Source organism: Virgifigura deserti (genome assembly GCA_003576685.1).
GTDB lineage: Bacteria > Pseudomonadota > Alphaproteobacteria > Dongiales > Dongiaceae > Virgifigura > Virgifigura deserti.
In genome coordinates, this window is the sequence record QOZR01000012.1 from 56,974 (window position 1) to 114,644 (window position 57,671).

The 57,671-nt window shown below is 63.1% G+C and carries 48 protein-coding genes (2 of these 48 only partly in view); 26 read left to right on the forward strand and 22 right to left on the reverse strand.

Annotation, left to right across the window (positions count from 1 at the left end; translation table 11 throughout):
• The 4 genes in view from DT069_RS19400 to DT069_RS19415 are tightly spaced (at most 46 nt apart) and all read left to right on the forward strand, a layout consistent with a single transcriptional unit that may run on beyond the window.
• Window positions 1-3,969, forward strand: partial view of an alpha/beta fold hydrolase gene (locus DT069_RS19400; protein WP_119461981.1) — the 3' portion only. The gene continues 228 nt to the left of window position 1, outside the view; the window shows 3,969 of its 4,197 coding nt (coding positions 229-4,197); the start codon falls outside the window, past its left edge; the stop codon is at window positions 3,967-3,969.
• Window positions 3,970-4,015: 46 nt separating this feature from the next.
• Window positions 4,016-5,155 carry a thiolase family protein gene (locus tag DT069_RS19405; protein ID WP_119462088.1) on the forward strand — a complete coding sequence of 380 codons (1,140 nt, stop codon included), beginning with the start codon at window positions 4,016-4,018 and terminating at the stop codon, window positions 5,153-5,155.
• Window positions 5,152-7,479 carry a 3-hydroxyacyl-CoA dehydrogenase/enoyl-CoA hydratase family protein gene (locus DT069_RS19410; RefSeq protein ID WP_119461982.1) on the forward strand — a complete coding sequence of 776 codons (2,328 nt, stop codon included), beginning with the start codon at window positions 5,152-5,154 and terminating at the stop codon, window positions 7,477-7,479. Before DT069_RS19405 ends, DT069_RS19410 begins: the two co-directional genes overlap by 4 nt.
• Window positions 7,480-7,482: 3 nt before the next feature.
• Window positions 7,483-9,903, forward strand: coding sequence for an acyl-CoA dehydrogenase (locus DT069_RS19415; protein WP_119461983.1), 2,421 nt, complete (start codon window positions 7,483-7,485; stop codon window positions 9,901-9,903).
• 69 nt (window positions 9,904-9,972) lie between these two features.
• Here the strand turns inward: DT069_RS19415 and DT069_RS19420 are convergent, their stop codons facing one another.
• From DT069_RS19420 to DT069_RS19460, 9 genes are all read right to left on the reverse strand, one after another.
• Window positions 9,973-11,460: a CoA-acylating methylmalonate-semialdehyde dehydrogenase gene (locus tag DT069_RS19420; protein WP_119461984.1), complete on the reverse strand. Its 1,488-nt coding sequence runs from the start codon at window positions 11,458-11,460 to the stop codon at window positions 9,973-9,975.
• An 85-nt stretch (window positions 11,461-11,545) separates the two neighbouring features.
• Window positions 11,546-11,764, reverse strand: a complete 219-nt coding sequence (locus DT069_RS19425) for a hypothetical protein (RefSeq protein WP_119461985.1) — start codon at window positions 11,762-11,764, stop codon at window positions 11,546-11,548.
• A gap of 247 nt (window positions 11,765-12,011) precedes the next feature.
• Window positions 12,012-13,589, reverse strand: coding sequence for a GMC family oxidoreductase (locus DT069_RS19430; RefSeq protein ID WP_425450391.1), 1,578 nt, complete (start codon window positions 13,587-13,589; stop codon window positions 12,012-12,014).
• Between the two features lie 20 nt (window positions 13,590-13,609).
• The gene (gene ppaT / locus DT069_RS19435) at window positions 13,610-14,779 is read right to left on the reverse strand and encodes a pyridoxamine--pyruvate transaminase (protein WP_425450392.1); all 1,170 of its coding nucleotides are present in this window, start codon (window positions 14,777-14,779) and stop codon (window positions 13,610-13,612) included.
• 71 nt (window positions 14,780-14,850) lie between these two features.
• On the reverse strand, window positions 14,851-15,675 hold the full coding sequence (gene pldA, locus DT069_RS19440) for a 4-pyridoxolactonase (RefSeq protein ID WP_119461987.1): 825 nt from the start codon (window positions 15,673-15,675) through the stop codon (window positions 14,851-14,853).
• Between the two features lie 43 nt (window positions 15,676-15,718).
• A complete protein-coding gene (locus DT069_RS19445; protein WP_119461988.1) occupies window positions 15,719-16,654 on the reverse strand; it encodes a putative B6 ABC transporter permease subunit 1 in 936 nt (311 codons plus the stop codon).
• A gap of 3 nt (window positions 16,655-16,657) precedes the next feature.
• The gene (locus DT069_RS19450; protein WP_119461989.1) at window positions 16,658-17,734 is read right to left on the reverse strand and encodes a putative B6 ABC transporter permease subunit 2; all 1,077 of its coding nucleotides are present in this window, start codon (window positions 17,732-17,734) and stop codon (window positions 16,658-16,660) included.
• On the reverse strand, window positions 17,727-19,331 hold the full coding sequence (locus DT069_RS19455; RefSeq protein WP_119461990.1) for a putative B6 ABC transporter ATP-binding protein: 1,605 nt from the start codon (window positions 19,329-19,331) through the stop codon (window positions 17,727-17,729). Before DT069_RS19455 ends, DT069_RS19450 begins: the two co-directional genes overlap by 8 nt.
• 150 nt (window positions 19,332-19,481) lie before the next feature.
• Window positions 19,482-20,465, reverse strand: coding sequence for a putative B6 ABC transporter substrate-binding protein (locus DT069_RS19460; RefSeq protein WP_425450393.1), 984 nt, complete (start codon window positions 20,463-20,465; stop codon window positions 19,482-19,484).
• A gap of 758 nt (window positions 20,466-21,223) precedes the next feature.
• Here DT069_RS19460 and DT069_RS19465 point away from each other — a divergent pair.
• Complete coding sequence (locus tag DT069_RS19465; protein ID WP_119461992.1) at window positions 21,224-21,991, forward strand: FadR/GntR family transcriptional regulator; 768 nt, start codon at window positions 21,224-21,226, stop codon at window positions 21,989-21,991.
• 67 nt (window positions 21,992-22,058) lie between these two features.
• Here DT069_RS19465 and DT069_RS19470 read toward each other — a convergent pair whose 3' ends face one another.
• The 10 genes from DT069_RS19470 to DT069_RS19515 form a co-directional block, all read right to left on the reverse strand.
• Window positions 22,059-23,720, reverse strand: coding sequence for a GMC family oxidoreductase (locus tag DT069_RS19470; protein WP_119461993.1), 1,662 nt, complete (start codon window positions 23,718-23,720; stop codon window positions 22,059-22,061).
• Window positions 23,721-23,831: 111 nt separating this feature from the next.
• Window positions 23,832-24,572, reverse strand: coding sequence for a pyridoxal 4-dehydrogenase, SDR-type (gene pldH, locus DT069_RS19475; protein WP_119461994.1), 741 nt, complete (start codon window positions 24,570-24,572; stop codon window positions 23,832-23,834).
• A gap of 22 nt (window positions 24,573-24,594) precedes the next feature.
• Window positions 24,595-25,623, reverse strand: a complete 1,029-nt coding sequence (locus tag DT069_RS19480) for a TRAP transporter substrate-binding protein (protein WP_425450394.1) — start codon at window positions 25,621-25,623, stop codon at window positions 24,595-24,597.
• Window positions 25,624-25,635: 12 nt separating this feature from the next.
• A complete protein-coding gene (locus DT069_RS19485) occupies window positions 25,636-26,946 on the reverse strand; it encodes a TRAP transporter large permease (protein WP_119461995.1) in 1,311 nt (436 codons plus the stop codon).
• 1 nt (window position 26,947) lies between these two features.
• Window positions 26,948-27,460: a TRAP transporter small permease gene (locus DT069_RS19490; protein ID WP_119461996.1), complete on the reverse strand. Its 513-nt coding sequence runs from the start codon at window positions 27,458-27,460 to the stop codon at window positions 26,948-26,950.
• Window positions 27,461-27,510: 50 nt separating this feature from the next.
• The gene (fhmpcd1, locus tag DT069_RS19495; protein ID WP_119461997.1) at window positions 27,511-28,434 is read right to left on the reverse strand and encodes a 5-formyl-3-hydroxy-2-methylpyridine 4-carboxylate 5-dehydrogenase; all 924 of its coding nucleotides are present in this window, start codon (window positions 28,432-28,434) and stop codon (window positions 27,511-27,513) included.
• A 117-nt stretch (window positions 28,435-28,551) separates the two neighbouring features.
• A complete protein-coding gene (locus tag DT069_RS19500; RefSeq protein WP_119461998.1) occupies window positions 28,552-29,139 on the reverse strand; it encodes a glutathione S-transferase family protein in 588 nt (195 codons plus the stop codon).
• Between the two features lie 61 nt (window positions 29,140-29,200).
• Window positions 29,201-29,605 (reverse strand): RidA family protein, encoded by a 405-nt coding sequence (locus tag DT069_RS19505; RefSeq protein WP_119461999.1) that lies wholly within the window; start codon window positions 29,603-29,605, stop codon window positions 29,201-29,203.
• An 18-nt stretch (window positions 29,606-29,623) separates the two neighbouring features.
• Window positions 29,624-30,751 carry an LVIVD repeat-containing protein gene (locus DT069_RS19510; RefSeq protein ID WP_119462000.1) on the reverse strand — a complete coding sequence of 376 codons (1,128 nt, stop codon included), beginning with the start codon at window positions 30,749-30,751 and terminating at the stop codon, window positions 29,624-29,626.
• 102 nt (window positions 30,752-30,853) lie between these two features.
• Entirely contained in the window at window positions 30,854-31,987 is a 1,134-nt protein-coding gene (locus DT069_RS19515) for a cupin domain-containing protein (RefSeq protein WP_162913298.1), read from the reverse strand.
• A gap of 224 nt (window positions 31,988-32,211) precedes the next feature.
• Between DT069_RS19515 and DT069_RS19520 the strand changes: the two genes are divergently transcribed.
• Complete coding sequence (locus DT069_RS19520; RefSeq protein WP_119462002.1) at window positions 32,212-32,442, forward strand: hypothetical protein; 231 nt, start codon at window positions 32,212-32,214, stop codon at window positions 32,440-32,442.
• Window positions 32,443-32,667: 225 nt separating this feature from the next.
• On the opposite strand, the gene DT069_RS19525 is transcribed toward DT069_RS19520, so the two are convergent.
• A complete protein-coding gene (locus tag DT069_RS19525; protein ID WP_119462003.1) occupies window positions 32,668-33,117 on the reverse strand; it encodes a hypothetical protein in 450 nt (149 codons plus the stop codon).
• A gap of 324 nt (window positions 33,118-33,441) precedes the next feature.
• Here DT069_RS19525 and DT069_RS19530 point away from each other — a divergent pair, with 324 nt between their 5' ends.
• From DT069_RS19530 to DT069_RS19545, 4 genes are all read left to right on the forward strand, one after another.
• Window positions 33,442-34,680: an O-antigen ligase family protein gene (locus DT069_RS19530; RefSeq protein ID WP_162913299.1), complete on the forward strand. Its 1,239-nt coding sequence runs from the start codon at window positions 33,442-33,444 to the stop codon at window positions 34,678-34,680.
• A gap of 21 nt (window positions 34,681-34,701) precedes the next feature.
• Entirely contained in the window at window positions 34,702-36,675 is a 1,974-nt protein-coding gene (locus DT069_RS19535; protein WP_425450395.1) for a polysaccharide biosynthesis protein, read from the forward strand.
• Window positions 36,676-36,685: 10 nt separating this feature from the next.
• Window positions 36,686-37,645, forward strand: coding sequence for an NAD-dependent epimerase/dehydratase family protein (locus DT069_RS19540; RefSeq protein ID WP_119462092.1), 960 nt, complete (start codon window positions 36,686-36,688; stop codon window positions 37,643-37,645).
• A 111-nt stretch (window positions 37,646-37,756) separates the two neighbouring features.
• Window positions 37,757-39,052: a glycosyltransferase family 4 protein gene (locus tag DT069_RS19545; RefSeq protein WP_119462005.1), complete on the forward strand. Its 1,296-nt coding sequence runs from the start codon at window positions 37,757-37,759 to the stop codon at window positions 39,050-39,052.
• On the opposite strand, the gene DT069_RS19550 is transcribed toward DT069_RS19545, so the two are convergent.
• Window positions 38,982-39,824 (reverse strand): glycosyltransferase family 2 protein, encoded by an 843-nt coding sequence (locus DT069_RS19550; protein WP_119462006.1) that lies wholly within the window; start codon window positions 39,822-39,824, stop codon window positions 38,982-38,984. The genes DT069_RS19545 and DT069_RS19550 overlap by 71 nt on opposite strands.
• A 9-nt stretch (window positions 39,825-39,833) precedes the next feature.
• The gene (locus tag DT069_RS19555) at window positions 39,834-40,781 is read right to left on the reverse strand and encodes a glycosyltransferase (RefSeq protein ID WP_162913300.1); all 948 of its coding nucleotides are present in this window, start codon (window positions 40,779-40,781) and stop codon (window positions 39,834-39,836) included.
• 212 nt (window positions 40,782-40,993) lie between these two features.
• Here DT069_RS19555 and fcl point away from each other — a divergent pair, with 212 nt between their 5' ends.
• The 16 genes from fcl to DT069_RS19635 form a co-directional block, all read left to right on the forward strand.
• On the forward strand, window positions 40,994-41,941 hold the full coding sequence (gene fcl / locus DT069_RS19560) for a GDP-L-fucose synthase (RefSeq protein ID WP_425450396.1): 948 nt from the start codon (window positions 40,994-40,996) through the stop codon (window positions 41,939-41,941).
• A 42-nt stretch (window positions 41,942-41,983) separates the two neighbouring features.
• Window positions 41,984-43,057: a GDP-mannose 4,6-dehydratase gene (gene gmd / locus DT069_RS19565; protein ID WP_119462009.1), complete on the forward strand. Its 1,074-nt coding sequence runs from the start codon at window positions 41,984-41,986 to the stop codon at window positions 43,055-43,057.
• A gap of 6 nt (window positions 43,058-43,063) precedes the next feature.
• Window positions 43,064-43,957, forward strand: a complete 894-nt coding sequence (locus DT069_RS19570; RefSeq protein ID WP_119462010.1) for an ABC transporter permease — start codon at window positions 43,064-43,066, stop codon at window positions 43,955-43,957.
• Window positions 43,954-45,474, forward strand: a complete 1,521-nt coding sequence (locus DT069_RS19575; protein ID WP_119462011.1) for an ABC transporter ATP-binding protein — start codon at window positions 43,954-43,956, stop codon at window positions 45,472-45,474. The genes DT069_RS19570 and DT069_RS19575 overlap by 4 nt, the downstream gene beginning before the upstream one ends.
• Before the next feature lie 50 nt (window positions 45,475-45,524).
• On the forward strand, window positions 45,525-46,271 hold the full coding sequence (locus tag DT069_RS19580; protein WP_119462012.1) for an FkbM family methyltransferase: 747 nt from the start codon (window positions 45,525-45,527) through the stop codon (window positions 46,269-46,271).
• A 59-nt stretch (window positions 46,272-46,330) separates the two neighbouring features.
• Window positions 46,331-47,434, forward strand: coding sequence for an FkbM family methyltransferase (locus DT069_RS19585; protein WP_119462013.1), 1,104 nt, complete (start codon window positions 46,331-46,333; stop codon window positions 47,432-47,434).
• Window positions 47,435-47,567: 133 nt separating this feature from the next.
• Window positions 47,568-48,242, forward strand: coding sequence for an FkbM family methyltransferase (locus DT069_RS19590; protein WP_119462014.1), 675 nt, complete (start codon window positions 47,568-47,570; stop codon window positions 48,240-48,242).
• Between the two features lie 8 nt (window positions 48,243-48,250).
• Window positions 48,251-48,868, forward strand: a complete 618-nt coding sequence (locus DT069_RS19595; RefSeq protein WP_162913302.1) for a class I SAM-dependent methyltransferase — start codon at window positions 48,251-48,253, stop codon at window positions 48,866-48,868.
• Window positions 48,868-50,079 carry a glycosyltransferase family 4 protein gene (locus tag DT069_RS19600; protein ID WP_162913303.1) on the forward strand — a complete coding sequence of 404 codons (1,212 nt, stop codon included), beginning with the start codon at window positions 48,868-48,870 and terminating at the stop codon, window positions 50,077-50,079. Before DT069_RS19595 ends, DT069_RS19600 begins: the two co-directional genes overlap by 1 nt.
• Before the next feature lie 13 nt (window positions 50,080-50,092).
• Window positions 50,093-50,941 (forward strand): sulfotransferase, encoded by an 849-nt coding sequence (locus DT069_RS19605; RefSeq protein WP_119462016.1) that lies wholly within the window; start codon window positions 50,093-50,095, stop codon window positions 50,939-50,941.
• A gap of 105 nt (window positions 50,942-51,046) precedes the next feature.
• A complete protein-coding gene (locus DT069_RS19610; protein WP_119462017.1) occupies window positions 51,047-52,708 on the forward strand; it encodes a carbamoyltransferase family protein in 1,662 nt (553 codons plus the stop codon).
• A gap of 17 nt (window positions 52,709-52,725) precedes the next feature.
• Window positions 52,726-54,111 carry a glycosyltransferase family 4 protein gene (locus DT069_RS19615; protein WP_162913304.1) on the forward strand — a complete coding sequence of 462 codons (1,386 nt, stop codon included), beginning with the start codon at window positions 52,726-52,728 and terminating at the stop codon, window positions 54,109-54,111.
• Window positions 54,111-55,238: a glycosyltransferase family protein gene (locus DT069_RS19620; RefSeq protein WP_119462019.1), complete on the forward strand. Its 1,128-nt coding sequence runs from the start codon at window positions 54,111-54,113 to the stop codon at window positions 55,236-55,238. The genes DT069_RS19615 and DT069_RS19620 overlap by 1 nt, the downstream gene beginning before the upstream one ends.
• Complete coding sequence (locus DT069_RS19625; RefSeq protein ID WP_119462020.1) at window positions 55,235-56,023, forward strand: class I SAM-dependent methyltransferase; 789 nt, start codon at window positions 55,235-55,237, stop codon at window positions 56,021-56,023. Before DT069_RS19620 ends, DT069_RS19625 begins: the two co-directional genes overlap by 4 nt.
• Window positions 56,024-56,055: 32 nt before the next feature.
• Window positions 56,056-57,198, forward strand: a complete 1,143-nt coding sequence (locus DT069_RS19630) for a glycosyltransferase family 4 protein (RefSeq protein WP_119462021.1) — start codon at window positions 56,056-56,058, stop codon at window positions 57,196-57,198.
• Window positions 57,198-57,671: the 5' portion of a class I SAM-dependent methyltransferase gene (locus tag DT069_RS19635; RefSeq protein WP_119462022.1), read on the forward strand. 285 nt of this gene lie beyond the right edge of the window; only the first 474 of its 759 coding nucleotides appear in the window; it begins with the start codon at window positions 57,198-57,200; the stop codon falls past the right edge of the window. The genes DT069_RS19630 and DT069_RS19635 overlap by 1 nt, the downstream gene beginning before the upstream one ends.

Genomic DNA, 57,671 nt, shown 5'->3' on the forward strand with positions numbered 1-57,671 from the left:
TTCATTTACCAAGCGACGGGCGCCTATTGCCGGTGCGTGGCGACGCACGAACTCTTCCTCGGAAACGATCGGTTCGCGAAATTTCTATGGAATTGCGGCGCCGTGCCGAGCAACCATCCGGGCCTGCTGCCGTTCCTCGCTGCCGAGATCCTGCGCGGGCGGAAGATCATCATCTTTCCCGAAGGCGGCATGATCAAGGACCGCAACGTCCTCGACGAAGCGGAATTCAGCATTCTTTCGCCGATGGCGCGGACCACTCGCAAGCACCGCCGGGGCGCCGCCGCCTTAGCGGTGATCCTCGAAACCTACAAAAAACGCATTCTCTCGGTGTTCGAGGCGGGCGATACGCAGCGACTCGATCGATGGGTCCAGGCCCTGGGATTGGCGGACATAGACTCGCTGATCGCCGCGGCACGCCAACCGACGCTGATCGTACCGTCCAACATCACATTCTATCCGATCCACACCAGCGACAACATCCTGCGCAAGGCCGCCGAACTCTTTGGCCAGGACATCGGTGAGCAGCTCAAGGAAGAGCTGCTGATCGAGGGCAATCTTCTGCTCAAGCGCACGGATATGGATATCCGGTTCGGCAAGCCGATTCATCCGCACGTCACCTGGAACCCGGCGGACCGGCTGATTCTCAGCCAGGCGTTTGAACGGATCGACAGCCTGGAGGATCTGTTCGCGCTGAAGGACACGGCCAGCCGCTGGATCGAGCGCATCGTCGCCACGACGATGCAGCGTAAGATGCGGCGTTTGCGCGATCTGTGCATGCAGGAAATGTACGCCCGCGTCACCGTCAACCTGAACCACCTGGCGTCGCGGCTGATCCTGTCTCTGGTCAACCGGGGAACGATGGAGATCGAGCGCGACCGCTTCCATCGGCTTCTTTATCTGGCATTCAAGAACGCGCAGAAGGAGCCGCTGATCCATCTGCATCAAAGCCTGGCCGATCCCGAAACCTATGACGGCATTCACGATGGCACCAGCCGCCTGGTCACACAGCTTATGGAAGGCGCGATTGCATCGGGACTGATCGTGGCGACCTCCGATCATTACCGGTTCCTGCCGGCGCTTCGCCAGGAGAACGGCGGCCGCGACCCGCGCATCGAGAACGTGATCGTCGTCTACGCCAACGAGATCGCGCCGGTATCCGCCGCCTGCCGAGCCGTCGATCGGGCGATCCGGGCCGAGGCCGCGATCGACGGGGGCCCGCTGGCGCGGCTTCTGTTCGACGATGAAGTCCGCGCCTATGCGCGGTGCAAGGAAACCTATTCCCGTCCGCAATATGCGGCGATCAACGATCAGGAGACGGCGACCGAAAGCGGCGAGCCCTATCTGCTCGTTCCCAACCGGCCGAAGGATCTCGGCGTGGTTCTGGTCCACGGCTTTCTTGCCTCTCCCGCAGAACTCAAGGCCTTCGGACAACGGCTGGCGGCCTTAGGTCATCCGGTGATCGGCGTCCGCCTCAAAGGCCATGGAACGTCGCCATGGGATCTCCGCGAGCGGACTTGGCAGGACTGGCTCGAGTCGGTCCGGCGCGGCTATGAGATCATGTCCCATCTCAGCGACCGGGTCTGCCTGGTCGGCTTCTCGACCGGCGGCTCCCTGGCATTGCTTCTGGCGGCCGACAAGCCTCGTGGCCTTGCCGGTGTCGCGGCGGTTTCGCCTGCGCTCAGATTCCGCAATCGGAACCTGATTTTCGTGCCCGTCATCCATCACATCAACAGGCTGACGGAATGGGCCTACGTCCAGGAAGGCGTGATGCCCTTCCGAATCAATGAATCGGAGCATCCTGAAACGAATTACCGCCATATGCCGATACGCGGCCTGTTCGAGCTCCGCCGGACCACGGAGGAACTGGAGCGGCGTCTGCCGCAAGTCGTCTGCCCGACCGAGATTCTCCAAGGGACCGAGGATCCGGTTATCGATCCGGAAAGCGCCACGCTCATCCACGACAAGATCGGATCGGTCAAGAAGTCGCTGCACATGATCCCGTCGCAACGGCACGGAATCCTGAACGAGAATGTCGGGAGCACCCAAGCGCTGATCATTTCTTTCCTCGACACCCTTTCTCCAACGGTTGCCAGAAGTACGTCATTCAAGGCAGTTCTCTCCGCAGCACCCATGGGAGTCGCCGCTTCGCTGAATTTTTCCGGAGGTGGGTCGATAATGATTAATGTCGGTGATGCGATCTCGCGCTCGCTGCGACCATTCCTCAGCCGGTTCCGCCGCGGCGGACCAGGAGAGGCACCGCCTCTCAAGCGCCCTTATCCTTGGGAGAGGTCCTATCCCAAGGACCTCGACTGGCAGATCAATATCGACCCCAAACCCGTCCCTGCTCTGCTCGACGAGGCGGTAAAAACCTATGCCGACAGAACCTGCATCAGCTTCCGCGGGAGGCATTATCGTTATCGCGAGGTCGGCCGCTTGGTCGACAAGGCGGCTAAGGGCTTCCAGGCGCTCGGCGTACGCCGGGGAATCAAGGTCGGCCTTATGCTGCCCAACTGCCCATATGCCGTGATCTGCTATTACGCCGTGCTCAAGGCCGGCGGCACCGTCGTCAACATCAATCCCCTCTATTCAGGATACGAGATCGAACGGCAGCTTGCCGATTCCGACTCTCGGATTCTGGTCACCCTCGACGTCAACGCACTCTATGAAAAGGTCGCGGGCCTCGTCCGGGAAGACGGGCACATTGAGAAGTTGGTCGTCTGCCGCATGAGGGGCGTGCTGCGCTTCACCGAAAAGATACTCTTCGATTTCTTCAAAAGCCGCGAGATGGCGTCCTTCTCGGACGATGAGCGACACGTCTCCTTCGAACGCCTGATCGATAATGATGGTGCCGTCAAACCGTCAGCCATCGATCCCGTCACCGACATTGCGGTGCTCCAGTACACCGGCGGCACGACCGGATTCCCAAAAGGCGCACAGCTGACCCATGCCAATCTTTTCGTCAATACGGCACAGCTCGCCCTCTGGGCGCCCGACGTCAAGCGCGGCGAGGAGAAATCACTCGCCGTGCTGCCCTTGTTCCACTCTTTCGGTATGACGGCGGTGATGAATTTGAGCCTTTGGATCGGCGCCGAGATCATCCTGCTGGCCAAGTTCGAGACGGCGGAGGTTTTGGATGCGATTAATCGCGAAAAGCCGACCGTTTTCATCGGGGTACCGACCATGTTTTCGGCCCTGACTGCGGCGCGCGACGTTGCCAAGCATGATCTCTCCAGCCTTAAGTTCTGTATTTCCGGCGGCGCCCCGCTGCCAAGCGAGCTCCAGCGCCGTTTCGAGGCGCTCTCCGGCTGCACGCTCGTCGAGGGCTATGGCCTGAGTGAGGCTGGCCCGGTCTGTACGGTCAATCCACTCACGGGCGGCAAGCCGGGATCGGTCGGGCTGCCGCTCCCGGGAACAGTGATCGAGATCGTATCGATGGAGGATCCGGATCGAACGCTGGAGATCGGGGAACGCGGCGAGATCTGTGTTACCGGTCCTCAAGTAATGGCCGGCTATGCGAATCGGGCCAAGGAGAGCGTCGACATCCTGCAAGGCGCCCGTTTGCACACCGGTGACGTCGGCTACCTGGACGAGGACGGCTATCTCTACATCGTCGATAGGATCAAGGACCTGATTCTCAGCGGCGGCTTCAACGTCTATCCACGCCAGGTCGAGGAAGTCATATACCTACATCCCGCCGTCGAGGAGGCTGCGGTCTGCGGCGTTCCGGACCTGCATCGTGGAGAAATCGTCAAGGCCTTCATCAAGTTGCGTGAGGGCGCTTCGGTGACAGCGGCGGAACTGCGCGCGTTCCTGAGGGACAAGCTCGCGCCGTTCCAGATGCCGAGGCAGATCGAATTCCGCGACGAGTTGCCGAAGACACTGATCGGCAAGATATCGAAGAAGGATCTCGTCGCCGAAGCGGCGACCGCCAATACCGAGCAAGGCCCTGCCCTAACCGTCGAGGCCTAGAGCCTGATCGGGTCGTGCTCAGAACGTCGAAAGGCAGGATGTGAAGATGAAGAATGTCGTGATCGCCGGATATGTCCGGTCCCCGTTCACGCCCGCCACGAAGGGCGAGCTCCGGAAGGTGCGTCCGGACGAGCTGGCCGCGCAGGTCGTAAAGGGCCTGATTCGCAAGACTGACGTCAATCCAGACGATATCGAGGACCTGATCCTCGGCTGCGCCTTTCCAGAAGGCGAACAGGGCCTGAACGTGGCGCGGCTGGTAGTCTTTCAGGCGGAGCTGCCGGCCTCCGTCGCCGGCGTCACGGTGAACCGCTTCTGCGGCTCGTCGATGTACGCGATCCACATGGCGGCCGGTGCCATCCGGATGAATGCCGGCGAGGCCTTCATCTGCGCGGGCGTGGAGTCAATGACCAGGGTGCCGATGATGGGCTTCAACCCGATGCCGCATCCCGGTCTCTATGAGAGCTACCCCCAGGCCTATATGTCGATGGGCGAGACGGCCGAGAACCTTGCCACCAAATACCAGATCACGCGCGACCAGCAGGAAGCCTTCGCGATCGAATCCCAGGCCCGCGCGGCAAGAGCGCAGGCGGACGGACGGTTCGACGAAGAGATCGTGCCGATTGCGGCCAACGGCGCCGTGGTCGGCACCGACGGCTGCATTCGGCCCGACACCACGGCCGAGGGTCTCGCCGGGCTGAAGCCGGCTTTCGACGAGCAGGGTTCAGTGACCGCCGGCACCTCCTCGCCGCTGACCGACGGGGCGGCCGCGACCCTGGTCTGCAGCGAGGATTACGCGAAGAGCCACGGGCTCCGGCCGCTCGCCCGGATCCGAAGCATCGCGGTGGCGGGCTGTGCGCCGGAGATCATGGGAATCGGGCCGGTGCCGGCCTCCCGGAAGGCCCTGGAGCGGGCTGGCCTCTCCGTCGCCGACATCGACGTCACCGAACTCAACGAGGCCTTCGCCTCGCAAAGCCTGGCCGTCTTGCGGGACCTCGACCTCGATCCGGCGAAGGTCAATCTCGACGGCGGGGCCATCGCGCTCGGCCACCCGCTGGGCGCCAGCGGCGCCCGCATCACCGGGAAGGCAGCGAGCCTGCTGATCCGCGAGGGCGGCACCTTCGCCCTCTCCACCCAGTGCATCGGCGGCGGACAGGGCATCGCTACGGTCCTCGAGGCCGTCGAATGAACGAGATTCGCAAGGTCGCGGTCTTCGGCGCGGGGGTGATGGGCGCCGGCATTGCCGCGCAGATCGCCAATGCCGGCGTGCCGGTGATGCTGTTCGACATCGCGGCGCCCGACGGCCCTGACCGCAGCGCCATGGCCGCCGCGGCCATCAAGCGGTTGCTCAAGGCCGATCCGGCACCGCTCATGCATAAGCGCAATGCCGAACTGATCACGCCCGCCAACATAGACGACGACATTGACCGGATCGCCGACTGCGACTGGATCGTCGAGGCGATCGTCGAGCGGGTCGACATCAAGCGGGCGCTTTACGAGAAGATCGATCGGGCCCGCCGACCGGGCTCGGTCGTCTCCTCCAACACCTCGACCATCAGGCTGGCGACTCTGATCGAGACCCTGCCCGAAAGCTTCGCCCGCGATTTTCTCATCACCCATTTCTTCAACCCGCCGCGCTACCTGCGACTTCTCGAGCTGGTCCCCGGCTCCCGCACCGGCGAGCAGGCACTGGCCACCATCGAGCGCTTCGCCGACCTGCGCCTCGGCAAGACGCCGGTTCGCTGCAAGGACAGGCCGGGCTTCATCGCGAACCGGATCGGCATTTATTGGCTGCAATGCGCCGTTATGCAGGCAATGGATGCCGGCCTCACGGTCGAGGAAGCGGACGCCGTTCTCGGCCGGCCCATGGGCGTCCCCAAGACCGGCGTCTTCGGGTTGCTCGACATGGTCGGGCTCGACCTGATGCCGCATGTGCTCGGGAGCATGGCGACGTCGCTTCCGGAGGAGGATCCCTTCCACACTGTCTATAACGAACCGGAGCTCATCAAGCGGCTGATCGCCGAGGGCTATACCGGACGAAAGGGCAAGGGCGGCTTCTATCGCCTGAAGCCGGACACGCCGGGAAAGGTCAAGGAGTCGCTGGATCTTGCGAGCGGCAACTACCGAGCGAGTCGCAAGGCCGCTCTGGAGAGCGTAGCCAAGGCCCGTCGCGGCGGCCTGCGCGCGCTGCTCGAACATCCGGACAAGGGCGGGCGCTATGCCTGGTGGGTGCTGTCGCGGACCCTGAGCTATGCCGCCCGACTGGTGCCGGAGATTGCCGACGACATCGTCTCCGTCGATGAGGCAATGCGCCTCGGCTATAATTGGAAATATGGCCCCTTCGAGCTGATCGACCAGCTTGGCGCCGACTGGTTCGCACAGAAACTCCGCGAAGCGGGCTTGCCTGTGCCGCCACTGCTTGCACAGGCGGAAGGGCGCCGCTTCTACCGGACCGAAGCCGGCCGACTTCAGTATCTCGCCGTCGACGGCGGCTATCGGGATGTGGTTCGTCCGGAAGGCGTGCTGCTGCTGGCGGATATCAAGCGGCGCAAACGGCCCTTGGCCCGCAATCGCTCGGCCAGCCTCTGGGATATCGATGACGGCGTGCTGTGTCTTGAGTTCCACAGCAAGATGAACTCGCTCAACCCGCTGACGCTGGCCATGGTCGAAAAGGCGGTCCGGCTGGTGCCCGGGCGCTATCGCGCGCTCGTCATCTATAACGAAGGAAGCAACTTCTCGGTCGGCGCCAATATCGGGCTGCTGCTGCTCGCCATGAAACTGCGCGCTTGGTTCCTGGTGCGCGCGCTCGTTCGCCATGGCCAGAAGACCTACAAGCGGCTCAAATACGCGCCCTTCCCGATTGTCGGCGCACCGTCCGGGATGGCGCTCGGCGGCGGCTGCGAGATACTGCTCCATTGCGATGCGGTGCAGGCGCATGCCGAAACCTATGCCGGCCTCGTCGAAGCCGGCGTCGGTATCGTCCCGGCCTGGGGCGGCTGCAAGGAGTTGCTGCTGCGCCGAATCACTGGCAAGAAGCCGCCATTCGGCCCGATGCCGCCGGTGATCAAGGCCTTCGAGACCATCGGCATGGCCAGCGTCGCGAAGTCGGCCGAGCAAGCGAAGGACCTCTTATTCCTGCGCCCCGGCGACGGCATCACCATGAACCGGGACCGCCTGCTTGCCGACGCCAAGGCGAAGGCCTTGGCCCTGGCGGAAAGTTACGTTCCCCCTGAGACGCCGCGCGTTTCCTTGCCGGGGAGAACGGCGTTCGCCGCTCTGTCCCTCGCCGTCGACGGCTTTCGCAAGACCGGCAAGGCGACGCCGCATGACGTGGTCGTCGGCAAACAGCTCGCGACAGTCCTTAGTGGCGGCGACACCGACATGACCGAGACGCTCAGCGAGGACGATCTGCTTTCTCTCGAGTGCCAGGCCTTCGTCGCTCTGGCACGCCAGCCGGCAAGCATCGCCCGTGTGGCGCATATGCTCAAGACCGGCAAGCCACTCAGGAACTGAGCAATGACCCAAAGCTTGCTGGCCGCGGCCGTTCTTGCCTTCGTCCTGCTGCTCTATTTCGGGTTCGGATATTGGGCCTGGACCTCGGCCGCCGCCCTCGGACTGGCAGCCTGGGCGCTGGCCGGGGTGGACTCGCCGATCGCATTCGCGGCGACACTGGCCGCGGCCCTTGTCGCCGCCGTCCTCTTCGGCATTCCGGTGATCCGCCGGCCGCTGATCTCGGCACCGGCGATGCGCCGCGCACGCTCCTTCCTGCCCCGCCTGGGGGATACCGAGCGCATCGCCCTCGAGGCAGGCACGGTCTGGTGGGACGGCGACTTGTTTTCGGGAGACCCCGACTGGCGGAAGCTTCTCAATTTTCAGCCTCAGCCCCTCTCGGAACGCGAACGGGCCTTCCTCGATGGGCCGACGGACGCGCTCTGCCGGATGATCGACGACTGGCAGATCACGCAGGAGCGCGACCTGCCGCAGCAGGTCTGGGAGCATCTCAAGCGCGAGCGCTTCTTCGGCATGATCATCCCGGAGGAGTATGGCGGCCTCGGCTTCTCCGCCATCGGCCACTCCGCCGTCGTCACCAAGGTGGCGAGCCGCAGCATACCCGCCGCCTGCACGCTCATGGTCCCCAACTCGCTGGGGCCGGCGGAACTGCTGCTCCACTACGGAACCGACGAGCAGCGCGACCATTACCTGCCGCGCCTTGCGGCGGGCGAGGAGATCCCCTGCTTCGCGCTCACCGAACCCCATGCCGGCAGCGACGCCGCCTCAAGCCGAAGCACCGGCATCGTTTGCCGCGGCGCCTTCGACGGCAAAGAGGTGATCGGCATCCGCCTCAATTGGAGCAAGCGCTATATCACGTTGGCGCCGGTAGCGACCGTGATCGGCTTAGCCTTCCGGATGTACGACCCGGACGGCCTGCTGGGCGGCGCCAAGGATCTCGGCATCACCTGCGCGCTGATCCCGCGCGAGACGCCGGGAGTCACGATCGGCGCGCGCCATGACCCGATGGGCGTCGCCTTCCCCAACGGGCCGATCACCGGGGTCGACGTGTTCGTGCCGCTCGATTTCATTATCGGCGGACAAAGCGGCGTGGGCCAGGGCTGGCGCATGCTGATGGAGTGCCTGGCGGCTGGCCGCTCCATCTCGCTGCCGGCGCTGTCCGTCGCCGCTGTGGAGCTGGCGGCGCGCTTCACCGGCGCCTATGCCTCGATCCGCGAGCAGTTCAACATGCCGATCGGGCGCTTCGAGGGCATCGAGGAGGCATTGGCCCGCATCGCCGGCCACGCCTATCTGATGAACGCAACACGCGTGCTTACCTGCGGCGCGGTCGATGCCGGCGAGAAGCCGGCCGTGCTCTCGGGCGTGGCCAAGGCCTATCTCACGGACGGCATGCGCGCCTGCATCGTCGATGCGATGGACATCGTAGCCGGCGCCGGCATCTCCCGTGGTCCGCGCAACTTCCTGTCGCGGATCTATGTCGCCGCGCCCATCGCCATCACGGTCGAGGGAGCCAACATCCTCACGCGGTCGCTGATCATCTTCGGCCAAGGCTCGATCCGCTGCCATCCGTTCGTTCGGGACGAGATCCGGGCCATCCAGGAGAACGATTCGGCGCTGTTCGACCGGGTGCTGTTCAAGCATCTGGGCTTTGCCGGTCGCAACGCCCTCCGCTCCTTCCTGCTGGCATTGACCGGAGGACGGCTGGCGGAAGCGCCGGGCGGAACGCCATCGGCGCGCTATTTCCGTCGCCTGACGCGATTCAGTGCCGCCTTCACCCTGGTCACGGACGTGACCTTGGCCACGCTTGGCGGAGCCCTCAAGCGCCGCGAGAAGATTAGCGGTCGCCTGGCCGACGCGCTCGCCTGGATGTATCTGGCATCGGCGGCGCTCAAACGGTTCCACGACGACGGCCGGCCGGCGGCGGACCTGCCGCTGCTGCGTTGGTCGTGCGACCTGGCGCTGTGGAAGGTTCAGCAGGCGCTCATCGGCGTCCTCGACAACCTGCCGAACCGGCCGGCGGCCGCGACGCTGCGCGTGCTGATCTTCCCCCTTGGCGCGCGCCTGCGGCCGCCGCGCGACGCGCTGGGGTCCAAGGTGGCGCGCGGCCTGCTTGACGGCGACGACATGCGGCGACGGCTGTCGCGGGATATTTTCGTTCCGGACGCGGCCGACGACGGCCTCGGCCGCCTTGAAGCAGCTCTCGATCTCGTGGTCGCAACGCGGGAGATTCAGAAGAAAATCCGCGAGGCCGTGCGCCAGCGCCGCCTCGACGCGGAGCCCGTCGCCACCCTGACGGAGCGGGCCTTCGCCCTGGGCCTTATCGACGCCGACGAAAGGCAGCGCATGGACAAGGCGGCACAGGCGCAAGACGCCGCCATCCAGGTCGACGCCTTCCCGGCTGCGGACTACGCGCTTCTTAAGGGTTAGCGGGGGCGCGAGACCGACGCGGAGAATTTTTCAGGCGTCGGTCGCCGCACCCCTGCCTGGCGGCCCCCGTCACATGGTCGGGAAATTGAACGAGGCGCCGGCGCGGATGCCCGTGGGCCACCGTGCGGTGACGGTCTTCAGGCGTGTATAGAAATGCACGCCTTCCGGTCCGTAGATACCGTGGCTTCCGAACAGCGAGCGCTTCCAGCCGCCGAAGCTGTGATAGGCCACCGGAACCGGGATCGGGACGTTCACGCCCACCATCCCGATTTGGATGCGGCTGACGAAATCGCGGGCGGCGTCGCCGTCGCGGGTAAAGATTGCCGTGCCGTTGCCGAACTCGTGCTCGTTGACGAGGCGGACCGCCTCCTCATAGGACTTGGCGCGGGCCACGCTCAGCACCGGACCGAAGATTTCCTCGCGATAGATTGCCATCTCCGGCGTCACGCGATCGAACAGGGTTCCGCCCAGGAAATAGCCGTTTTCATAGCCCTGCAGGCGGAAGTCGCGGCCGTCCACCACGATCTCGGCGCCTTCCTGCACGCCCTTGTCGATATAGCCCTTCACCTTCTCCAGATGCTGTTTCGTCACCAGCGGCCCCATCTCGGTGTCGGGGTCGGTGGAGGGGCCGATCTTCAATGTCCGAACGCGCGGCGCGAGCTTGGCCACCAGCTTGTCTGCCGTCTCCTCGCCCACCGGCACGGCGACTGAGACCGCCATGCAGCGCTCGCCGGCCGCTCCATAGCCGGAGCCTATGAGCGCGTCGGCCGCCATGTCGAGATCGGCATCGGGCATCACCACCATGTGGTTCTTGGCGCCGCCGAGGGCTTGGACGCGCTTTCCATGCGCCGTGCCGGTCGCATAGACATATTCGGCGATCGGCGTTGAGCCCACGAAGGAGACGGCGGCGACGTCCGGATGCTTCAGCAGGCCGTCCACGACCTCCTTGCCGCCATGTAGGACCACCAGCACGCCTTCCGGCACGCCGGCCTCATGGGCGAGCTCCGCGATCGCCACCGTGGCGGAGGGATCGCGCTCCGACGGCTTCAGGACGAAGCTGTTGCCGCAGGCGAGCGCCATGGGAAACATCCACATCGGCACCATGGCCGGGAAGTTGAACGGCGTGATGCCGGCAACCACGCCCAGGGGCTCGCGGGCGGCGAAGCTGTCGACGGCCGTACCGACGTCCTTCGAGTACTCCCCCTTCAGGAGATGCGGGATGCCACAGGCGAACTCCACCACTTCCACGCCCCTCTGGATCTCGCCCAGCGCGTCCGAATGGGTCTTGCCGTGCTCCGCCGAGATCAACTCGGCGATGCGCTCTGCATTGTCCTCGAGCAGCGCCTTGAACTTGAACATGACGCGCGCGCGCTTCAGCGGCGTCAGCGCGGACCAGGCCGGAAAGGCCGCCTTGGCGGCGGCGACGGCCGCGTCCGCGTCCGCCTTCGTCCCGGCGGCAACCGTTGCGGTCTGCTCACCGGTTGCGGGATTGAAGATGGGAGTGCCCTCCCCGGCCGCGGACGCGTGGCCGGGAATTCTATGGTCGATGAACGTCATGAAACTCCTCTTTCACAAGACTGGTCCGGCCTGAAGCCGGAGAATGCGGCAATGACCATTGGACCGGTTTCAGGAGGGCCGACGGCTAGCCGCCGCGACCCGAAACCGTGCAGGCTGGTTGATGATCGGTACGACAGGTCGCCAGAAACCGATCGGCGCGGTCGGTGCGAACGGTCGTCAAAGGCAGGTCGGTCACAGTCTCCTGCCAGTGGTCGGCGCGTCCGCACAGGATGTTCTCCACCATCATCGGTTCGCCCTTGTGGCGACCGAAGCCGAGCGATCCGTTCCCATTGTCGCGCCACAATTCTAGGCTCGCCATTCCACCGGGGGAAATGGGGCCGATGTCACGCGTTATGAAGTGTGCGAGGACGACCAAGCAGCGCAGTGGTCGATCCGTTCGGTTGTCGATATCGAGTGTAACAGTGTTGGTTCCCAATGCGGAGACGGATGCCCGTCCCGTGTCGGCGCAAGCATGCAGCAGGAGGCCCGTCGCGACAAGACAGGACAGAACCCCATACCTGATCAGTGGCGGAATGGAAGGCAAGCCGACCTCACACACCGGCTTGGCGCGCCGCGGCCGGAGCCATCGGCGCGAGCGGCCGGCGGCTGGAGATCAGATCGCCGGCGCGCTCCGCCATGGCGATGATGGCCGCATTGACCGGACCCGTGGTGATGGACGGCATGACGGAGGCATCCATCACGTAAAGTCCCGCGATATTCCGCACGGCAAGATCGGGGCCGACCACCGCCTCGGCATCGGTGCCCATCCGACAGGTTCCGACGGGATGGTGATGGGTATAGGCCGCGCGTTCCAGGAAGGACTCGACCGCCTGCGGCGAAGCCAGATCCTCGGCGCCGGGCAGCACTTCCTCCGCCCGCCAGTCGTCCAGCGCCGCCGAGGCTCCCACAGTCCGGGCCCAGTCCAGGGCCTCCTTGTAGATCCGCCGATCATAGTCTTCGCGCAGATAGCCGGGATCGATCAACGGCGCGGCGCGGACGTCCGCGGATGCGAGCCTGACGGTCCCCCGACTTCGCGGATGGGTGAAGCCGTACATGATGGTATAGCCTTCGCCCGGCGGCGGAGCGGAAAAGCATTCCGTCGTGATCGGCGCGACCACGCAGGCCAGAACGATCTCGGGCGCCGCCGTCGGTCCCGCACCGTCGATATAGCAGAGGGATTCTGAATGCTGATAGCGCGACGGCGCGACCGGACGCTTCGACCGGTAGACATTGCCCCCGGCAAGCAGATGGTCATGCAGATTGCGCCCGACGCCGGGCATGTCCTGTCGGCAGGCGATGTCCAGGGCGGTCAGCTCGTCGGCCGGGCCGAGCCCTGACCGCATCAGAATGCTCGGCGACCCGATCGCGCCGGCGCAAAGAATGACGCCGGCATTGGCCCAGATCTCTTCGATGCCGGCCGCAGTGAGGATTCGCACGCCCCTGCAGCCTCCGCCTCCGGACGCAAGAACGACGCTGTCCACCATCACGCCGGACAGGACCGACAGATTGGGGCGGGCCTTGACCTCGGCGGTCAGATAGGCGTCGGCGACGGTCTGTCGTTTCCCGTCCTTGATGGTCAGCGTGTTCACCGTCGGACCCGTCATTCGGGCGCCGTTATGCTCGGCCGTGGGCTCGAGGCCACAGAGCGTCCCGGCCCGCATATAGGCCTGGGTGATCGGGTGCGGCGTTTCCGGCTGGATCAGATGGATGGGACCGTCGGTCCCGTGGTAGGGCGACGGACCATGCGAGGAGCTTTCGGACTTGATGAAGTAGGGCAGAAGATCCGCATAGCCCCAACCGGCACAGCCGGCCCGCGCCCATCGGTCGAAGTCCTCCGGATGGCCGCGAACATGCGCCATGGCGTTGATCAGCGTCGACCCGCCGAGCCCCCGGCCGCGCGGCCAGGCGTGGGAGCGACCGGCGCAATGGTCCTGGGCGGTAGTGGCATAGCCCCAGTCATAGGCTCGCCCCTGCAGCGCCGGCCACTTCAGCGGATCACGGACATCCGGGTCCGTGATCTCGCCGCCAGCATCCAGCAGGACGACCTCGGCATCCGGGTTTTCCGACAGGCGCGCGGCGAGCACGCACCCGGCCGTTCCGGCACCGACAACGATGTAATCTGCCTCCAACGCCCTTCTCCGCCCCGCCGTCAGGCGACCGCGTCGTTGATCACCGCCATGGCCGCGGCGACACCCGCGGCGGGATCGGCCGAAAAGCCGAGCTTGCTCAGCGCACCTCCGAGGGCCGCGACAGCGACGACAGCATAGATCGGCTCCGCCGTCGGCCCCATATGGCCGATCCGCAGCAGCTTGCCCAGGGTCTCCCCCCGTCCGATCGACAGCATCACGCCGTAGTCGTTGCGCACCGTTTCGATGATACGGCTATCGGTGAGCCCGTCCGGCACACGGATCGATGTCGTGCTCGGCGAGGCGATGGCCTCGCTCGCGGCCCACAGTTCCACGCCCATGGCCCGCACCCCGGCGCGGCAGGCCTTCGCGGTCAGGGCATGACGCCTCCAGACGGCCTCCGGCCCCTCCGCGAGATACAGGTCGATCGCGGCGGACAAACCGCTGATTTCGGCGACCGACGGCGTAAAGGGAAACGGCTCCGTGCGGCGCCAGGCATTTTTCCAATCGAGCAGACTGAGGATCGAGGCCCTCGGCGAGTCCGGATTCGCCTCCATATGCGCCCAGGCCGCCTCGCTGATGGCCATGAAGGTGACTCCGGGGGTCCCACCGAGGCATTTCCCGGGGCCGGTGATGAAGACGTCGGCGTGGCAATCGCCCGGGTGAACGTCCATCCCGCCGAAGGACGACACCGCATCCACGAGAAGCAGGGCGCCGTGCTTCTCCACGATCTTGCCGATCTCGACGAGCGGATTGATGGTTCCAGACGGCGTGTCGTGATGGACCATCGAGACGATAGAAATGTCGGGCCGCTCCTTGAAGGCCTGCTCGACGGCGTCGGGCAAGATGGCCTCGTTGTAGGGTACCTCGATCTCGATCATCTCCTTATGGTGCCGCGCGGACCAGTATCCGAAGCCCTTGCCATAGACGCCGGATGCAAGGTTGAGCACCACATCCTGCCTGGAAATCAGGGAGGCGGCCGCCGCCTCGATCGCGACTGCGGGCTCGGCCTGGATGATCAGCGCCGGATCCTTCACCCGCATCGCCGTCGCGCACTTCTTCGCCACCTCCTCGTAGAAAGCCAGAAAGGAGGGGTCGTAGTCGTAGCCGAGCGGCTGCGCCATCGCCTGGAGCACCTCCGGATATCCCTGGACGGGACCGGCGGCGAGGGTAATCACGGGCTTCTTGATCATGTCAGACACCATCTGTCGTTTCTCTGGCCATCACATTTTTCCGGCCGTCTTTCGTCTAGCCGCCTCCCGCGTTACGAGTAGTAACCGGGCGCCTTGATGTAGTCGCCGAACGTCTCCGGATCGTGGGAATAGAACAGCTCCGCGTCATACTTCTCGGCGAGATCCTTCAGCCGCTGCATGGACTTCAGGTTCTCGGTAGGATCCAGGTGGAAGCTGGAGATGCACATCATCTCCATGTTCTTCCGGCTGTAGCAGGCGTCGGCGGTGAACAGCATCGGCCGGCGGTTGGCGAGCTCCACCATCATGCTGTAATGGCCAGCGGTGTGCCCCGGAGTCTCGAACAGCCAGATCCCCTTCGCGATCTCCTGATCGCCAGTCACGGTCTCGAATTTGGGCGTATAGATGTCGAGCGGCGGATCGCCGGCGTCGCCGGAGGCGCCCTCGCCCTGCGACGCCGGTTTCTTCGCGAGCTCGGGGGCGAAGCTCATGTCCGAATAGCCGAGACGCTCGAAGGGTTGGAAACAGCTGCAGGCCTCGAGCTCCTTGGCGTGGCAGACCGTGCAGGCGTTCGTGAGGTACTTGTTCCCGCCGCAATGATCGAAGTGGTAGTGCGAGTTGATGACGTAGTTGATGTCTTCCGGACGTTTCCCGATCTTGGCCAGCGCCCCGGGAATGGTCTGGTCCTTCGACTGGATCGGCTTCTCGAACGGCAGCACGCGGCTGACATGATCGAAGTCATAGCCGGTATCGAAGATGTAGAGGCCGTCCTTGTGCTCCACGAGAACGGAATAGCAGGGAAAGCGTATGTCGCCGCCCGGCCCCTTGTTCCAGAACACATGGTACCCGTCGATCACCAAGGTACCACCATCAAGCAGGTAGACTTTCGTATCCGACATGAAAAATTCTCCTTATCGGGGAATCGGGATTCGGCCTTCGGTCCTAGCGGGCGCCCCGATGGTAGGGGTTGCCCAGGGCCGGTGGCAGGTAGCTGTTTCTCGCGAAAATGATCAGCACCAGGATCACCATCGCGAAGGGCAGCATCTGGATGACGTCCGTGGGAATATTGACCCCGGCCACCTGCATGGCCGTGGTCATCGACAGGCTTCCGCCGAACATGAAGGCGCCGAACAGCACCCACATCGGCTTGCCCCGCGCCAGCATCGCCAAGACAATCGCGATGAAGCCGGCGCCGCCGGTCATGAAGGGCAAGAACAATCCGCCGCCGATGGTCGACAGGTAAGCGCCGCCCAGGCCGCTCAGAAGGCCCGTGCTCAGCACCGCCAGCGATCGTGTCAGCGTAACGCTGACCCCCGCGGCGTCCAGGGCCGCCGGCTTGTCGCCGGCTGCCTGCAGGTTCAGACCGACATGCGTCCGCTTGAAGACCCAGACCAGCGCCACGGTCAGCAGGACGGCCGCATAGACCAGCGGGTTCCGATCGAAGAAAGCCGACCCGACGATCGGCAGGTCGCTCAGCCAGGGAACCGGCAGCGTTTCCGGCCGACCGAGGCGCGGGTAGCTGCGGCTGAACTGAAAATGGTGCAGCAACGCCGTCAGCCCTTCGCCGCCAAGCGTGATGGCGATTCCGACGACGATCTGGTTCATGCTGAGCAGAACGCACAGCACGACCATTACGGCCGCCGCCATAACCCCAGCGAGACCGCCGATCAAGAACCCCAGCGTGAAGGAATCAGTGTAGTAGGCCCCCGCGAATCCCGCATAGGCACCCATCAACATCATCCCTTCGATGCCGATGTTCAGCACGCCAGCCTTCTCGGAGATCTGCTCCCCCAGACCACTCAGCAGCAGGGGAACGCCGGCGGTCACCGCGCCGAACAGCAACGAGCCCAGGAATACCTCGGTGAGAAGCCCTTCCATGTCTCAGCCTGCCTTCCGCTGCCGCAAATTCTGTTCCAGGAATTCCGTCACCGCGAGGAACAGCATCAACAGTGCCACCAAAACCAGCACGAAATAATGGGGAACGGCCAGCCGACGGGCCGCGCTTTCGCCCCCAATCATCAGAACCGCGAAGAAAAAGACGAAGCCGATTACCGCATAGCCGTTGTACCGGGCCAGAAAGACCAGCGGGATCACCATGATCCCATAGGCCGGATTCCAGTCCGCCCGGATCGTGCCCTGGACGCCCAGCACGTCGACAGCGCCGCCCAGCCCAGCCAGACCCGCGCTCGCGGCGAAGGCGATGATGGTAAGAAGCCGTAGATCGAGCCCGGCATGCTTGGCGGTTCGCGGATTGCTTCCGACGAGTTGGAGGCGCAGGCCCAACGCCGTATGCTCCATGACGTAATGAACAGCGATCACCGCGACCACAGCCAGGATGATCCCCCAGTGGACGGTCGTGTCGCCAAGTCGCGCAAGCCGATCCGCGACATCCAGGGTCTCCGTCTGCGGGACGGTCGTCGCGGGATCGTTGAAGGGGATCTTGATCAGGACATTGGCTAGGCTGACGCCGAGGAAGCTCATCATCAGGCTCGAGATGATCTCGTTGATCCCGTGCCTGGCCTTTAGATAGGCCGGGATGAACGACCACGATGCCGACACGACAATGGCGATGAGAAAGCAGATGAGAAAGACCAGCGTCGACGGCAGGTGTCGCGCGAGTATTGGCGCCAGCGCCGCCACGAAGACGGCGGCCAGCAGAAACTGCCCGTCCACGCCGAGATTCCACAGGCCGGAGCGAAAGGCGACAATCAGCCCCGCAGCAATCAGCAGAAGCGGCGCCATCCGTGTGATCGAAGCCTGGAGCCCGGTATCGCTCAGCAGGCCCCTCCTCAGCACATACCCGTAATAGGTCAGCGGATCCTTGCCGAAGGCCAGAAGGATCAGCCCGCCGACCACCAGCGCAAGCACCACCGGCAAAAGGATGCGCAGAACACGCGACAAGGTTTCCATCGCCTTCTGGGCCTCCATCGCCTTTCCGTCCTTCACGACGTCACGCATGCGCCGGGACTCGCGCGCCGGTCATGAGCAGGCCGATCTCGGTTTCGGCTCCCTTTCGGTTATCGACGATCCCGCGCAACTCTCCGCGGTCCATCACGGCGATCCGGTGACAGGTTTCCATCAACTCGTCCAACTCCGTCGAGATGACAATGACGACCGCATTGTCGGCACCGGCCCCGCGTCGAATACGATCTCGCGCCAGCTTCGTGCTCTGGATGTCGAGCCCATATGTCGGCTTGTTGAAGATGACGAGCTTCGCATCCGGCGACAGCTCCCGCGCAAGCAGGACCTTTTGGATGTTGCCGCCGGAAAGCTTGGCGATCGGCGTGTGCTCGGACGGCGTGCGCACGTCATAAGCCTCGATCTGCGTGCGTGCATGTCCGTGGATCACGCCCCACCGGGTGATGCCGTTTCGCCAGAATGGCGGCTTTCCCGTCTCCTTGAGAACCAGATTGACCGAGACTGAATGGGTTCCTGCCGTGCCCTCGTCGAGACGTTCGTCCGTGATGTAGCGAACGCCGTGCGCCCGCCGGGCTGGCACCCCCATCCTGGTCACGTCTTTCTGGTTCAGCATGACCGTGCCGCCGGACACCGGCCGCTGTCCCGACAGCACCTCGGCCAGATGCTTCTGGCCGTTGCCGTCGACGCCCGCAACGCCGAAGATTTCACCGGGCCAGACATCGAAGCTGACATGATTCAGGGCGCATTCGCCGAACTGGCCGGTAGTCGAAACATCATGCAGGGCAAGGGCGGGCGAACCGGACCGGTCGACCGGCTTCAAGCCGTCATGATCAAGAGCCGTACCGACCAGGGCCGCTTCGGCGCCTTTCGACAGATCGTTGCGGCCGAACATCATGGTGATGACCTCGTCGATCACCTGCTTCTCCGTCATCTTCCCCAGGCGCTCCTTCGGCAGCTCGCCGACGACATGTCCCAGCCGGAGCACCGAGATGTGATCGGCCAGTTCATAGGCCTCGCGCAGCTTATGCGTGATGAAGATGACCGCGACCCCGTGATCCCGCAGCCGGCGCACCACCGCCGACAGTTCCTTGACCCCATCGGGCGTCAGCATCGAGGTCGGCTCATCCAGGATCAGGGCCCGCTCGCCATGCCACAGGGCACGCATGATCTCGACCTGCTGCTGCTCACCAAGCGAGAGGCGACCGACCAGGGCATCGGGGTCCAGTTGCACGGACAGAAGCTTGCTCAACTCCCTGAAGCGGGGAAGAACGCTTTCCGGGTCGCAGCGGCGCCACCAGGGGGAGCCGAGCATGAGATTTTCCAGAATGGTCAGGCTGGGGATCAAAAGCACATGCTGATAGACCGTGCCGATTCCCAGCTTGAGCGCATCGCGAGGCGACGACAGCCGAACGGTCGCCCCGCCGACGGCAATCGTTCCCTCGTCGGGTTGCTGCATGCCGGCAATGATGCTTATGAGGGTGGATTTTCCGGCGCCGTTCTCCCCCAGCAAGGCATGGATTTCGCCGTGACGGAAGGTCAATGAAACGCGATCGTTAGCAAGGACGCCGGGAAACCGCTTGGTAACGTCCGACAAGGAAATCGCAATGCCGTTCGGACCTGCGGTAGACGCATCCATCCGCGCACTCCGTTGTCTGGGGTAATCGATAATCTAGGGCAGCAACGGGCCTACAGGCCCGACGTGGCGGCGACTCCATCATGGAGAGATGGCCGCCACGCCGGGGGCGCCGGGCGGCCGCGAAAACAGACGCGGCCGCGTTGACTTCTTCTACTCCTGCGACTCCACCGATGTCATCAGGCTGCGAACCTCCTGGGCATCGCTAATGCGGTCGACCTTCGTCTTCCCGGAGACAATGTCATCGCGGATCGCCATCACGCTGTCCCAGACTTCCGCCGGAATATGATCGGTCTTGAGAATACGGACCGAATCGTCGGCCAGCTGGATCTTGTAGCCGACGGTCCCGAACTTGTCCGCCTTCAGATCCTCGACCATCGCACTGTAGACCGGGACAAGGTCCCAGACCACGGACGACAGAAGATGCCCCTGATCGAGTTCCGACTTGTCACCGATGACATCGATGAACCACGCCTTGCCGCCATCGACGGCCTTCGTCGTTTCCACGGCCTGGATCATGCCGAAGCTCGAACCGTTGCCCTGGCCGAAGATGATATCCGCGCCGGCCGCGATCACCGACTCGGTGACGCGGCGACCGCCGGCGGCATCGCCGTAGGCAGCCGGGCCGATGACCGCGTAAATGATCTTCACGTCAGGATCCTGGGCCCGAACGCCGAGCGCGAAGCCGGCCGACTGGCTGTTCCAGGACGGCGGCTCACCCGAAACGACGATGCCGACCGTGCCGGTGCGCGTCATCCGCGCCGCCATGATGCCCGCAAGGTACGAGCCTTCATGGCCGGACAGCGTGTAATCGGCGACGAGGCCGGGCTTCATATCGTCCGGAAGGTCCACGATCGCGACGGGAACGCCCGTCTCGGCCGCAATCTCCGGTGCCGCTGTATTGTAGCCGCTGGCATGGGCAATCATCAGGTCCGCCCCGTCCTCGGCAATCTCGCGCAGTGCCGGCCGCACATCGCCATAGCCGAGGCCTTCGGCCGGGATCAGCTCCAGCCCATACTTCTCGGCGACCTCCCGCGCGGCATCGACGCCCTGCTGGTTCCAACCATAGTCCGTCCCCTGCTCGGGCGTAAGGATGGCAATGGTTTCGACCTCGGCCGCACCTGCCGACCATGCCACGCATGTCCCAAGCACCAGGCCAGAGACCAATGTTCCAAACTTAGTCCTCGAACGAGTCACCCTTGCCTCCTCAATTTCTTCGCTGCCGAAGGACGGAACCTGCAGCACCGCTAGAACCATGTCCCATCGGCGCAATATTGGTTCCCAAAACTTAACGACCCCTTTTACTGGGCTACGCGGCGATCCTTCGCACAAGAGCAGAGAACACGCCTCCCCACTGCACCGTGCATATTGTCCCCTAGACGTAACGCTCACAACATTAAGATGACACCAATTCAAGATGTTTTGTCAACGCTCCGCAGGAGTGAGAACCACTTCCTCCGAAGAGCGAACCATTAAGGCGAACGATGAACCACCACATGGCAAATCATCCACCAGGCCATCTCCCGATGGCCCGCGCCTCTCACGCTCCCTCCGGCAACAGCCCCCGCAATCGACTGATTCCCATAGGAGGCTTTGTACTTACGACGCCTCATGTCGCGTAACGACTCATCTCTCTTCTGTTGAGAAAAGGGAACAAATCATCTATTTTTCGGATCTGTATAGGAACCATAACCTCTTGATCGGGTTTCATGAGATACCTTTCCGGCAAGAGCTGCGCCAAGCGTGTCAACCAGACCAAGGTAGCAGATGGGTGCACGGCCGTCACGGCTCCGACCAATGACGGCCAACGGGCCGCAGCGCCGGGACGACAGTATGGCTGGAGTGGATTGGCTTGCTAAGTATGTGACGGATTTTCTAGGTACGGTGTAGGAAAAATGGACCGCTATCAGAGTACTTTGGAGAAGCTTCGGCATATGCTTGAGGGCTGGTCCCGCGACAATGGGGGACGATTGCCGGCCGAGCGCGAGCTTGCGGATCAACTCGGCGTCGGTCGCCGCGTCCTGAGGCGTGCGCTCGGCGCCCTTGAAGCGGACGGGCTGATCTCTCGCCGCCAGGGAAGCGGCACCTTTGTCGCGAATCGCCGGGAACCTCCGATCGCGAGTCGGTCCGAAACGGCCGACGAGGTGGCGCCGCGCAGCACGGTCATCGCGCATCCGAACGTCAATTGGCTGACGCAGCGCGGGACGCCGATGGAGTTGGTCGAGCTGCGCCTCAACATCGAGCCGATCATGGCGCGTCTCGCGGCCTTGCGCTCTTCCCAGATAGATGTGGAAAGCTTGCGGGCGCTCGCGCGAGAAAGCCGCGATGCCAGGAACCATGAAGACTACCAGGCCGCCGATTTGGCGTTTCACAGAAAAATCGCCGAACTGTCGCGAAATTCGCTGCTTCTGATTCTATTCGACTCGCTGTGCGGCGCATTGCGGGACGAGGCGATGAGGCGCTTCGGCGAGAACGGTCACTGCTTCAAGCGCCAGGCGGACCATGTCCGGTTTCACGAGTCGATCGCCGAGGCGGTAGCCCAGCGGGATCCCGAACTGGCGGAACGACTGATGCAGGACCACCTTGCCGACGTGCATCAAAGCCTGTTCGTGACGGCAATGCCCGCCGGATATCGCCAGTGGCGCGAAGCGCAGGCCGGGTAAGGACCCAGCTAACGCCCAGCTAGCGCCCCCGGGCATACGTCACCGCCGCCCCGGGTCAGCTCCTGCGTCAGGCGGCGGCGACGGCTCCGCGAAACCGTGCGTCGGGCGCCAGGGTCGGCCGCCCAAGGATAAGGTCGGATGCCCGCTCGGCGATCATCACGATCGGCGCGTTGATGTTGCCGCTGGTCAGGTCCGGCATCACCGCGGCGTCAACCACACGAAGCCCCGAGGTTCCCCGGACCCGAAGCTGCGGATCGACCACCGCCAGCGGATCCGCTTCCAGGCCCATCCGACATGTTCCGAGAGGGTGGTGAACGGTAATCGACGTCGACCGGATGTAAGCGTCGACCTCCGCCGCGGAACTTGCGTTCGATCCGGGAGCGATTTCCTTGGCGATATAGGGCCGCATCGAGGGCCGGGCAGCGACATCGCGGGCGATCTCCACGCCCCGCCTCACGACCTGCCAGTCGGAGTCCGTGGACAGGAAGTTCTGACGGATGATCGCGGGCGACAGCGGATTGCCATTGGCCAGCTCCACCACACCCCGGCTTTCGGGCCGCAGCATGACGATGCGGCAGGCGAAGCCATCCTTGAACGGCTCCTTGAACGGCTTGAAATAGGGCCAGGCATTGAGCGGCGCAGCCGTCAGAAGCAGTTGGAGATCGGGCCGCTCCAGCCCATCGCGGCTCTTCAGGAATGCCGTGATTCCGCCGGGAACATCCGCGGCGCCGCCCTTGCCGAACAGATGCGCCTTGATCATCTCCTGCCCGATCCGGTCGAACCGCATCATGCGATGGAACGGGCCGGGCTCCTTCCGTTCGTACATCAGGATCACCGAGACATGGTCCTGCAGGTTCTTGCCGACCCCCGGGACCTCGGCCCGCACCGGGATGCCGTGCCGTGCCAGTTCCGCCGGGTCGCCCACGCCGGATAGCATGAGAAGCTGCGGCGAATTGATCACGCCGCCGGACAGAATGACCTCACGATCCGCACGGACGCGGAACTTCTTTCCGTCTTGCAGATACTCGATTCCGACCGCCCGCTCACCCTCGAACAGGATGCGCGTCACATGGGCCTTGACGCGAATCTCCAGATTATCGCGCGCCAGCGCGGGCCGAAGATAGGCGGTGGCCCCGCTGCTGCGGCGGCCGTTGCGAATGGTCATCTGCAGGCGGCCGAAGCCCTCCTGCCGCTCTCCGTTATAGTCGTCCGTCCAGCCATGGCCCGCATCCATACCAGCCTGGGCGAAAGCGTCTACCAGCGAGTCCTGGTACCGGCAGAACTGTGTGCCGAGCGGGCCGGCGCCGCCCCGAAAGGCATCCGCCCCTTCCGCCCAGGTTTCCTGCTTGCGGAAGTAAGGAAGCGCGTGGGCATAGGACCATTCATCGAGGCCCTTGGCCGCCCACCCGTCGAAGTCGCCGCGGTTGCCCCGTACATAGGCCATCGCATTGACCGATGACGAGCCGCCGACGATCTTGCCGCGCGCGCATTCGACACGGCGTCCGCCGACATTGTCTTCCGGTTCGCAGAAATACATCCAGTCGTGCAACCGCTTCTGGAGGATCTTGCCCCAGCCCAGTGGAATATGGATCAACGGATCGCGGTCCCAGCCGCCGGCCTCTAGCACGAGAACCTTGGCGTTCGGATCTTCCGAGAGCCTGTTGGCCAACGTACAGCCGGCAGACCCCGCGCCGACCACGATGTAGTCGTAACTGCTGTGCCTCGTCATCGGGCGTTCCTACAGATTTCACTAGAGGGCGATTCTCGGATCAGGCACTCGCCTGAACCATTTATCGCCCGAACGAGAGGCGCCTGCCACGGCGCCTCTCTCCGTCCGGTATCAAACGCGGACCATTCCGGCGTTCGCGTTCAGCGCCTGGCCGGTGATCCAATGTGCTTCCTCGGATGCCAGGAAGGCGATGGCCGGCACGATATCCGAGGGCGTGCCGCGACCCTTGATCGCCTGCAGCATGTTGACGATCTCGAAGCTGTCCTTGTGCCCAGTCTCCTGAACGCCTTCGGTGTCGGTCAGGCCGGGGCAGACGCAATTGACGGTGATCCGGTCGGCACCGAGTTCCGTCGCCAGCGCGCGGGAGAAGGTCAGCACGCCGCCCTTCGAGGCGACGTAATGCGCCATGTTCGGCGTGCCGGCGAAGATGGAGTCGGAAGCAATGTTCACGATCCTGCCGTACCCACCCTTGCGCATCGCGTCCGACGAGGCGCGGCACATTAGGTAGAGACCGTCCAGATTGACCCGCATGACCCGACGCCACTCCTCGAAGGTCAGTTCCGACCAGGGAACGAACGGTACGATGCCGGCCCCGTTGATCAGGACGTCGATCTTGCCGCAGCGCTTCAGGACCGTTTCGTGAAGCGCCGCAACGGACTCCGGATCGCCGATGTCGCATTGAACGGCGAAGGCCGAGCCACCTGCGGCTGTGGCCTTCGCCTTCGCACCTTCCCCGTTGACGTCGACGAAAGCCACGGTCCCGCCTTCGTCCGACAGCCGCTTCGCAGCTGCGGCGCCAATCCCCTGGGCGGCTCCCGTGACGATGGCCACACGGCCGGTAAATCTATTCATGTCCGTCTCCTTGCTATGCAGATTATCGCTTCCCCTCAACGACCGTGGTGAGCAACTCGTACTCTTCGGCGATTTCAGCGTCCTCAGTGAGGATCTGCTCCCCGATCTCCCGGAAGACCGACATCATCCGCTCCCGGTCCTCATCGCTCAGCTTCAGGATCTCCCCGCCATTCTCGACCCACTTCGCATTCGACCGCTCCACATTGTCGATGCCCCATTGAAGGACGGCCTCCTCCGCCGCGCGGCCGGATTCGATGATCGCCTTGCGGACATCCTCCGGCTGGGACTGGAACCAGGTTTCATTCACGACATTCACCGAGACGATCTGCGAGAACGACAGGTCCGTCACATATTTCGCGACGTCGTAGTAGCGGAAAGCCGTCAGGATCGGCATCCCGGCGAGCATGCCGTCGATGTTGCCGGATTGCAGCGCCGGCACCACCTCGGTCAGCGGCAGGGGAAGCGGGTTCGCGCCGATCGCCTTCAGGGGCTCCATCTGCAGGGGCGACGCGAAGGTGCGGATTTTCATGCCGGCCAGATCATCCAGCTTTGGCGCCGGTTCCTTGGTCAGCACGAGAAACGGGCTGTTGAAGATGACGCCGATAACGCGAAGGTCGCTATCCAGCGCCAAGGTCTCCAGGTGGTCGCGATAGTCGGGGTCGTGAATCACCCGGCCCACATGTTCCGGCGAGTCGAAGAGTCCCGGCGCGTCCAGAACCTGGAACGCCGGATCAGTCCCGACCAGGAACGAGGTCGGCGAGATGAAGGATTCGATCGTGCCGAACAGAACCCCCTCCACCATGCGCGGAATGGCACCCAGCTGACTGGCCGGATAAATCTCCACCGTCACCTTGTCGCCGGCGCGACTTTCCAGCTCTCGGGCGAAGGTCTTCTGCCATTCGTGCTGAACGTCATTGATTGTCGCGCTGGCCAGCTTCATGACGGTCTGAGCCTCGGCCCGGTCCGCCGGATAGCCCAGCAGCATCGTCAGCGACAGCGCGGTACAAATCGCGGCGCCTTTCCAACAGCGGAAGCGAGAAGACATGGACATCGTCCTTTCCTTCTAAAGGGTCTCGACAAGGTAGAGGGAGAGCTCCGGGACATAGGTAATGACCAACAGGGCAATCACCTGGGCGACGAAGAATCCGAACAGGCCCCGATAGATGTCGGAGATTTTCGCATTCAGGACCGACTGCGCGACGAATATGTTCAGGCCGAACGGAGGCGTGAACATGCCGATGCTCAGATTGACCGTCATGATGACCCCGAAATGAACGAGGTCGATCCCCAGTGCTTGCACGATGGGTGCGAGAATCGGCGTCAGCACCAGAATCGCCGAGGTCGGGTCGATGAGGCATCCGAGAATGAGAAGGAGCAGGTTGATCGCGAGCAGGAACATCACGGGCGTCAATTGCGCCGCCTCTACCCAGGCTATCAGTGACTGCGGGATGCCCTGGACGGTCAGGATCCAGGCGAAGACGGCGGCGCTCGCCACGATGATGAGGATCTGTCCCGTCAGGAAGGCGGATTCCGACGCCGCCTCCAGAATTTGGCGCCAAGTCACGCTGCGATAGACATAGCGGCCGAGCAGCATGGCATAGAGGCAGGCCACGCCGCCGGCCTCGGTGGGCGAAAAGAAGCCCAGATAGATGCCCAGCAGAACGATCGCCGGCATGGCCAGGGCGCCCGATGCGCGGGCGGTCGCGGTGGCGAAGCCGACATCCGCGCGGCGATCACCTGCGCCTGGCTCCGTCGCAATGACGCCATTCTGGGCGCTTCCCTGCGTGCTTCCCTGGCGCCTGACCCAGAGTAGAACATAGAGGCCCATCAGGAGCGCGATCAGAAGACCCGGCAGGATGCCCGCGATGAACAGCTTTGGAATCGATTGTTCGGCGCTCGCGCCGTAAAGGATCATCGCGATGCTGGGCGGAACGACGATGGCTATCGATCCGCTGGAGGTGATGATGCCGAGCGAAAACGGCCGTCCATACCCGTTTCGCAGAAGCGGCTCGTAAAGCGTCTTGCCGATAGCCGCGACGGTAGCCGGGCTGGAGCCGGACACCGCACCCAGCATCGTCGAACTGGCGATGGTGGTGAGGCCGAGACTGCCCCGGACATGCCCGATGAGGCTCATCACCCACTGGACGAGGCGTTCGGATACGCCGCATCGATTCATCAGCTCGCCAGCGAAAATGAAAAACGGAACCGCCAGGAGCGCGTAGTTCGCGACTCCGCCATACACGATCTGATGAATGACCAGGGGCGGCACGTTCATGATCGTCAGGAGGGTCGTCGCGCTGGCTGCCAGCAGGACCACATAGACCGGGAACCCCAGCAGGAACAGACCGACGGGCAGGACCATCAAGGACCACATGTCAGTTCGCCCCTTCGCCCGGTTCCGACCGCGGGGTGATTCCTGCGGCGGCCAGCAGCGCCGCGACCGCGAGAACGGCTGATATCAGGGCGATCAGCGCGAAACCCATGAAAACCGCGGCATGGGGCACCGTCATCGGCACTCCCATGTCCATGCTCTTCTGCCCGATCCGCCCCAGCTTCGAAAGCGCTTCCCAAGATTGCAGGCAGACGAACCCGGCCAGGACCGCAGCGAATGTGCACCTGATGGCGTCGAGCAGAAACTCCAGGCGCCGGGGCAGCACTATCGCAAGCAGGTCGAAGCGCAGGTGCCGGCCGCCGGCCGTCGCCAGGGCGGCACCGAGGAACACCAGCCACACCATGGAGAAGACGAGCAGCTCGTCGGAACCCGGAATGGTTTGCCCGAAGACGTAGCGGCCGAACGCATTGGCGACGTTCAGCACCACCATCATGATCAGCAGAAGACCGATGATAGATCCCAGGGCCGTCCGGGTCATTCCCCAAGCTCGCTGCATTCACCAGCTCCCTACCGCGTCGGTATCGATCGCGCCGGCCATTCCGCCGATCAGGGCTCCCGCTCGAGCGCGCGGCGCACGGCCACGAAGCGTCGCGCTCTCTCGGCGCGGAGTCGCTCGATTTCCTCCGGTGTGTATTGGAAGATCCCTGCACCGCTCTTGACGCCCAGCTTGCCCTCGGCCGTTCGGTCCGTGACATAACCGGCGACATCGTCGCGCGTGCACAAATCGGCGTTCAGGTAGCTGCCGACGGACTGGTAGATGTCCAGCCCGGCCATGTCCAGAAGCGCCATGGGGCCGATGATGGCCAGTTTGTAGCCGATGCCCCACGATACGCAGGTGTCCAACCCCTCCGGCTCGATGACGCCGCGCTCGACGAGATCCACCGCCTCCCGCATGATCGCGTAAAGGATGCGGTTCTCGACGAAGCCGGGGACATCCTGCTTCACCACCACCGGGCGCAGGCTAAGGCCCTCGATGAACTTGACCAGCCAATCCCTGGTTTCCGCACTGGTATGCGCGCCGGCGATCACCTCGATCATCGGGATCAGATGCGGTGGGTTGGACCAGTGCATGCCGATCACCCGCTCGGGCGCCGAAACGGCCTGCTGAAGCTTGGTAATCGGGATCCCCGAGGTATCGGATGCGAGAACGCAATCGGACGATACCAGCCGGTCGAGCTGCCGGAACAGCTCCAGCTTGAGATCAAGCCTTTCCGGGACGTTCTCGATGACCATGTCGGCGCCCGCGACTGTCTCCTCGACAGTGTCGGCAAAGGCGACGGCCGTTCCGTCGCCCTTGTTCGGCATGTCGAGCTCGTCGAGGATGCGGGTGATGATCGGGAGGCTGTCGCGTGCCTTCTCAATCGCTTCCGGCTTGATGTCGTGGGCCCGCACGGTCATGCCGGCCCGTGCGATCGTGGCGGCCATGCCGGCCCCCATTGTTCCCAGTCCGATGATCGCCACGGTTGTCATTAATCCGTCCCCGAACCTGTTCGTTTCTTTTTCACTCGGCCCCGCCAAGGCCCTGCACTGCCGATAGGCACCGAGGCCGGTCCCGTGCTGCCGGGCCCGGCCTCGTTCCATTGTGTCCTAGGCTGCCACCACTTTCCCGAAGGCCGGCCGCTCGGAAAGGCGCTTGTGCCAGCCCTTGAGAGCGGGCAGCTCGGGAAGTGCGACCGGGAAGTTGATGCAACGGTGGACGATGGGCGCCAGGCAGATGTCAGCGATCGTGAAAGCATCGCCGGCGAGGTAGGCATTCTTGGCAAGATGCCCGTCCATGATCTTCAAGCAGTCGACCATGGTCTTCGCAGCCCCCTCCGGCACGGTGTCGCCGCCCTTGGCCGCCTTGAAGATCGTGACATAGCTGTCATTAAGGCTGGCGAGGAGCCAGTCCATCCAGCGCTCGACCTGGGTTCGGGCGGCCAAATCCGTGGGATAAAGCGCGGAGCCGGTCTTCGCCGCCACGTAGCGCAGGATCGTATTGGATTCCCAGATCACAAGATCACCGTCGATGAACGTCGGGACCTTGCCGTTTGGGTTCAGCGACAGGTACGCCGCATCGCCGGTGTTACCGAACTGACGGCCGTAATCTTCCCGAATGTAATCCACCCCCAATTCCTCCAGGAGGAACAAAACCTTCTGCACGTTTCCCGAGGTCTTTCGGCCGAGGACTTTCATGTAGCTTCTCCATTTCGCTGCCCGGAGCCGGAGGCTTCCAGGGCCTTGCTTCGTTAGATTCTTAGGAATTGACCGGCTTGTAGGCGATGGCGTCCATCTCGATCTTGGTGTCGATCGCGGCGCGCGCTTCCACGGTCGTACGTGAAATGTTTCCGTTGGGGAAGTATTCCGCGAAAACCCGGTTGTACCGCCCGAAATTGCGGGCATCCTCGAGATAGACGGTGATCTTGACGACGTCGGACAAGTCCGCGCCGGCGGCATTCAGGACGCGCCGGATGGACTCGATCGTCCAGCGGGTCTGCTCCTCGATCGTGCCGCCGCACATGTTTCCGTTCTCGTCCTTGGCCACCTGCCCCGAGACGAAGATGAAATCGCCCGCCCTTACGCCCGGATGGAACGGGAGGTTCGGATTCTTCTTGCCGATGGGGGTGATGTTCGGGTTTGCGCCCGTCGCCGACTCGGCCATTGCTGCCTCTCTTCTTGCTTACAGAACCGTTGTCTCGATGATATCGACGCCGCGCTGGCGATCGATCAGATAGACGAGCCCACGCCCGTCAAGCGTCACGTCGTTCGAGGAGGAGCGCTCGAAGCCCTGCGGCGCATCCGGCTCGAAATAGCCGACCTCCTTCGGGGCGAACGGATCGGCCACATCGATGAGACGAAGCCCCTGCGCGAACCAGGCGAAAGGAACGACCGTACCGCCGGCAAACCGCTCGGACGGCTGATGACAGCCGGTCATCGGCTGCTGCGGGCTGCCGTCCCGATCGACTCCCTCCACTTGGAAGGTCGAAATGGGCGTCGGGTTGAACTCGTCGGTAATGTCATAGATCCAAGTGAAAGCCGGCGCGGACGGGTAGAGCTTCGCCACGTCCTCGTCGGCGACGAGCATGACGTCGCGGCCCTTCAGCGTCATCGGCATCTTGAGGCAGGTGTGGGTCGGATGCGGGAAGGAGGTGCTCGTATTCCGTGCGGATATCAGCGTCGGTTTGCTCATGTCGCTGATGTCCAGGATGAAGAAGCCATGATGCCAGTAGCTCACATACAGGCGATTGCCGACCCGCAAGGGATGGTGACAGCGCGGCGGCACCCAGTTGGCCCACGGATAATCCTCACCGCCGGCTTCCCACTGGCCCGGAATCCACCAGCGCCCCACCTCCTCGGGCTTGGTCGGATCCTTCAGGTCGAGGATCATGGCGATATTGCCGACATATCCTTTGGCGGTCGGCGAGATATAGGCGTAGCGGCCGTCGAAGTCGTACCGATGAACGCCCTTGCCTTCCGTCATCCACTTGCCGATCTGCCTGGGCTCGGCCGGATTCTGAACATCGTAGATGGCAATCCCGCCACCGAACTCCGGATTGTCCTGACCGAACCGTTCATGGTTCACGACCATCAGCCCGTCGGCGACCCGGACCTTGTGCGAGTGCCATCCTTCAGGCACGTCGATACGGTGAAGGAGCTTCGGGTTCCTGGGATCGGCGATATCGTAGATCGACGTGCCGCTGGGATTGCGCATATGGCCGACATACAGCGTGTCGCCGTCGACCCACACCTGACCGCCCCCCGGGCAGTCGATATGGCCGATCAGTTTCGCGTTCTTTGCTTTGCTCATGGATTTCCCGTTGCCTGGTGCGGCGATTGGCGGCCGCCCCGAAAATTACGCTATTCCGGAAGACGGCATGGCCGGAACCGGCGTCCGACAGCCGCCTGCCCCTTAGTCGAGGCGGATCGTGTCGCCGTCCCGGGTCTGTCCCCACCGCTTGAACAGGCCGAGCTTCGTCAGAGCCGGCTCGTCGCTGGCGACGAACAGGATCACCGACTCGCTCGTGTCGTTGACATGCTGGCACCAGCTTCCGCCGGGCACGGCGAGAGTGTCGAACAGCCCCCACTCGTGGCGCTGCCCATCGACGAGGGAATAGCCCTTCGGCCCCTCGAAGGGCGTGACCAGAAGGCTCGCGGTCTGCTTCAGCGGCAACGTCTTCTCGCCGGCACGCAGCATCTGCGCGAAGAACGTCATCGTCTTGAAGATCGGCTGGCCGTTGGTCGGATCGATGTATTCGATCTTGAGACCATCGTACGGATCGCCGTCCCAATCCTTGTGCTCCTCAAGGAACTCGCGCATCGGCTCCCACCGATAGACATACATGGGAGAGGCGGCGCCGGTGCCCCGGTCATGCGAGACGAATCTCGGCATATAGCCGCCGCGGCCATAGACGCGCTGCGAGTAGTCGGACGTGAAGCGCGCCGACTGCTCCTTCTTCTTTACCAGAGCGTCGCCTTCCTTCTCCTTATAGTCATGCTCGAAGTAGATAGCGTTCAACACCTCGACGAGCGGAAGGTCGAGGACCGAAAGGTTAACGGCGGGCTCACCGCCCTTATTTCCGTGGTTGTGCCAGGTGTCGTGCGGCGTCAGGACCATATCCCCCGGACCGAAGACGATGTCCTCGCCCTCCACGCCCGTGAAGTTCTGGTGTCCGGTCAGGCCGAACCGGATCGCGTTCGGCGAGTGGCGGTGCGGCGGCATCACCTCGTTCGGATCGTTGAGGCGGTACGAGCTGTACATCGTGGATACGGTCGCGCGCGTCGGCGCCAAACCGGGATTGATGAGGATCAGCGACCGTCGCTCGGAATCCGCAGTGCTGATAAGGTCGGCCGACCGTTTCAGCAGAGGGCCGATGAGCGCGTCATAGCTCCAGACGAAGGGGATGGCCCGTCGCGACTGCATGAGCTGCCGGATTTCGTCGTTGGGCACGTCCGTCGTCGTTGCCCAGAACGGGAACATGTTGCCGCTGTGTACATCGGCGTAAAGCTGTTCCAAGGCCGCTTTGAGATTGCTTCTGTCTGCCATGCGATCCTCTGCCATAGTCTGCGCCGCCGCAACCTTACGGGGTGACGGTCCACGCCAAATCGGGACCACTCGGATTCTATTGGTGCGCACCCCTCTGCGCGGCGCGGCGCATAGTAAACGTCGGCCGCGACCAAAGTCAAAAGGATTGAAGGCGACCGAACCATGCGCGCTAAAATTGGTGCGTCATACTACGAAACCAGCTTGAAATCTCGATCTCTTGGACGATGAAAGGTGACGTGCGCGCCGGCGGCATCGCGCGAGATCGCACCTTTCCCGGTACCACTCAGCCGCAACCGCAACCACTGACGCGCCATCACGGGCTTGGCGGACAAGACCTGCGGCGGGCGATCCGCTCCGTGAAAGAGCATCGGGCCGACTGGTCGGCGGCCGATCCCTTGTCGCAGGTGCGGCACCGGCGAAGCGACATTCTGCGGCTGATGCTCGAAATATCGTAGTGTGCGCGGCTCTGGCTTGATTTGGTTGCGGAGCCCCGCAAGCACCGTTACCAGGCAACCTCGGACGGCCGTGAGGGCACATGATCAACGACGCTCGAATGCGCCTGATTCCGGTCAGACGTTATGCCTTCTTTAGTTCGCGCGCGTTATACGCTGGACGCGTTGCATGCACGACCCTCTCGGAACTCCCATCCGGAAGAACTGCCTTTAGCCGCGACGAAAAATTCACGTCTCGGATTTTGCAACGCGATACCCGGCATGGTCGTCAGGACTGCCGCTTACCGGGAAGCCGATATCGGGAATCCGTAGTGCATTCCTGGCATGCGCCAGATAGCCCCGCACCCCGTCCGCGCCTTCCGTAAGGCTGTTCGAAAGGCCGATCAAGGCCTCGACCGCAGCAGGCAGGTCATAGCCCTTCCGAGTTATCAGTGCGCGCGTCAAACGTGTCGCCGACCGGTCGAAGCTCTGCAATTCTGCCGCTAACACCCGCAGTTTCGCCACATTATGGTTCAAGTCGAGGCGATCATAGGCTTCTGGTCTGATCGGAGCGCACAGGAGCAGCTCGACATAGATCCGGTTGCGCAGACCAGAAAGATCCCACAGCGGAGAAAGGACAATATTCAAGGCCGCGGCGCCGACAACGCCGGCCACGAAGCCAATGAGCGCCGCTTCCATGATGCCCCCTTCCGGTCATCCTGCACAGACATGTCCGCTGCCGCAGATGCACGTCTTGAACCATCCCGCGTCCTTCGGATTACCTCTTTCTTGTGAATCAATCAACCAAGCGCCGGAAGTGATCGCTCCCTCGCTTCGGTCATTGGATGACATTTGGGATTTCAAAAGCCGCAGAAATCCTAGTTTAAGCTGACTTTTGATCTTGATTAACCTCGCCCGCCGAAATAACGTCCAGCCGTTCCCGCCGGCATGATCATGGAGTCTGCGGGAGCGCATGTCGCAGGGGAATTCAATGTGTCGTGGCAAGAAGCCGCTGATCGATCCTTGGCGCTGACAAATCGCCCCGGAGCGGCGCTCGCGACACTGGCGCTGGCGTTGGCGCCGGTGGCGATTTTTGCCAGCAAGGGAACCGTGGTGATTCTCGCGGTCACTGGCCTCGTTCTCGCTCTGTCGCAGGCGCAGCGCCGCAATGCGCTCCAAGCACTGGCGACTCCGCTTTCCTTGGCACTCGTTGCCTTCCTTCTCTGGGCCGCCTTGTCCTCGGCCTGGGCACCGGACCCGATGCGCAGCATCACGCTTGTTGCGCGTTGCACTCTGCTGTTCGCCGCAGGATTGGTCTGCGTGACGGCTGCGGCCCGGATGACCTTGTCCGAGCGGCAGGTGGCGGTGTGCGGCGTCGCGCTCGGTGGCGCCATCATGCTGCTGCTCCTCGCCATCGAGACGGTAAGCGACGCCGCCCTGACCCGGCTGGTCCGGGGAATGGACATGGAGACGCTCATTGCACGCAAGAACGGCGCGCCGCTGTCTTATGGCGCAACGCTGCTCACGGTATTCTGTTGGCCCGCGCTCCTAGCTGTCGCGCGGCTGAAGGGCCATCGCCTTGCCCTCTTGCTCTTCCTGCCGATCCCCTTGGTTCTGGGATTTCAATGGATCACCGCCTCGACGGTGGCCATCGGCTTCGGCATGGCGGTATTCCTGCTCGTCTATGCTTGGCCCCGAACGACGCTCGGGCTACTTTTCGGCGCCTTCGCGGTCAGCATCATCGCGGCGCCGCTGCTGCCGCCCATTCTGGCCAGCACGGCAAATATCGAGGCGAACGCGGAATATCTGCCGCTGTCCTGGCAGCACCGCATCGAGATCTGGCAGTTCGCGGCCGAGAAGGCAGCAGAGCGGCCGCTGGCCGGCTGGGGGTTCGACGCGACGCGCGTCCTCGGCCGCATTGCCGAGAGCGAGATCTTTTCAGGCGGCACGCTTGCACTGCATCCGCACAATCTCTCGCTCCAGCTCTGGATCGAACTGGGAGGCATCGGGGCGCTGCTGGTCGTGGGCTTCGGCTTCCTCCTGTTTCGCTGGCTGTGGCGGAATTCCGACGACCGTGCCACCGCCGCAACGGCGGCGGCGACATTGACCTGCTATCTCGTATACGCACAAATCAGCCGGGGCGCTTGGCAGAACTGGTGGTTGGCGACGGCATGGCTGCTGGCCGTGGTCCTTCTTGTCGTCGCGCCGTTTCGGCCGGCCGGCCGCGTGAATGAACCGTCCTTATGGCGGAGCACCGCTTGAGCATCACGAGAGGATGATCGATTGCGACGACCGACGCTCCTGACCAAACGCGCCGCCTGTGCGTATATCCACGACCTGATGATGGTCGGGATCGGCTTCGTGGCAGCGATGTACCTGCGCGTCGGTTCCCTACTGTTCGGCCCCTATCTCGATGCGACGCTGGCGTCGCTGCCGCTGATCTTGGCCATCGGCGCCGTAACGCTTCCCACCCTCCGCCTCTATCGCGGCATCTGGCGCTACGCTTCCATCAACGACCTGATCCAACTCACCAAGGCCGTGACGGCGGTGATCGTCGTCTTCCTGCTTGTTCTCTTCCTCGTCAACCGCCTCGATCCAATTCCACGCTCGGTGCCGGTCATTCAGTGGTTCATTACCCTGGTCCTGATGGGCGGTACCCGCTTTGCCTATCGATTGAGAAAGGACCGCCGGCTTGCCCTGTCTCTCGCGGCGACAGGCGAGAAACGCACCCCGATCGTCCTGGTCGGAACCAGCGATGCAATGGATTTGTTCCTGCGTTCGCTGGCGAAGACCCCATCATGCCCATATCGCGCCGTGGGGATCATCGCCGTCAAGCCCGCCCATGTTGGCCGGACACTGCAAGGTGTGCCGGTCATCGCTTCGCTTGACGGCCTCGAAGAGGCGATAGAGAAACTGCAGCGAAGCGGAGACCGGCCGCACCGCATCGTCGTGGCACAGGACGACGCCAAGATCCACGGTCCGACCATGCGACGGCTGGTTGAAACCTGCGGGCGGCTCGGCCTCCCCATCAGCCGGATGTCGCGCCCCACCGAATTCAGAGAAATGGCCCGATCGGGCCATATAGAGCTGCAGCCGATCGCGATCGAGGATCTGCTCGGCCGGCCGCAGATGGCGCTCGACCTCACCGCAATCCGCGAGCTGGTGGCGGGCCGGCGCGTGCTGGTGACCGGAGCCGGGGGAACGATCGGCAGCGAGCTGAGCCGTCAGATCGCGGCCTTGGCGCCCGACCGGCTGGTGCTCCTCGATAATAGCGAATTCAACCTCTATGCCATCGATCTCGAGGTCCAGCAGACCCATCCGGCCACGCCTTTGTCCACGGTGTTTTGCGACGTGCGCGATCGGCAGCGGATCTCGACGGTGTTCGCCAAGCACCGTCCGGAGTTCGTTTTCCACGCGGCCGCGCTCAAGCATGTTCCGGTGGTCGAAGCCAACCCGTGCGAGGGCGTGCTGACCAATGTAGTGGGAACGCGCAACGTCGCCGACGCAGCGGCGGCCACCGGCACGATCGCCATGGTGCTGATTTCCACCGACAAAGCCGTGCGGCCGACCAGTGTAATGGGGGCGACGAAGCGAATCGCCGAAGCCTACTGTCAGGCCCTGGATGTGCGCGGCGAGCGGTCCGGGACGCGCCTGATGACGGTGCGTTTCGGCAATGTATTGGGGTCGAGCGGCTCGGTCGTGCCGCTGTTTCGCCAGCAATTGGCGCGTGGCGGGCCGATCACGATCACGCATCCCGAGATGAAGCGGTACTTCATGACCGTTCGCGAGGCCGTCGAGCTGGTGTTGCAAGCCTCCGCCTACGGATTGACGCGTCCCGATGATCGCGGCCGGGTCCTTATCCTCGACATGGGCGAACCGGTGCGCATTGTCGATCTAGCGCGCCAGATGATCCGGCTCGCGGGGCTGAATCCGGAAAGGGACGTCACGATTCGCTATACGGGCCTTCGTCCGGGCGAAAAGCTGATCGAAGAGCTCTTCGATCCGGCCGAGATGCCCTCGCCGACCGAAGCCGCCGGCGTGTTCTGCGGCTCTCCGGCGGTTTTTGACGGGACGACGATCACCCGAATGATCGACGACCTCGAGGCGGCCGCGCGCGCCGGGGATGCCGAGCAGGTTACCATGATTCACCGACGCGCCGTGCCGGACTATGCGGCAGCGGCAACCGAAACCTGGCTTCCCCCGGCCAAGCTTGCCCATGAGATGGACCACGAGATGGACCGCCGGGCCGCGCGATGAACGCGAATCGATGACGCGCGTCCTTGTTACCGGCGCGACCGGCTTCATCGGCCGGACTCTCGTCCCTGCCCTCGCCCATCGCGGTTATCGTGTTCGCCTCGCCCTGCGCCGTGAAACGGCCCGGTGGCCGGACTTCGAGAACTGCGTCGTCGGCGACATCAACGGCGCAACCCACTGGTCGGCCGCGATGGACGGCGTCGATCATGTGGTCCACCTCGCCGCGCGCGTGCATGTCATGCAGGAAACCGCAAGCGACCCGCTGGCGGCCTTCCGCGCGACGAACGTTACCGGAACGCACCGGCTTGCGGTTGCAGCAGCAGCAGCTGGCGTGAAGCGGTTCGTTCATCTCAGCAGCGTCAAGGCGCTGCGTGACGTCAGCGACGGCGGACCGCTCGATGACGAAACGCCTCCGGCCCCCGGCACGCCCTATGGCCTATCGAAACGCGAGGCCGAGCTGGCGCTCGCCGATGCCGCCCGCGGCAGCAGCCTGGAGGCGGTCAGCCTCCGCCTTCCGCTCGTCTACGGCCCTGGGGTGGAAGGCAATTTCCGCACCCTCCTCGACCTCTGCTGGCAGCGCCGGACTCTACCACTCGCCAGCGTCCGTAATCGGCGCAGCCTGCTTTTCGTCGGTAATCTGACGGACGCGATCATGAAGACCCTGGAGGCACCCGGTCCGCTCGGCGGTACCTATCTGATTTGCGACAGACCCGCCATATCGACCCCGGCGCTGATCCGGGACATCGGCGAGACGCTCGGCCGGCGCGCCCGGCTGGTGCCGTTCCCGACATCCGGACTCAAGCTCGCCGGAACCCTCCTTCGGCAACCCGGGCTGGTCGACCGCTTGCTGGCTGATCTGGCGATCGACGATGCCGCGTTGCGCCATCGCCTGAACTGGCGCTCTCCGTATGATCTTTCGGCGGGCCTCTACGAAACCGTGATGTGGTATGTAAAGACGCAGCGGGGTCTCTAAAGGGGAGCGCTCACCAGAAGTGCGGCTACGGGCCTGCAGCGTGCTCGCGTCGAGCGCGGCCCAGCCGTCTGTTCCTCTGTACCTGCAGCGAACTGGCCGGAGAGTGTTACGATGCACGCGCGCGCGCATGAGAGAGGCGATCATTCCACCAAGCAGCAGATCGCCCCTCACCTGTTGTATGTGGTGACCGAAGACTGGTTCTTCGCCTCGCATTTTCTTCCTGCCGCACGCAAAGCGCTGGAAGCCGGATACCGCGTCACGGTCGTCACGCGCACGCAATCTCGTGGTAAACATCTGCAAGACAACGGCCTGCGCGTGCTTCCCTTCGACTTGCGCCGCGATTCGTTCAATCCCCTGATATCCCTCGCTCAGGTTCTGCGGCTCGCGCGGCTCTTGCGTCGGGAGCGGGCGGACATCGTTCATCTCATCGCGCTAAAGCCCGTTCTCCTGGGCGGGCTGGCCGCGTTGCTCGCGCGGACCCCGGGCATGGTGCTCGCAGTAACCGGCCTGGGATACCTGTCGGTGGCCCCGACATTGCCAGCTCGCCTGACGCGGCCTCTCGTCACCTGGATTCTCGGCGGTCTCGCCCGTCTCTCTCGCAGCCGCGTCCTCCTTGAGAACCCGGACGATGCCGCGACGATGCGGTGGCTTGCACCGAACCTCGGCACACGGCTGAAAGTCGTTGGCGGCGCTGGTGTCGACATCAACCATTTCCGCGCATTTCCGCCGCCCAAGAACGCCATCCCGACGGCCGCGGTCGTCGCCCGCATGCTGTGGTCGAAGGGCATCGATGTCGCGGTGCAGGCACAGGAGGATCTGGCGCGGCGCGGCATTCAACTGCGCCTCCTCCTTGTGGGCGCCCCGGACTCGAAGAATCCCAGAGCGATCTCCGAATCGGTCCTGAATCAGTGGAGCGGCGTTGAGAACATTCGTTGGCTGGGGCATTGCGATGACGTTCGCGAGATCTGGCAGCAGGCCGATATCGCGTTGCTCCCTTCACGCGGCGGCGAGGGTCTGCCGAAATGCCTGTTGGAGGCGGCAGCCTGCGGCCGGCCGATCGTGACGACGGACGTGCCGGGCTGTCGCACGCTGGTGCGTCACGAGAAAGAAGGCCTGATCGTACCGCCGGGCGACGCAATGGCGCTCGCCGATGCACTCGCTACGCTCGTCACCGACGCATCAACCCGTCACGCGATGGGCACGGCCGCTCGGCAACGCATTCTCGAAGGCTTCACCGAAGCCCAAGTCACGGATGCCATGCTGGCGCTATATACGGAACTTTGCCCGACACAATCGCCTCCGCCTAACGTTGACGAGACCGGCAGCGCATCGGTGGTCACCCGGCCTGACGCCGCTCCCGAACTCTCGCCAGCATCAACGCACACGCTCGGTAGACCTCGGGCGTGAGCAATCGACTGACCGCCCAGAGGAAGAGATAGGCGAAGAGCGGGCGACGGGAGGGAACGCGGCGCCACCGCAGCCAGAGGTCGATCAGCGCGCGTAGCTTGAAGACGTCGCGGTGCTTGCGCTCGATATAGCGCCGCGCCGCCGCAAGGTTATCCACGCCGACCGATTGATGCAGACCGCTCTCCGCGATCTGATAGATGAGCAGCGGCTCATCGACACGAACGCCGTGATACCCTGCGAGGCCGAGCCGGATATTGAACTCCCAATCCTCGTTGCCCAACCGCATCGCCTCGTCATACCCGCCGGCGGCCTCGAATACCGATCGGCCGATGAGCATGGCGTAGGGGCGCCGGTTTGCGAACAGGCATTCAAAGAAGTTCGGTTCGCTGCCGATGATACCGCTGGCGCTGCCGGCGAGGCGAACGAGCGAATAGGCGAAGCCCTCGGCGGGCCGCCGCTGCAAAGCCTCGAATAAGGCGGCGAGGCACTCCGGCGCGAGCTCGTCATCGCTGTCGAGAAAAAAGATGAATTGGCCCGCTGCATGGCGGACGCCCGTGTTGCGCGCGGCCGCCGGCCCAGCCTGGGCTTGTCGAATAAGGACAACATCGGCGGAGAGCGTGTCAAGGAAGGACAGCGCACCGGGATTCGTTGAACCGTCGTCGACGACGACGATCTCGACATCGGGAAATGTCTGCTGCCGCACGCTGCCAATGGCACGGCCTAGCTCATCGGCACGATTGTGCGTTGGGATGACGACGCTGATCTGCGGCATCGGTTGCGTTCAGAAGGCGCGGAAACGAATGCGCCGAGCGAGAATTCTCGGCAGTTCGACGGGCGCGATCGACAGGGCGAGGACCGGCCAGAGAATGTCGTCACGCCACAGGGCGCGGCTGTCCCGCCGGATTGCACCGAGGTCGGCCTGGCGAAGATCGCGCCAGAGCCGCACCGTCGCCTCGCGGGCGCGCCACAGCCGCAGCGGCAGCCGCGCCGCCATAGGATGCTGAAGATAGGCGGTCGCCATGCGTACATGCTCGTCGGCAGTCAGCCGGCGCCTTTTGCCGCCGCGATCCATCGTCAAAGAGCCGGCATGGCGCCGATAGCGGTAGACGGTCTGGTTCACACGGCATCCGACAGCACCTGCGAGCACCAGACGCAGCATGAACTCGCGATCGGCCGAGATCGGATAATGCTGATCAAATGCACCGACGCGGTCGAGCAAATGACGGCGGAAGATATGCGCGTTGACAAGAGGGGGGGCCGTCACCGCCTCTCGCAGGCGCTCCGGCGCATAGGGGGCGCGTTGGTTCGGGCGTCCCATCGGCGACAGGCTCGTGATGATTCGATCTTCCCCGCTCGCCAAACGATCGAAAAGAACGGCGTTCCCGACGGCGTATTCGGCCTTGCTGTCGGCCTGGATTGCGGCAAGGGCGGATGCAAGACCTTCTGCGTCGTAGAGATCGTCGGAATTGAGAATGCCGATGAGCGACCCCCGGGCCGCGGCAATGCCCCTGTTCAAGGCGTCATAGACACCGCTGCCAGGATCCTCGATCACACGCAGGTGGGGATAGCGCATGAGCACGTCACGCGTGCCGTCGGTCGAACCGCCATCGACGATAATGTGCTCGGTCGGCAGATCACGCCCGACCGAGAGCAGGCTTTCGATCGCCTCGGCGATCATGTCGCGCCGGTTCAGGCAGGGCGTGATGACACTGAGAACCGGTGTAGTCATCCCGCCCAATTCCGAACTCCGTTCCTGTTGTCGCGCCCCCGTCCGGCGGGCACGGTAGCATCGCAGCGGAATCATCGTCCATTACAAAGAGGCGCATCTCCGTGCCGCGATTATAAGCGCGCGCGTTCATGCGTGTTTTCGCATTCCGGTTTATGATATCAAGGCCTCGGCCGCGCCGGGGCACTCTCGTCGCCATGCCTGAGGGGAGCAATATGACTTTCGAATTGGCGGGAAAGCGAGTCTGGGTGGCGGGCCATAACGGTATGGTCGGCGGCGCCCTGGTCCGTCGATTGCAGCGCGAAAACTGCGATGTGCTGACCGTCGGGCGACAGGAGGTCGATTTGCGGCGGCAAGGCGACGTGGAAATCTGGATGGCCGCCAACCGGCCCGATGCGGTTGTCGTCGCGGCGGCACGGGTAGGCGGGATCCACGCGAACAACAGCTTCCCGGCCGACTTCCTCTATGACAATCTCGCCATCGAAACGAACATTATTCACACGGCCCAGGAGGTCGAGGTCCGGAAACTGCTGTTTCTGGGCTCGTCCTGCATCTATCCGCGCGAGGCGCCGCAACCCATTCCCGAGGATGCGCTGCTGACGGGCCCCCTCGAGCCGACGAACGAATGGTACGCGGTCGCCAAGATCGCGGGCATGAAGCTCTGCGAGGCCTATCGCCGGCAGCATGGCTGCGATTTCATCGCCGCGATGCCGACCAACCTCTTCGGACCAGGCGACAATTTCCACCCGGAGAACAGCCATGTCCCGGCCGCCCTGCTACGGCGCTTTCACGACGCCAAGGTGGCGAGCCAGCCTGAAGTCGTCGTCTGGGGGACCGGAAGGCCGCGGCGCGAGTTTCTTTATGTCGACGACTTGGCCGACGCCTGCGTCTTTCTGCTCAAGCGATACTCCGGCGAGCAGCCGGTTAATGTCGGCACCGGCCGCGACCTGCCGATATCCGAGTTTGCCGAGGCGATCCAGCGCACGGTCGGCTATGAGGGACGGCTGGTCTATGACACGTCGCGTCCGGACGGAACGCCTCGGAAGCTGCTGGATACGAGCCGTCTCACGGAGTTGGGCTGGACCGCGCCCACCCCGCTGGAAAAGGGGCTGAAACTCTATTACGACTGGTTTCTGCAAAATATCGAAGGTCTGCGGCAGTAGCTGCGGCCTGTATGGCGCATCGGAAAGAAGGGGAACGCGGGATTGACGGAGAAGACTGCGCTGGTGACCGGAATCACGGGCCAGGACGGTGCCTATTTGGCCGAATTTCTGCTGGAGAAGGGATACCGTGTGCACGGCGTGAAGCGGCGCTCGTCTTCCTTCAACACGGAGCGGGTGGACCATCTCTATGTCGACCCGCATGTCGACGATTCGCGTTTCCGGATGCATTACGGCGACATGACCGACGCCACGAACCTGATCCGGATCATCCAGGAGACGCAGCCCGACGAGATCTACAACCTGGCGGCGCAGAGCCACGTGCAGGTCAGCTTCGAGACGCCGGAATACACGGCCAACGCCGACGCGCTCGGCACGCTGCGCCTGCTCGAGGCGATCCGGATCCTGCGGCTGGAGCGGCAGACCCGGTTCTATCAGGCCTCCACCTCCGAGCTCTACGGCAAGGCGCAGGCGGTCCCGCAGGACGAGACGACGCCGTTCCACCCGCGCTCGCCCTATGCGGCGGCCAAGCTCTATGCCTACTGGATCACCGTGAACTATCGCGAGGCCTACGACATGCACGCCTCGAACGGGATCCTGTTCAACCATGAGAGCCCGATCCGCGGCGAGACCTTCGTCACGCGCAAGATCACCCGCGCGGTCGCGGCGATCCATCACGGGTTTCAAGACCGCCTCTATCTCGGCAACTTGGACGCCCAGCGCGACTGGGGCCATGCCCGCGACTATGTCGAGGGCATGTGGCGCATTTTGCAGCAGGACAGGCCCGACGATTATGTGCTCGCCACCGGCGAGACCCGCAGCGTGCGCGAGTTCGTCGAGCTCGCCTTCGCGGAGATCGGACGCAGCATCGCGTGGCGCGGGAAAGGCGTGGAGGAGACGGGTGTCGACAGCGCCACCGGTCAGGTCCTGGTCGAGGTCGACCCGCGCTATTTCCGTCCGACGGAGGTGGACCTGCTGCTCGGCGACGCGACCAAGGCGCGTGAGACGCTCGGCTGGACCCCCCGCACCTCCTTCCGCCAGCTCGTGCGCGAGATGGTCGCGGCGGATTTGGAGGCGGTGGTCAACGAGAATGGGCGGCGCAACCGTGACGGCGCCTGATTGCGCATGTTGAAAACCGCTGCATCGTTTCAGCGAGCCCATCAGCAGCTACAGCCCATGGAAGAAAGAATCAACTCTGCGGAAAGCGTCCTGCGCCACCCCGGCCCCGCCCTGCGAAGCTGGTGGCGCGAGGCGCGTATGGCGGTTCCCCTCGGGTATCAGTTGGCGAAGCGGGACATACAAGCCAAGTACCGCCAGACCCTTCTCGGCTATATCTGGGCTCTGCTGCCGGCCGTTGCTACGACGTTGGCGTTCACGTTCATGCGCAGCACGAAGCTCCTCAATACCGGCGACACGCAGATCCCCTATCCGTTGTACGCGTTTCTTGGCGCAATGTTTTGGCAGCTCTTCAGCAACTCGCTGTTGCAACCGATGACCGTCGTTCAGGCTTCGAAGTCGATCCTCTCCAAGGTGCAGTTCCCGCGCGAGGCGCTCCTGGTCTCCGCGGTTCTTCTGGTCGCGATCGATTTTCTGATCAACATGAGCGTGTTGCCAGTGGTGTTCCTGGCGTTCGGCGCCTGGCCCGGCTGGGACATTCTTCTGCTGCCCGCCATAGTGGCGGGCACTGTCGTGGCCGGCATGGCGATCGGTATCCTGTTGGTACCGCTGAACCTGATTTTTCAGGACACCAGAATGGCTGTGCAGATGGTCCTGTCTTTCATGATTCTGATCACGCCGATTGGTTACGTCACGCCGGCTGAGGGGTGGCTGCGGCTCTTGGTGACCCTCAATCCGATGTCGGCGCTGATCGAGGCGGGACGGGCGAGCCTGACGTCGCTGCCGATGCCGGCGTTCGCCAGCTGGGGCCCGACGGTTGGTGGCTCCTGCGTTCTTCTGCTGGTCGCATTGGCCTTTTATCTCATTGCGCTTCCGATCGTCGTCGAGAGGCAGAGTGCATGACGTCCAAGTTCGCTGACCTCGAAGCGGACTCGGCTGCTGCATCTCGAGCCGAAGACGAGACACTGGTCGAGGTCGAGGAGGTTTCGAAGAAGTTCGCTCGCAGCCTGCGCAAGACGCTGTTCTATGCCGTTCGGGACCTTGGCAGCGAACTGACCGGCCGATCGGTAAGCCCCGTTCTTCGAGCGGACGAATTCTGGGCGCTGCAGGGAGTGTCGTTCACTCTGCGCCGCGGCGAAGCTCTCGGCATCATCGGCCCCAACGGCGCCGGCAAGTCGACGCTGCTCAAGATCATCACCGGCATCATCAAGCCGACCACCGGGTTCGTCCGGACCCGCGGACGAGTTCAGGCCTTGATCGAACTCAGCAGCGGCATGAACCCTACGCTCACGGGGCGCGAGAACATCTATATCCGCGCCGCCCTGCTCGGCATGCCGAGGTCGGTAATCAACGAACGCTTCGACGAAATCGTGCGCTTCGCCGAGCTGGAGGACGACATCGACATGCCGGTGCAGAATTACAGCAGCGGCATGCGCGTCAAATTGGGCTTCTCGATCGCCATCAATGTCGACCCGGACGTTCTGATCCTCGACGAGGTGCTCGCGGTCGGCGACCAGCGCTTCCGCGCCAAGGCGCGCGAGGCCATGTCGGCGCTGCTGCGGCGGGACGTGGCCCTTATCTATATCTCTCACAATATGAACCAGGTCCTGAGCATCACCGACCGTGCGGTGTGGCTTGACCATGGACGGATGAAGGAGATCGGGCCATCGCGGGAGGTGTGCTCCCGATATCTGACGCAACAGCAGAAAGCGGCCGTGGACCAGTTGGACAGTCAGCCGGTCCCGATCAACAGGAGTATCGACACCTTCCGCCTCGAGAGTATTCAGCTGTCCGACGGCGCCCAACTGCTTCCGAAAGACTTCGTGATTCCGTCATCCGAGACAGACCGAATCTATGATCTCGATCTGGAGTTCTCAGTCCAAGATGACGCGGAGGTAGACGAATTCTATCACGGGCTTTTTGTCGGGCGGAACGACACGGAATGGCAGGCTTACTGCTTTATCCAAGACAGGCTCACGGTCAGGCTCGGCGAGCGCTTCAAACGCCGGTTCCGAGTCGATCTTTCCCAGTTCAATCCCGGCTATTACCAATTGGGACTTCTGATTCTGCCGGAACATGACATTTCGGTCGTCTCATTCGGAGCTTATGCGATCCTTCGTTTCACGGTGGAACCCAGAGAGGTTCTCCAGGACATATGGGAACCCGGCCGCATCCACTATCGGCGAATGATCGACAACTCTTTGGGGGCTAACTTCCTGCCGGTGAACCTTCAAGATCACACCGACTCGCGCCCCCCTGATCCAAGTCGGCAAAGGCATGACTTGGATGCATGTGAGTCCGTTTCGCATGAGATCGGATCTCCACCGAGGGGCCACTCTCTTGGAGAAGCAGACAATGTCGGCCGCATGCCTGCCTCGGCAGCCAGCGCTCTCGAGCGCCATATTGGACGCAAACAGTGACAGGCGAGCACCTTCTCACAAGGCGCCGTGACGAATGAGAGATATGGTCGATGCGTGAGCGCCTTTACGATGGAGCCTTAGCGCTTCACAAGCGGCTCGGTTACTGGCTTGGGCAGGGATTTGGAGGTCGTCACACGCTCCGCGCGGAAGCGGGCGCCGCGCGACGCTTCCTGCCCTCTTCCGGCGCTATCATACTTGATGTCGGCGCACATCGCGGTGAATGGAGCCGGGCACTTCTCGACATAGCCGGCCCGCAACTGGCAAGCATTTACGCTTTCGAGCCGGCACCCGAGAATCACGACTTCATCAGGAAAATTGCCGACCCACGCCTCGAACTCGTTCCGCTCGCCGCCAGCGACAACCCAGGCCAACTCGTTCTTTACAGCCACGTCTCGGGCGCCAGCATATCCTCGGTCTATCGCCGGAAGCTGGATCATTACGGCATGGAGTTCGATAAGGAACGCCCCGTTGAGTGCACCACCGTCGACGCGTTTCTTTCGGAGAGGAATATCGAAAGAGTCGATTTTCTCAAGTTGGACGTCGAAGGGCACGAGATGAAGGTTCTGGAGGGAGCTCAGAAGAGCCTAACTTCAGGGAAAATTAGAGCCCTATCGTTTGAATTTGGCGGATGCAACATCGATTCCAGAACCTACCTGCGCGATTTCTGGTTTTTCTTGGATGATCTCGGATTCGCAATTTACATCATCAATCCGTTGTCTGGCATACACGCAATTGAGAAATATCATGAACGGCAGGAGTCTTTCCTTACGACAAATTATATCGCCGTCCAAAGCTAGATAGGTTTCAGATCGTGACCGAGCGAGCGGAGAAAGCATTCGCGGTGCAGAGTTCAATAATGACGACCGGACAAGGCCCGGCACCCGATGGCATCGACGGAGAGCGGGCACCGGAGGCCATGAAGGCGGAAGAGCCTGATTTTCGGAATGTCGTCCTGAGCCATGCCCGAAAGAGCCTGAATCCGAAAGATCTTGGAGCGCTTCAGGATCTGCTGGCGTCGGAACAAGGAGCGATGCTTGCAGAAGTTCTGATGCAGCGCCGGTGCCTGACAGACTTGCTCGAATTGAACAGGCGGAAGAATCAATGGCTCCTGAATTACCGTCGGGATGTCACCTCCCAATCAGGCGAAGATGGCGTTATCGAGAAGATTCTTGAGCTCATCCCCAATCAGACGGAATGGTGCGTCGAGTTTGGCGCACTGAATGGAGAGCTCTACAGCAACACATATAATCTGATCATGAACCGTGGCTGGTCATCCATCCAGATCGAGGGTGAGCCGGCCTATCATAAAAGGCTTCAGCAGACCCATGCGGGTAGGGAGAACGTTCATTGCCTTAACCAGTATGTCGGGTTGGAAGCGGGAAGTACCCTCGACGAAATTCTTGCAAAATTCCCGATTCCGAAAGATTTCGACCTCCTATCGATCGACATTGATGGATGTGACTATCACGTCTGGCGGTCGTTGAAGAACTACAGGCCGAAGATTATCGTCATCGAGTTCAACCCGGCCATCCCCCCCCACATCACCTTCGTTCAGGCGCCAGACTTCCGGCTACGCGAAGGCAGCTCCCTCCGCGCGATGTGGGAACTCGGCAAGGAACTGGGCTATACGCTGGTCTGCAACACCTTCGCGAATGCGATATTTGTGCGAACCGATTACGCGGCCCCCTTCGGCGTGGAAACAGATGATCCCGAGCCGTTCTTTCGATCGCGGGAACTTCTCCTCGATCTTTTCCAGCTCTTCGACGGCACGCTCGTTGTCGAGGGAAACCGGACCCTTAACTGGAGTAAGGTGCCCTTCGGCAGCCGGGATCTGCAGGTAATGCCGTCGCTATGTAGAGGGCCGTACTGGACGCGATTCCCCTTCATCAGAAAGAAATGGTTGCAACTGTTCCACCCGAATAGGGTGCGGAATCGCAAGCGTGCTTCCAAGGATTATTGACAGTAACTGTATCGGCCGCCCCACCATGGGGCGGGACGGCCGAGAGCACTCTTCAAACAACGAATAATGCAGAGACGGATCCGTGCTCTTCCTCAACAGGATTTCGACAAGACAAAAGAAAATAAATGCCTGGATGCGAGGCATCAAGAGGGCAAGAGCATCCCGACGGATCAATTTTTTTCTGAAGCGCTCGCGCGGCGTGATCCATATCGGTGCGAGCAGCGGCCAAGAACGCGACCTCTATGCCGAGCACAATCTAAAGGTCTTGTGGCTTGAGCCTATCCCGGGCGTTTTCGACCAACTGGTCGAGAACATACGGGGCTATGCGAATCAACGAGCGCTTCAAGCCCTGCTCCTCGATCAGGATGACGTCGAGGTCGCGCTACATATCGCGAGCAATTCGGGAAAGTCGTCGTCCGTCCTGCCGATGAAAGATCACAAGCGGATGTGGCCGCATGTGCATTACGACGGGCAGCTTTCCATGCGCAGCACCACCCTCGATACCCTGATCCGAAGAGAGAGCGTCGACGAACGGAGCTATGACACGATCGTCATGGATACGCAGGGATCGGAGCTCCGCGTCCTCATGGGGGCCCGTTCCACCCTGCAAGGGATCACTTACGTCAAGGTAGAGGCGGCGGACTTCGAATCCTACGAAGGCGGATGTACGGTCGAGGATCTGAGCGCCTTCTTCGGTGAGGCGGGCTTCGTCGAAGAGCGACGCCAGTGCTTCTCGAGCATGCCGGGCGTCGGCAGCTATTTCGACCTGGTCTTTCGTCGGCTGGACAAAGCGCAGCAGCCGACATGAGTGGGCGAATGGGAGCGGTAGAGACGCTGGCGAGAGTGGTTCGGAACCGGCACCTGATCAAGCGGGCGGCAGCGGCCCCTACCCTCAAGCTCAATCTCGGCTGTGGCGGCAATCGGCAGGATGGATATGTCAATGTCGACGTCCGGCCACTGCCCAGCGTCGACCTCGTCGCGGGGCCGAAGGATTGTCTGCGCTACTTTTCCGGGCGCTGTGACGAGATCTACATCTCCCATGTCCTCGAGCATTTCGCCAGCCCGGGAAAGGCGAAGCGCGATCACGACGAAACGGTCCTCGGTTTCTTGAAAGCCATCCACATGCTTCTCAAGCCGGGCGGCGTCATACGGGTTGCGGTTCCTGACTTCGGGGCGATCACAAGGCTCTATGTGGAGGGCCGGCTCCCGCTCTACCCGCGCCTCCTCGGGCGGCTGTGCGGCGAGCAGGACTACCGGGAAAACCTCCACAAATGCCTGTTCGACCGCGCCTTTCTGGAGCAGTGCCTGACCGAAACGGGGTTCGTGAACGTGCAGGAATGGGATCCGGAGACCACCGGTCTACGCCGAGATTCCAGTTTCGACGAGCTCGACGGCATACGAACCAGCCTCAACCTGATGGCCGAGAAAGGTTGATGGGGAACCGGCCGCGCCTCCTGTTCGTCCACGCCGGCGGACGTCGGGAACGGCTTGCGCAGCTCGAACAGGGGGTGCCGATGGCGCAGGAGTTCTTCTATGGCCTGCCCCAACTGCGACAGCGGGGACTGGAGGTCGAGCTGCTCGAAACGACGGAGCTCGCACCTGATCCGGAAACATGGCGCTATCGGTGGGCCGCCCACAAAGACCGTCGGCGCAGCCGCGAATTGGGGATGGAGCATTGCGAGCGCCTGTTCGTCGAGGAGAGGCACCATCTGCGGACCTACGATCTCCTGCTCGCCGGTACCGAATATGTCGCCCTCGGACTTGCCGATCATTTGCGAGGCTGGCGCGGGCGGGCGCGCGTGCCGATGCTGTTCTTCGTCATGGGCATGCTCAGCAAGCCGCTGCGCCGCTTCCCCGACGGCAGCCGGCAGCGGCGGCAGGCACTGGACAGGTATCGCGATCTGTTGCGGGCGTCGCGAGGTGCCCTGTTCCTCGGCGAGGGCGAATATCGCGCGGCACTGACTCTCTTCCCCGACTTGCATTCGCGGCTGCACTTCGTTCCCTTCGGGGTCGACATGGATTTCTGGACGCCCGGTCAGGAGGCGTCGGACGCAGGCGGGCAATATGTCCTCTTCGTCGGCAATGACGCGAACCGGGACATCGACATGCTGCATCAGATCGCGCGGGCGATGCCGGAGCAGCGGTTTGTAGCACTGTCGTCGCTGCTCGGGGACAGGACTGTTCCGCCCAACCTGAAGGTTATAGCCAGTCATTGGAAGAAGGCCGTTCTGACAGACGAGGAGGTTCGCGCCTACTACCGGAACGCCGCGGCCGTTCTCCTCCCCATCAGAGAAACCCTTCAGCCATCGGGACAGAGCGTCGCGCTTCAGGCGATGGCGTGTGGCTGCCCGGTCGTGATCTCGGAGTTCGGCGGCTTTTGGGAACGCGGCGTTTTCAGCAATGGCGAAGATATTCTCTTCGCCCAACCAAACACGCCAGAGGCGTTCGTCAGAATTCTGTCGAGCTTGGCTCGCAATCCGGACTCGGCTCGCCGGATTGGGCGGAACGGCCGGGCACGGGTGCTCGAGCGGTATCGGCTTGACCTCTTCGCCGACCGCCTCGCATACATAGCAGCAGGCAACGGAGCCGAGGCTTTCCCTTGGAAAGGTTGCCTCGGTACAGTAAGCGTGAGTCCGTTGGTCTAATTGATACACGGCAATGTCGAGGACACTCATCCTTCTCAGCCACAAACGGTCTGGCACGACCGCTCTGTTCCGCGCATTTCAGGAGCACCCCCAGGTGAAGGTCTGTCATTGGAACCAGGAGATTCGCATTTGGGAGCCTAATTTCTGGAATCTGGCGGCCCGGGCGATTGAGGGCGATGTGGAGCCTTTCCGCAGTCGTCTCGCCGAAAGTCACCCATTCCTTGATGTTCCGAGGTCTCCGACGAAGGACGATATTTTCGACCTGTGGGACCAGAGTCTCGCGCGGCTCGGCCCGGTTCTCTTTGATAAATCGCCGCAGTATCTCGGGAATCGATCTGCCCTAAACCTCATAAGGCAATATCGTGATGGCGGTCGCGACGTCCGTTTCTTTGCTGTTATTCGCAATCCCGAAGACGTAATTGCTAGCCAGTACGAAGTTCTAGGGCGTGGATCGCGCCGTCATGCAATAGAGCGGTGGCGCCGGTTGGTGCAGGAGTTCCGGCACTTGGAGGACGACAGCCTTGAAAGGCGCGAGACTCACTGGCTGGCGAAGAATGATCATCTTTTCGAGCTTATCACCAAGGGCGAGAACATTCCGATCTTCCGCTATGAGGATCTGGCCGCCGCGCCGCATGTTTACATGCCCCATATTTTCCACCATTGCGGCGTCGAGCATGTTCCTGAAAGCTATGCGGACTTTCATCCCACGAACGTCGGCCGACGCAGGCGCTCTACGGATCGAGAGGTACGCAACTGGCGCCCGGGAGCGCGGCTTGCGAAGGCCATGGCCTTCTATGGCTACAGTACGGCGATATCGGGCCCCCACGGTCTCGGCCGCTTCGCCCAGTGCTTTAGGCGATAACGGGAGGCGCCTCTTGGTTTCGGGGACAGAGCTACGCAGAATAGGATCGACTCACGCGATCACTCCGATACATAGCAACGCATTAATAGAATATAGAAAACGGCGATGAAGAAAATTCTTGGCGTCCGATTTGGCCACGACGCAGCGGCATGTCTGGTCATCGGGGGGCGCATCATTGCAGATGTCGCGGAAGAGCGCTTTACCCGCAAGAAGAACGACGGCTCCTTTCCGGTCCATGCCATTCGCTTCTGCCTGGAATCCGCCGAAATCGAACCGTCCGATCTCGATGCCGTTGCCGTTGCCTCGGAGTATGTGGCGCCGGAATTCGCCTATTTCTTCCCGGGCCTGATTCCACCGGAAGCCGCTGCGCCCGTGTCGCAGGATCCGCTCCCAATCTACATGGACCGTTTTCCGGTCACCCGCGAATGCCGGCTTGTGCGCGTCGAGCACCACCGCGCCCACGCCGCAAGCGCCTATTACACGGCCGGTCTCGGTCGGACTGAGCGCACACTGGTCGCCGTGTTGGACGGCATGGGCGACCGCTCATCCGTGAGCATCTGGCGAGGACAAGGCAATCGGCTCGAACCGCTGGCCTCCTGGGATGGCAGTGGGTCTATCGGTCGATTCTACTCGGCCGCCACCGAAGCTCTCGGATGGCGCCACGGAAGCGACGAGTGGAAACTGATGGGCCTTGCGCCTTACGGCACGCCCCGACCAGGGTTGTTCGATCGCTTCTATCCTGTCTACCGGGACGGCGAGCTGATCGAGGCGCGGAGCTACGCCAGGGTTCATCGCTTTCCCGATCACGGCACCTTCCACTATCATATGGAAGAGGCGCTGGCACTTCGGGACCTGCTGCGCGAAGTATCCCGGGAAGACTTCGCCGCGGAGGCACAGCGCGTCGCGGAAGAGCAGGCTCAGGCTCTTATCCTGCCCTGGCTGGACCGTGAAGGCACGCGCACGCTCTGCTGCGCCGGCGGCTTCTTCCTTAACGTGAAGCTCAATGGAAAACTTTGGCAGTCGGGACGGATCGATCAGCACTGGGTCTATCCCAACCCGGGCGACTCAGGCCTGCCGGCAGGGGCCGCCCTGGCCGCATATTACGAGGCGCACCCCGAAGCCGAAATGGAGCGCTTGGAACATCTCTATCATGGCCCCGAATTCTCCAATGCGGAGATCCAGGCGGCGCTGGAGGCCCGCCATATTCCATACACACGCCCGGCGGACCTTCCCGAGACGGTGGCCCGACTCCTGGCGGACAACAGGATCCTCGGCTGGTTTCAGGGCCGCATGGAGTCCGGTCCTCGCGCCCTTGGGGGCCGCTCGATCCTGATGAGTCCGCTGCGCGCCGAGAACAAGGACATCATCAACGCGTCGGTGAAGTACCGCGAGGCCTTTCGGCCGTTCTGCCCGGCCCTGTTGGACGAGAAGAAGGAAGACTACCTCGTGCAGCCGCGCTCCGAGCCCTTCATGATCACCGGTTTCGACGCGGCTCCGGGCCGGCGCGACAACATTCCGGCGGTGGTCCATGTCGACGGATCGTTGCGGCCGCAGACCGTACAGGCCGATGTGAACCCGCGCTTCCACGCCCTGATCGAGGCGTTCGGCAACCTCACGAACGAGTATGTGGTTCTCAACACATCCTTCAATGTGAAGGGTGAACCGATTGTCTGCACGCCGAGCGACGCGATCAAGTGCTTCTTCGATACCGGGCTGGAATATCTGGCGATCGGCGATTTCCTCGTGGCGAAACCCGGCATCGCATGATGCGCGCCGGTCCATCGATGGCCGAGACCCAAGCCGTCGCGACGACGGAGCCCCTTAGACCGGAGGAAACCGGACCGCTGCCGGCAGTGGTGGCCTATATCCATCACGGGCAGGTTCCGGGCGGCGCGCCGACAAGCTTGCGCATTCTGGTCGAGGAGATCGGACGCCAGGCCCCGCGGACCGAGCGGCGGATCTGGTGCGTCTTCAGCCCTATGATGCCTTATTTCGCACAGATCGAAGGGGCGCAAGTCGACAAGTACATCGAAACCCCGGTCCTGACCGGCAAGAAGCTCATCGGCTGGAGCCCGCTTTTCCAGGCCAGCGCACTCGGCCTGTTGCTACGCCAGCTGATGGCCGCCCGGGCAACGATCGCCCGCGAGGTGGCCTGGTTGCGTCGCCATCGGCCGGATATCGTGCATTTGAACTCCGCCACTCTGTGGACGTCCGCCATCGCGGCACGGCGCGCCGGCATCCCACTCGTCTGGCATGTTCGCGAGACCTTGCATGGGAGGGCTTGGAATCCTCGCAAGCACCTTTATGGCTCCTTCCTGCGTCGCACCGCCGACGCCGTCATCGCCATCAGCCCACAAGATGCGGCGAGCCTCGGCAGTGACCGCGAGGGCAAGGTCAACGTCGTCTACAACGCGGTCAATTTGGATCGCTTCGCGCCGGAACGTCACGATGGGCAGGCAGCGCGCAAGTCCCACGGAATTCCCGACGACGCTTTCGTGATCCTGAGCCTCGGCGGCTTTTCCTATCGCAAGGGCGCGTGGCAGCTCATTAGAGCGTTGAAGGCATTGCCCGACCGATTCCATCTCGTGGTTGCCGGCGACCACCTGCCGAGACAGCCGATACGCCCGACGATGCCCATGCGGCTCCGATGGCGGCTTGAGAACCTGGCGGTTCGAATCGGCTGGCGGGCGACGCAGACCTGGCGCTATCCCGAGCGCGTGAAAGCCGAATGCGCCGGTGTCGAAAGCCGGCTCCATCAAGTCGGTCATGTCGACGACGTTGCGCCTCTGATCGCGGCCTGCGACGCTCTCGTCTTCGCCGGAACCATTCCCCACTTCGCCCGCCCCGTCTATGAGGCGTGGGCGATGGAGAAGCCGGTCGTGGCATTCGACACGCCGGTCATGCGATCCGAGATCGCGAACGGCGAGGATGGCCTTCTCGTCCCGCGTGACGCGCCGGAGGCGCTGGCTGCGGCCTTCACATTCATCGCGCAGAACCCTTCCCGCGCCCGCGAGTTCGGGAAGCATGGCCGCGTCAAGGCCCTCGGTCGTTTCGACAGCGGCGCGAACGTTAGGGCCGTGCTGAACATTTATCGCAAGCTCATGACCGACCTTTCCGCCAAGGCCGAGGTCGCCACTGCGGCTTCACGCGATTTGCCGAAGAGGCCGTGATGCGCATTCTGCTCACGACCGAGCGAACACAGGCGGTCTCGACGCTTATCAACCTGGAGAACCTCCGCCGCCTGGACGAGATCGACGGCGTCACCTTCACCGCCTTCCGCCAGGACTACGAGAACTTCGACGTGGTCTTGTTCATGGGCTACGACCCGAGGATACGCGAGGCCCAGGCCGCCAACCCGGCGGCAAAGATCGGCGTGATTGATATTCGGCCTGGAACGCTCGAAGCAGCTCGCGGCGCGGACTTTCTCGTTTCCAATGGCCCCGAGATGAGCGCCATGGCCGCGCGCTACTTCTCGAACATCTTCGAGTACCCGATCTTTCCCGAGGCCAGGCAGCAGACGTGGGCGCCCGCGGCCGAGAAGCCGGTGATCGTCACCTATCATGGCAACCGCGCGCACGCGACCTCCATGTTCCCTCATGTGACCCGAGCGCTCGAAGAGCTAGCGCAAGACGTGCCGCTGGAGCTTCACGTCATCTACAATGTCCGGGCCCTATCTCCGATACCTAAGAAATTCCTCCCCGGGCGATCCGTTCGGGTGCGCACCATCGATTGGCATGATCGCGTATACGAACGGGAACTTGCACAAGCCGATATCGGTATCGTGCCGAACCTCACGCCGATGCACCGGCGACGCGAGGCGCTGCGGAGCACGGCACCGTATGATGACGCCTTCGGCGCGCATCCGAGCGAGTATCTGGTCCGCTACAAGGCGACCAGCAATGCGGGCCGCATCCTGACTTTCGCACAGCATGGCATACCCGTGATCGCCGATATGTTTCCGTCCGCCGCACAGATCATCCGAAACGGCGAAAACGGCTATCTCGTCCATGATGCATTCAGTTGGTATCAGGCCCTTCGGACCCTCTGCGAAGATCCACAGAGGCGCCGGGAGATGGGCCAGGCGTTGCGCGCCACCTACCTGGAGCACTACTCGATCGCAGCGTTGAACCATCGGTTCGTCGCCTTCTGCCGCACTTTGCCGCCAGCACGCGAGGCACCCGCGGCGCTCAGTGATGCCGAAGCGCTCTTCGACAGCACCGACCCGCCGGCTGATCCGCGAGCAGGCCGGACGGCGGCTTTGTGGCGTCTATTCCTTCCGGGTGTCAGCACTTCATGACAAGGTTTTACGACAAGACCGAGAATCGCCTGGTCTTCGTCGAGCAGGCCGCCTCTTCCGCGTTCTGGGACGACCACTGGCAGAGCGAGAAACTGCGCCAGCGCATCGAGCGGGGCAACGGCTTCGTCGTGCGCGAGACGATGCGATATCTTGCCCAAGGGGCGCGGGTGCTGGAGGGCGGCTGCGGGCAGGCCAATACGGTCTGGGGACTGTACAAGGCCGGTTTTCAAGCCGTTGGCGTCGATTTCGCCGAGCGGACGGTGGCAGCGGTAAACGATGCTGCGCCGGAACTCAACGTCCAGGTGGAGGATGTGCGGCGCCTCTCTTTCTCGGACGCATCCTTCGACGGATACTGGTCGCTCGGCGTCATCGAGCATTTCTATGACGGCTTCGATCCCATTCTCGAGGAAATGTGGCGCGTGCTGCGGCCGGGCGGCTATCTGTTCATGACGGTCCCGGCCATGTCGCCGCTGCGGCGCCTGAAGGCGCGGCTCGGCCTGTATGCACGTTACGAGGAGACGCCGGGGCGGATCGACAGCTTCTATCAGTTCGCGCTCGACCCAGCGCGCGTCACTGCCCGCTTCGAGAAGCGGGGCTTCAAGCTCGTCCACAGGAGCGGGATGGACGGCATCAAGGGTCTCAAGGACGAGGTCCCCTTCATCAAGGGGCCGCTGCAGCGGCTCTATGATACGCCAGGACCGACTGCGGCACGAATGAAGCGCCTCCTGAATCGCGTTCTGGCGCCGAGCTATCACATGGCGTACTACGTCATGCGGCGCTCCTGATCTGGCGCCACCCATCCAACCTGCACCGCTCCATGACTTCGCTCCGCTCCACCCATCTCGTCCTGTTCATGACCCGCGGAATGTCCCTGGCCGCGTGGGACGCCAGTGGCTCCTTCGATCGGGAGGTGCAACTCTACCGCGAGCTGCGGCCGCAGGTCGGACGATTGACTCTGGTCACCTACGGCGACCGTCGCGACCTCGACTACCGCAAGCGCCTGGACGGCATCAAGGTCGTCTGCAATCGCCTCGGTTTGACGAACGCTTGGTACGAGCGCTTTCTGGTGCATGGCTGGGCCCGTACCTTGCGCCGGCCGACCATCGTTAAGACGAACCAGATGCCGGGTGCCCGCTTGGCGCTGGACGTGGCCCGTGCCGCCGGCGCCCGCTTCGTGGCGAGGTGCGGCTACCTGCACTCCTTTGTCGTCGAGCAGAGGAACGACCCGGAATCGGCCACCGCCAAACGCGCACGCGAGGAAGAGCAGGCCGCCTTTGCCGGCGCAGACCGGGCCGTGGTAACGACACAGCAGATCCGTGCGATGGTGATCGAGCGCTACCGGCTCGATCCGGCCAAAGTCGACGTCATTCCCAACTATGTCGATACCACACAGTTTGCCCCTCGCCCCGTTAGCGGAACCGGCGAACGGCGGATCATCTATGTGGGGCGGCTTGGCGTGGAGAAGAACCTCCTCACGCTCGTTACCGCCTTGGCCGGACTACCTGGCCTCGAACTGGCGATTGCCGGAGCTGGTGATCAGAAGGAGGAGGTTATCCGGGCAGCGGCCGAGTTGAACCTGCCCCTGACCCTTCTAGGATCGGTTCCTCACAAGAAACTCCCGGAGATGATCAACGGCGGTGCGATTTTCGTCCTGCCATCGCATTACGAAGGCCATCCCAAAGCGCTGATCGAGGCCATGGCGTGTGGGCGGGCGGTTGTCGGAACCAACGTGCCCGGCATTCGCGACGTAATCCGCCATGAGGAGAACGGCTTGCTGTGTCCAACCGATGCTGCGGGCTTGCGGGCTGCCGTGACGCGTCTGCTGAATGATGCTCCGCTACGAGAACGGCTCGGTCATCAGGCACGGCAGGATGTGCTGGCCCATTACGCGCTCGACCGCATCGTGAGTCGCGAAAGTGAGCTCTACGAGGAACTGCTCCAGGCAGGAAAGGGCAAATAATGTTCGGCCGGTTAACGCGATGGGTTTGGACCGCGCTGCCGCGCCGGATCGAGCGGATGGCAGGCAATCGCCTGCAAGAAGTCCTGCTTGGCATCGTGCAGGCCCGCGCGGCACGCCTGCCGCCCGACGAGGCGCTTCGTTTCGTCTTGGGGCTGGAGGCCGCGCTTTACCCGATTGAAGGGCGATTATCCGTGGCTTATGGCGGCGGACTGCACACGAAGCACCGCCACATGCGCTATCACGATTTCTTCGTCGACCGTATCGCCTCCGGCGAGCGTGTACTCGATATCGGCTGTGGCCTCGGCAAGCTCGCTTACGAAATCGCCGAGCGGTCGGACGCCATCGTCACGGCCGTTGATCTCGTTCCCCGCAACATCGAGATTGCGACGCAACGCTTCGCCCATCCTCGCGTGACCTACAAGATCGCCGATGCGACCCGGCAGATGGAGGATGGCCCCTTCAACGTGGTGGTG

Coding starts and splice junctions, on each gene's coding strand:
- DT069_RS19600 (WP_162913303.1), top strand. CDS start 48,868: ATGGGGAACCGGCCGCGCCTCCTGTTCGTCCACGCCGGCGGACGTCGG.
- DT069_RS19415 (WP_119461983.1), top strand. CDS start 7,483: ATGACCCAAAGCTTGCTGGCCGCGGCCGTTCTTGCCTTCGTCCTGCTG.
- pldH (WP_119461994.1), bottom strand. CDS start 24,572: ATGAATAGATTTACCGGCCGTGTGGCCATCGTCACGGGAGCCGCCCAG.
- DT069_RS19575 (WP_119462011.1), top strand. CDS start 43,954: ATGACGTCCAAGTTCGCTGACCTCGAAGCGGACTCGGCTGCTGCATCT.
- DT069_RS19585 (WP_119462013.1), top strand. CDS start 46,331: ATGACGACCGGACAAGGCCCGGCACCCGATGGCATCGACGGAGAGCGG.
- DT069_RS19615 (WP_162913304.1), top strand. CDS start 52,726: ATGGCCGAGACCCAAGCCGTCGCGACGACGGAGCCCCTTAGACCGGAG.
- DT069_RS19405 (WP_119462088.1), top strand. CDS start 4,016: ATGAAGAATGTCGTGATCGCCGGATATGTCCGGTCCCCGTTCACGCCC.
- DT069_RS19625 (WP_119462020.1), top strand. CDS start 55,235: ATGACAAGGTTTTACGACAAGACCGAGAATCGCCTGGTCTTCGTCGAG.
- DT069_RS19505 (WP_119461999.1), bottom strand. CDS start 29,605: ATGGCCGAGTCGGCGACGGGCGCAAACCCGAACATCACCCCCATCGGC.
- DT069_RS19485 (WP_119461995.1), bottom strand. CDS start 26,946: ATGTGGTCCTTGATGGTCCTGCCCGTCGGTCTGTTCCTGCTGGGGTTC.
- DT069_RS19595 (WP_162913302.1), top strand. CDS start 48,251: ATGGGAGCGGTAGAGACGCTGGCGAGAGTGGTTCGGAACCGGCACCTG.
- DT069_RS19620 (WP_119462019.1), top strand. CDS start 54,111: ATGCGCATTCTGCTCACGACCGAGCGAACACAGGCGGTCTCGACGCTT.
- DT069_RS19455 (WP_119461990.1), bottom strand. CDS start 19,331: ATGGATGCGTCTACCGCAGGTCCGAACGGCATTGCGATTTCCTTGTCG.
- DT069_RS19445 (WP_119461988.1), bottom strand. CDS start 16,654: ATGGAAGGGCTTCTCACCGAGGTATTCCTGGGCTCGTTGCTGTTCGGC.
- DT069_RS19510 (WP_119462000.1), bottom strand. CDS start 30,751: ATGAGCAAAGCAAAGAACGCGAAACTGATCGGCCATATCGACTGCCCG.
- DT069_RS19470 (WP_119461993.1), bottom strand. CDS start 23,720: ATGACGAGGCACAGCAGTTACGACTACATCGTGGTCGGCGCGGGGTCT.
- DT069_RS19540 (WP_119462092.1), top strand. CDS start 36,686: ATGACGCGCGTCCTTGTTACCGGCGCGACCGGCTTCATCGGCCGGACT.
- DT069_RS19550 (WP_119462006.1), bottom strand. CDS start 39,824: ATGCCGCAGATCAGCGTCGTCATCCCAACGCACAATCGTGCCGATGAG.
- DT069_RS19605 (WP_119462016.1), top strand. CDS start 50,093: ATGTCGAGGACACTCATCCTTCTCAGCCACAAACGGTCTGGCACGACC.
- DT069_RS19630 (WP_119462021.1), top strand. CDS start 56,056: ATGACTTCGCTCCGCTCCACCCATCTCGTCCTGTTCATGACCCGCGGA.
- fcl (WP_425450396.1), top strand. CDS start 40,994: ATGACTTTCGAATTGGCGGGAAAGCGAGTCTGGGTGGCGGGCCATAAC.
- DT069_RS19570 (WP_119462010.1), top strand. CDS start 43,064: ATGTTGAAAACCGCTGCATCGTTTCAGCGAGCCCATCAGCAGCTACAG.
- DT069_RS19525 (WP_119462003.1), bottom strand. CDS start 33,117: ATGGAAGCGGCGCTCATTGGCTTCGTGGCCGGCGTTGTCGGCGCCGCG.
- DT069_RS19450 (WP_119461989.1), bottom strand. CDS start 17,734: ATGCGTGACGTCGTGAAGGACGGAAAGGCGATGGAGGCCCAGAAGGCG.
- DT069_RS19580 (WP_119462012.1), top strand. CDS start 45,525: ATGCGTGAGCGCCTTTACGATGGAGCCTTAGCGCTTCACAAGCGGCTC.
- DT069_RS19515 (WP_162913298.1), bottom strand. CDS start 31,987: ATGGCAGACAGAAGCAATCTCAAAGCGGCCTTGGAACAGCTTTACGCC.
- DT069_RS19610 (WP_119462017.1), top strand. CDS start 51,047: ATGAAGAAAATTCTTGGCGTCCGATTTGGCCACGACGCAGCGGCATGT.
- DT069_RS19500 (WP_119461998.1), bottom strand. CDS start 29,139: ATGAAAGTCCTCGGCCGAAAGACCTCGGGAAACGTGCAGAAGGTTTTG.
- DT069_RS19420 (WP_119461984.1), bottom strand. CDS start 11,460: ATGACGTTCATCGACCATAGAATTCCCGGCCACGCGTCCGCGGCCGGG.
- DT069_RS19545 (WP_119462005.1), top strand. CDS start 37,757: ATGCACGCGCGCGCGCATGAGAGAGGCGATCATTCCACCAAGCAGCAG.
- DT069_RS19590 (WP_119462014.1), top strand. CDS start 47,568: ATGCGAGGCATCAAGAGGGCAAGAGCATCCCGACGGATCAATTTTTTT.
- pldA (WP_119461987.1), bottom strand. CDS start 15,675: ATGTCGGATACGAAAGTCTACCTGCTTGATGGTGGTACCTTGGTGATC.
- ppaT (WP_425450392.1), bottom strand. CDS start 14,779: ATGATCAAGAAGCCCGTGATTACCCTCGCCGCCGGTCCCGTCCAGGGA.
- DT069_RS19465 (WP_119461992.1), top strand. CDS start 21,224: ATGGACCGCTATCAGAGTACTTTGGAGAAGCTTCGGCATATGCTTGAG.
- DT069_RS19410 (WP_119461982.1), top strand. CDS start 5,152: ATGAACGAGATTCGCAAGGTCGCGGTCTTCGGCGCGGGGGTGATGGGC.
- DT069_RS19480 (WP_425450394.1), bottom strand. CDS start 25,623: ATGTCCATGTCTTCTCGCTTCCGCTGTTGGAAAGGCGCCGCGATTTGT.
- DT069_RS19555 (WP_162913300.1), bottom strand. CDS start 40,781: ATGACTACACCGGTTCTCAGTGTCATCACGCCCTGCCTGAACCGGCGC.
- DT069_RS19520 (WP_119462002.1), top strand. CDS start 32,212: ATGAAAGGTGACGTGCGCGCCGGCGGCATCGCGCGAGATCGCACCTTT.
- fhmpcd1 (WP_119461997.1), bottom strand. CDS start 28,434: ATGACAACCGTGGCGATCATCGGACTGGGAACAATGGGGGCCGGCATG.
- DT069_RS19490 (WP_119461996.1), bottom strand. CDS start 27,460: ATGCAGCGAGCTTGGGGAATGACCCGGACGGCCCTGGGATCTATCATC.